Here is a 57,071-nt window from a genome sequence, read left to right as displayed (position 1 = left end):
GCACCACCGCCGCGCGGTCGTTGAGCCAGCCGGTGGCGAGGTCCTTGATCCCGGCCCGCGGTCCGTACTTCTGCTGGGCGGCGCGTTGCAGCTGCGGGTACGAGGCGGCCGGGTCCCGGGCCATCAGCGCGAGGTACTCGTCGGCGCCGAGATGCCAGTAGCGGCCGCCGAACAGCCCGGTGAACTCGCCGAGGAGTTCGTCGATGAGCTTCGCCGCCCCCGGTTTGGAGATGTCGAGCGATCCGGGCGAGCGCACCCCCGACACGTTGCGCAGCTGGAGGTCGGGGTGGGCCCGCAGGACCGCGCCCAGATGGCCGGGGGAGTCGAGCTCGGGGACGACCTCGATGTGCAGCCGGCCCGCGAGGCCGAGGATCTGCCGCACCTCCGCCTTGGTGAGGTGCTGCGGCGACACCACCTCGGGGTGGGTGTCGGACTGGATCCGGAACGCCTGGTCGTCGGAGAAGTGCAGGCCGAGCTGGTTGAGCTTGAGGTCGGCCATCTCGCGCAGCCGGTCCTCGATCCAGGCGACGGTGTAGTACTTGCGCGCGATGTCGAGGTTGAGGCCGCGCTGCGGCCGGTCGGGGTGGTCGCGCACCTCACCCTCGGGCATGGCGCCGTCGGCGCGCACCGACTGTTTCAGGGTGCGGGTTCCGTAGAAGACACCGGCCTGGTCGGGTCCGCTGATCGTGACCCGTCCGTCGTGGGTCCTGAGGGTGTACGACTCGGGGGTGCCCTTGCCCGGGGTGAGAGCCAGCTCCACGTCACCCGCGCGGGCGGGGACGTCACCCCGGTAGTGGATCTTCAGCTCCTGGGCGAGCAGCTGCCCCTCGTCCGCGAGCGCCCCGCTGCCGGGAGCGATGACGACCCCGGCGGCCGAGCCCGGCCGCCAGCCGGGGCCGCGGGCGGCGATGTGTTCGCGTACGGCGGGGATGGTGCGGGGCGGGGTGGAGAGCGGGTAGCTCCGGGTCGGCGAGGGGGCGGCCGAGGAGCCCGAGGGGGTGCTGGACCCCGACTCCCCCGCGGGTCCGATGTCGGAGCTTTCCGACCAGACGACGACGGCGATCGTCGCGGCGGCCGCCGCGGTGAGGACCGCACCAGCCACGAGGGCGCCGCGTGAAGGCGACATCGGTCAGAAACCTCCTATACGAGGGGAAAGTTGGGCAGAAACAAACAGAGCAGAAATAGTCGGAAATAGGGAGTAAGCCAGGCATTCTCCTGGGCTCATGACCCCTCAGGCGTTCCGAAACTCTCCCGTCCGGGTGAAGTTCGCGTATCCGACGGGCGGCCGTTGCCCTGCCTCGCTAGCTTTGAGGCACATTCGTCTCTCCCCTCACCCTGCAACACTCCTTTCACTCCGCAACTCTTTCTTCACCCTGCATCCGCCTGGGCTCACCCGTCCCGTCCCACTCCGGACCCCAGGCTCACGGATGCCGCTGATTCGAGGAGCCCCACGCTGTCCAGGTCCAGCGAGTCCCCCGCCGGCCCGCCGAAGCGACTGAGGCAACCGGCCACCCGGACGGCCGCACCCGTCCAGGCTTCCGGGCCGGCGCCGGACCGGGCCGGCCACCCGGGCCTCGACCGCTTCAACGCCGCGCCGGCCGCCGAGGCCGAGGCCGCCCTGCTGGAGTGCTCCGGCAGCCGCCGCTGGGCCTGGCGGCTGGCCGCCCACCGCCCGTACCCGGACCTCGACGCGCTGCTGGCCGCCGCCGACGAGGCGGGCTACGACCTGTCGCCGGCGGATCTCGCCGAGGCGCTCGCCGCCGAGGCCTCCCCCGGGCTGCACCACGCCGCGCCGCACTCCGCCCACCTCGCGCTGCGGGCCGCGCACGCCGCGTACGAGTGCCGCTTCGGCCATGTCTTCGTGATCTGCCTGGACGGCTTCGAGCCCGCCGAACAGCCGGACCAGGTGCTCGCCGGAATCCGGGCCAGGCTGAGCCACGAGCCGGACCAGGAGCGGGTGGTCACCGCGGAGGAGATGCGGCGACTCGCCCGGGGCCGCATCATCGAGCTGATATCGGGTTCATAACGGAACGGGGCCGGTCAGCGGTGTTCACCGGTCCGCTATAGCCCGTCCGTGGCAGTTTGATTGCCGCTTTGATCACACCAGAGGCCCCCGCGCGAACGAACCGACAAAGCGTCGCTACGATGGCCGGGGCCGGTGGACCGTACCCGGCCGGGTCAGACCGACAGTCAAGCCGGCCGACCCCAATCCCTGCTCCCGGAGGGTTCTTCCGTGCCGGCTGGAACGCTGTACCGCGGCCGGGAAGGCATGTGGTCCTGGGTGGCTCATCGAGTCACCGGTGTCCTCATTTTCTTCTTCCTGTTCGTACACGTCCTGGACACCGCTCTCGTCCGCGTTTCCCCCGAGGCATACGACAACGTCGTGGCCACGTACAAGACGCCGATCGTCGCGCTCCTCGAATACGGCCTCGTGGCCGCCATTCTCTTCCACGCGCTGAACGGTCTTCGCATCGTCGCCGTGGACTTCTGGGCCAAGGGCCCGCGCTACCAGAAGCAGATGCTCTGGTCCGTCGTGGGCATCTGGATCGTGCTGATGGTCGGGGCCCTGTACCCGGTCCTCGGCCACGCCGTACGCGCAGTCTTCGGGAGCTGAGGCCAATGTCCACCGAGTCCCCCGCCGCGATCGGCTCCGTCGAGGGCGTCACTCTTTACGACGTCGAGAACCCGGCCCCGGTCATCGAGCCGCCGCGCACGCGGACCGGCAAGACCCCCAAGGGTTCGCGCACCAATTTCGAGATGTACGCCTGGCTCTTCATGCGCCTGTCGGGCATCGTCCTGGTCGTCCTGGTCCTGGGCCACCTGCTGATCCAGCTGGTGCTGGACGGCGGCGTCTCCAAGATCGGCTTCGCCTTCGTGGCGGGCCGCTGGGCCTCGCCGTTCTGGCAGCTCTGGGACCTGGCGATGCTGTGGCTGGCCATGCTGCACGGCGCCAACGGCCTCCGTACGGTCATCAACGACTACGCCGAACGGGACAACACCCGCTTCTGGCTGAAGATGCTGCTGTACACCGCCACGGTGTTCACCGTCCTGCTGGGCACGCTGGTGATCTTCACCTTCGACCCGAACATCCGCTAGGCGCCGGGCCAGAGGGACCAGAGGAAATCATGCAGATCCACAAGTACGACACCGTCATCGTCGGCGCCGGCGGCGCCGGTATGCGCGCGGCCATCGAGTCCACGAAGCGCAGCCGTACCGCCGTGCTCACGAAGCTCTACCCCACCCGCTCCCACACGGGCGCCGCGCAGGGCGGCATGGCCGCCGCGCTCGCCAACGTGGAGGAGGACAACTGGGAGTGGCACACCTTCGACACGATCAAGGGCGGCGACTACCTGGTCGACCAGGACGCCGCCGAGATCCTGGCGAAGGAGGCCATCGACTCCGTTCTCGACCTGGAGAAGATGGGCCTGCCGTTCAACCGCACCCCCGAGGGACGGATCGACCAGCGCCGCTTCGGCGGTCACAGCCGTAACCACGGCGAGGCCCCGGTCCGCCGGTCCTGCTACGCCTCGGACCGCACCGGCCACATGATCCTCCAGACGCTGTACCAGAACTGCGTCAAGGAGGGCGTGGAGTTCTTCAACGAGTTCTACGTCCTGGACCTCCTGCTCCAGGAGGACCCCGAGACCGGGCTGAAGAAGTCAGCGGGCGTCGTCGCGTACGAGCTGGCCACCGGCGAGATCCACGTCTTCCAGGCGAAGTCGATCATCTTCGCCTCCGGCGGCACCGGCAAGTTCTTCAAGGTGACGTCGAACGCGCACACCCTGACCGGTGACGGCCAGGCCGCCGCCTGGCGCCGCGGCCTGCCGCTGGAGGACATGGAGTTCTTCCAGTTCCACCCGACGGGCATCTGGCGCATGGGCATCCTGCTGACGGAGGGCGCCCGTGGTGAGGGCGGCATCCTCCGCAACAAGGACGGCGAGCGCTTCATGGAGAAGTACGCGCCCGTCATGAAGGACCTCGCGTCCCGTGACGTCGTGTCCCGCTCCATCTACACGGAGATCCGTGAGGGCCGCGGCTGTGGTCCCGAGGGCGACCACGTCTACCTCGACCTCACGCACCTGCCGCCGGAGCAGCTGGACGCCAAGCTCCCGGACATCACCGAGTTCGCGCGGACGTACCTCGGCATCGAGCCCTACACGGACCCGATCCCGATCCAGCCGACCGCGCACTACGCCATGGGCGGCATCCCGACCAACGTCGAGGGCGAGGTGCTGGCCGACAACACCACCGTCGTCCCGGGCCTGTACGCCGCCGGTGAGGTCGCGTGCGTCTCCGTGCACGGCGCCAACCGGCTGGGCACGAACTCGCTGCTCGACATCAACGTCTTCGGACGCCGCTCGGGCATCGGTGCCGCCGAGTACTCCGCGAAGAACGACTTCGTCGAGCTTCCCGAGAACCCGGCGCAGATGGTCGAGGAGCAGATCGAGCGGCTGCGCAACTCGACGGGCACCGAGCGGGTCGCCACGATCCGTCAGGAGCTGCAGGAGTGCATGGACGCCAACGTGATGGTGTTCCGCACCGAGCAGACCATCAAGACGGCCGTCGACAAGATCGCCGAGCTGCGCAGGCGTTACCTCGACGTGTCCATCCAGGACAAGGGCAAGCGGTTCAACACGGACCTCCTGGAGGCCATCGAGCTGGGCAACCTGCTCGACCTGGCCGAGGTCATGGCGACCTCCGCGCTGGCCCGCAAGGAGTCCCGCGGCGGTCACTACCGCGAGGACTACCCGAACCGCGACGACGTCAACTTCATGCGCCACACCATGGCGTACCGCGAGGTCGCGGCCGACGGCACCGAGTCGATCCGGCTCGACTACAAGCCGGTCGTCCAGACCCGCTACCAGCCGATGGAGCGTAAGTACTGATGGCTACCCCGACGATGGAAAAGGCCGGTCAGGCCGAGGCGGGCTTCGCCGACTCCCCGTACATCACGGCCACCTTCCGGATCCGCCGGTTCAACCCCGAGGTTTCCGACGAGGCCCAGTGGCAGGACTTCCAGGTCTCGATCGACCCGAAGGAGCGTGTTCTCGACGCCCTTCACAAGATCAAGTGGGAACTGGACGGCACCCTGACCTTCCGGCGCTCCTGCGCGCACGGCATCTGCGGCTCCGACGCGATGCGGATCAACGGCAAGAACAGGCTCGCCTGCAAGACACTGATCAAGGACCTGAGCCCGGAGAAGCCGATCACGGTCGAGGCCATCAAGGGCCTCACGGTCCTCAAGGACCTCGTGGTCGACATGGACCCGTTCTTCCAGGCCTACCGTGATGTCATGCCCTTCCTCATCACCAAGGGGAACGAGCCGACCCGTGAGCGTCTGCAGTCCGCCGAGGACCGCGAACGCTTCGACGACACCACCAAGTGCATCCTGTGCGCCGCGTGCACGTCCTCGTGCCCGGTGTTCTGGAACGACGGCCAGTACTTCGGCCCGGCGGCGATCGTCAACGCGCACCGCTTCATCTTCGACTCGCGCGACGAGGGCGGCGAGCAGCGCCTGGAGATCCTCAACGACCGTGACGGCGTGTGGCGTTGCCGCACCACCTTCAACTGCACGGACGCCTGCCCGCGTGGCATCGAGGTCACCAAGGCGATCCAGGAGGTCAAGCGGGCGCTGATCACGCGCCGCTTCTGACCGCCACTGGCGCACCAGTCGCATCCGGGGCCCCGTTTTCCGCACGAACCGTGCGGGAAGCGGGGTCTCTTGCTGCGCCGTCCGGGTCTTGACGGTACGGTCATGCGGAACCGGACACCGGTTCGCCGCCCCCGGCGCAGCAAGGCCCGGGGCGCGAAGGCTTGATCGAAAGCGGGGAAAGTTGAGCGATCCGAATCCGTACGCGGACGACTCATACAAGTGGGGGCCTCCCCAGCAGCCGGGCCGGCCGCCCACCGTCGCGGACGGCCAGGCGCACGGGCAGCCCGGCCCGGGCACTCCGGCCTACGGCTACCCGCAGCAGCCCGATTCGGCGGGCCGGCCCGGATACGGCTATCCCCCGGAGCAGGCGGGGCAGCCGACCATGCCGGGTTACGGCTACCCGCAGCAGCCGGGCCTGCCGCCCGGCGGGGGCACGCCGATGCTCACGTTCGGCGACATCACCGTCATGAACGACCAGATCGTGACACCGGCCGGCACGATGCCGCTCAAGGGCGCGGTGTGGACGGCCACGGACCTGTCGCGCACCGAGGAGAAGATCCCGACGGTCGCGATCGTGCTCGCGATCATCTTCGCGCTGCTCTGCCTGATCGGTCTGCTCTTCCTTCTGATGAAGGAGAAGAAGACGACCGGCTTCATCCAGGTCTCGGTGACCAGCGGGGGCAGGCACCACTCGACGATGATCCCGGCGACCGGCCCGGAGACCTTCCAGATGGTGATGGCCCAGATCAACACGGCCCGCTCGATGAGCATCTGACGGACCGCGGAGATGTCCCGCCTCCAGCACACCGTCACGGTCGTCGCGCTGGACCGCGACCTGCTCCACGCGTACGCCGGGCTGGTCTGCGATCTCGTCGAGTCCACCCGGGCCCGGGGCCAGGACATCGTGCTGCCGGACGGGCGGGCCCTGCACGGCCTGAGCCTGGTCAAGGGCCGCCATCTTGCGCCGGGTGCCCGTTACGAGCCCCTCGGCACCGACACCGAGGGGCTGGAGGCGACGGTGGTACGGGAGTGGCGGCGCACCGGTGCGCTCGCCGTGGAGCAACTGGTGCGGTCACCGGAGCTGAGCGTGCAGCTGGACGTGCGGCTGCGCACCCCCGAGCGCCCCGAGTCGCTGGAGATCGAGGGGCTGTTGCGGGGCCCGGAAGGGTCGGGTTCACTGCGCCGCGTGTCGGGGAGGGCGACGCTCGATCTGGCCGCCTGGTGGGCGGCTGCCGCGCTCGCGCCGGGGGCGCCCGCGGTGGCGCGCGCTCCGGCGGTGGTGCGGCTGAAGCACCGGTTGGGCGTCGCGCGGCTGCGTCTTGGGCCGCGGCCGGCGGAGGACGGCCGGTGGTACGTCGATGTCACGCTGACCGTGCAAGGCCGGTGGCTGCTCCGGCCGGTCGCCGCGTTCGCGATGCTGCTCGGGGGCGTGCCGCTGCGGCGCGGCTTCCGGTCCTCGGTGGAGCGGGCGGCCGAGCGGTGGGACGAGGCGCTCGGCCGCGTACGGGCGATGGATTCGGACGAACTCCGGGCGGAGCTGGCCGATTACGTGGTCAGGAACCCGGAGGACAAGACCGGTGAAGGGCGCGAAACCGGCTGAGCTCCCGGCGCCTCGGTTCCACCCGGCGCCTCGGCTCCACCCAGCGCCGCCCCGGTCCTCGGCGACCACCATGATGCGGCGCAGCATGTCGTCGAGCAGCGCGCGTTCTCGCCAACTCGCTGATGGCGGTGGTGAACAGCGCGACCCGGCCCGGCGGCCCGGTCCTCGCCGAGCCCTGATCCTCACTGCCGGCCCGGGCCGGTCCGGCCTCCTCGCCGCCCACGCGCCCGTCGTCGTGACCATCGCCGCGGCTACGCCCCGGCCCCGCTCGCGGCCTCGGCCCGGGGCACCGAAGTCCCCCTGGTCGTAGCCGCCGTGGCGGTCGGCGCGGCCTGCCCGGCAACGGCGGCGGCACCCGGCGCATGGCACTTCGGCGCACCCGGCAAGCAGACGGAGCGGGCCACCGAGGTACGGACTTGAACATGTTCAAAGACGGGTCTACAGTCCACGACAACAGCTTTTGAACGCGTTCAAGGGAGGGTGGGGCATGGACCTCACTGTTGTCGCGTACGTCATCTACCTACTGATCAGCGTGGCGCTCACCATCTGGGTCGCGCGCACGCTCAGCCGCAACGGCAGGGTGTTCCTCGCCGATGTGCTGCACGGGAACGAAAAGCTCGCCGATGCCGTCAACCACCTGCTGGTGGTCGGCTTCTACCTGATCAACCTGGGCTTCGTCACCCTCTACCTGAGGAACGACGACGGTGTCACCGACGCCCGCGGGCTCTTCGAGGCGCTCTCGGTGAAGCTCGGCGTGGTCCTGCTCGTCCTCGGCGTGCTGCACCTCGGCAACGTCTACGTGCTCAACAAGATCCGCCGCCGCGGTGTGATGGAGCGTGAGCAGACCCCGCCCGTGCCGCCGCAGGGCTGGACGGGGCCGGGCAACGGTCCGTGGGCCGCACCCGCCGCCAAGGCCTGAGCCCGCCATGGCGACCGGAACCGGCGGGCAGCGGCTGTCCGTCGAACGGCTCACGGTGCTGTACGACGCACAGTGCTCGCTCTGCGCCCACCTGCGCCAGTGGCTGCTGAAGCAGCGTCAGCTCGTCCCGCTCGACCTCGTCCCGGCCGCCTCCGAGGAGGCGCGCCGCCGCTTCCCCGGGCTCGACCACGCCGGGACGCTGGAGGAGATCACATTGGTCGGCGACGGGGGGCAGATCTACCGCGGGACCGACGCGTGGATCGTCTGCCTCTGGGCGCTGGCCGAACACCGGCCCAGGTCCCACTGGCTGACCACCCCGGCGGGCCGTCCGTTCGCCCGGGCGACCGTGCTCGCCGCCGCGAAGTACCGCTCGCTGACCGCGGCGCCGTGCGGTGACGGGGACGGCGCCTGCACGGTCCCCGGAACCGAGCACTGACCGGGGCGGATACCCTCGGGGCTGTGGTGAAGGAAGCGAAGGACGTGAAGGAAGTCAAGGCTCCCAAGAGCGAGCAGACCCGCACACTCATCCTCGAAACCGCGCTCCGGCTCTTCCAGGAACGCGGCTACGACAAGACGACGATGCGGGCGATCGCCCAGGAGGCCGGCGTCTCCGTCGGGAACGCCTACTACTACTTCACGAACAAGGAACACCTCGTCCAGGGCTTCTACGACCGGCTCGCCGCCGAACACGAAGCGGCGGTGCAGCCGGTCCTGGACGGCGACAAGGACCTCGCGGTGCGGATGCGCGGGGTCCTGCTCACCTGGCTGGACGTGGCGGAGCCGTACCACCGCTTCGCCGCCCAGTTCTTCAAGAACGCCGCCGACCCGGAGAGCCCGCTCAGCCCGTTCTCGGCGGAATCGGTCGCGGCCCGCGAGGCGGCGATCTCCATCCACCGGCGGTGCCTGGCCGGCTCCGACACCAAGACCGACCCCGAACTGGCCGAGCTGTTGCCGCAGTTGATGTGGCTGATACAGATGGGCCTGGTGCTGTACTGGGTGTACGACCGGACCGAGCACACCGAACGCAGCCGCCGCCTGGTCGAGCGCGCCGCCCCGATCGGTGCCCGCGCCATCGCACTCTCCCGGTACCGGGTGCTGCGACCGCTGGTGCGGCAGATTCACGAGGTGCTCGAGGAGTTCCTGCCCGGCGCCGCGAAGCGCCCGGCCTGAGAGGCGCCGGGTCCGGCCCGGCGGGCCGTCAGATCCGATCCAGCTCCCACAGGCGCCAGAGGCCGGTGCCGTCCGAGAGGTACTGCGAACCGGAGACATCGGTCGTGCTGACGACGTAGTCCTTCTTCTGCCACAACGGCACCAGCGGCACGTCCTCGCCGACGAGCGCCTGGAGCTCCTTGTAGTCCGCCGAGGTACGGCCGCGGTCGCTGTACTGCAGCGTGGCGCCGATCAGGGCGTCGATCTTCTTGCTGGAGTAGCCGTTGTGGAGGCTGCTGTCGTGGCCGACCAGCGGCTGACTGAAGGTGTCGGGGTCCGGGTAGTCGGGGAGCCAGCCGACGGTGTACGCGTCGTACTTGCCGGCCGCGTAATCCTTCTGGAACTGCTTCCAGTCGACGGGCTTGGCCGAGACCTTGAACAGTCCGGTCGCCTCCAGCTGGCGGCGCAGCTCCGCGGTCTCCTTCGCGTACGTCTCGTCGCCGCCGCGGTAGCCGAAGGTGAAGTGCAGCGGGGTCTGGACGCCGGCCTCCTGCATCAGCTTCTTGGCGCGCGCGAGATCGGGCGCGGGGTAGGCGTCGAAGAACGGTGTGCTGTGCCCGATGTAGCCCTGCGGGATCAGCGAATAGAGCGGTTCGACCGTGCCCTTGTAGATGTCGGTCACCAGCGGTCCGCGGTCGATGACCGAGGCGATGGCCTGCCGGACCTTCTTGTCGGCGAACGGGGAGCCGGCGCGGACGTTGAAGACGAGGTTGCGGATCTCGGCACTGTCCGCCTCGGTGACGCGCAGGTCGGGCTCGCCGGGGTTCAGCTCGGCGAGTGTGGCCGGCGGCAGCTGACGGTGCGTCACATCGAGCTGTCCGGACTTCCAGGCCGCCAGGAGCGCGTCCGACTCCTTGAAGTAGTGCACGGTGACCGGAACGCCGGTCTTCTTCAGCGCGCCCTTGTACAGGGGGTTGGGGACGAACTCGGCGAGGGCGCCGGGCCGGTACGACTTCAGGATGTACGGTCCCGAGCCGTCGACGCTGCTCCCGGACCGGAGCTTGTCCGCCGGGTACGACTCGCGGTCGACGATCGAACCGGCCCCCGTGGCGAGCTTCTGCGGAAAGGTCGCGTCACGCTTGGACAGGTTGAAGGTGATGGTCCGGCCCTCGGTCACCACGTTCTTGAGGCTCGGGAACAGCACCCACGGACCGACATCCTCCTTGATCCTGATCATGCGCTCGATGGAGTACTTGACATCGGCGGCAGTGACCTTGCGGCCGTTGGAGAAGGACAGGTCGTCACGCAGCTTGCACTGGTACGTCTGGAGCTTCTGGCCGATGAACCCACAGCTCTCGGCGGCGTCGAGCTCGGGGACGGTCGCCCCGGACTTGAACGTCAGGAGGGACTGGTAGACGTTGCTGTACATCGCCCAGGAACCGACGTCGTACGCACCCGCCGGGTCGAGCGAGGTGACTTCGTCCGTCGTACCGACCGCGATCGGGTCCTTGTTCACCTCGCCCGAGGGAAGCAGCTGCCAGGCGCCGACGCCTGCGATGACCAAAACCGCGAGAATCGCGAGAATCCGTATTCGGATCGACCGCATTGCCGTGCTCTCCCTTACCAGCCCCACCTCGGCGTTGCGCTCAGATACGCAGATCACCGCATGTTCGCGCTCACCCAATCACACGATTTTCACATCTGGAAGAGCAAATCAGGGACTCATAGCCTTTTGTTCGGCACTTGAAACCTTGAGTCCATCCACAGGATCCGCAACCAGTCATCGACGGAGCGTCAGGCCTGCCGGGAGGCGAGCTCCACGACGGTGATGTCGGAGGGTGCGCCGACCCGTACCGGTGGGCCCCAGGCACCCGCGCCGCGCGAGACGTAGAGCTGGGTGTCGCCGTATCGGTCGAGCCCGGCGACCGTGGGATTGGCCAGCTCGGCAACCAAGTTGCCCGGCCAGAGCTGGCCTCCGTGGGTGTGGCCGGAGAGCTGGAGGTCGACGCCGTGGGCGACGGCGTCGTCGATGACGACGGGCTGGTGGGCGAGGAGGACGGCGGCGCGGGCACGGTCCCGGTCACCGAGCGCGCGGTCGAAGTCGGGCCCCTGCCCCTCGCTCTCCCCGGCGACGTCATTGACGCCCGCGAGATCGAATCCGCCGATCTCGACCCGGGCATTCTCCAAGGGATGAAGTCCCAATTCCCTTACGTGATCAACCCATTGGGCGGCACCGGAGTAATACTCGTGATTACCGGTGACGAAGAAGCTGCCGTGGCGGGCGCTCAATCGCGCGAGCGGCTCCGCGGCCGGGCCGAGGTCGGCGACGGTTCCGTCGACGAGATCTCCCACGACGGCGACCAGGTCCGGCTGGGTCCTGTTGATCGTGTCGACGATCCGCCGGGTGTGGGCGCTGCCGAGGATCGGGCCGAGATGGATGTCGCTGACGACGGCGATCCGGAAGCCGTGCGCGGAGCGGGGCAGCTTGGCGAGCGGCACGGTGATCCGTTTGACCCGCGGCCCGCGCAGTACACCGTACGTGCCGTAGCCGACCGTGCCGAGCCCGGCGACGGCGGCTGCGCCCCCGACGGCCCGCGCGACGAACAGCCGGCGTGTGGGTGCGGCGGGGCGGTGGTCCGGGGCGGATGTGACGGCGACGAGGGTGTCGGTGGCGGGGGCGGCGGAGGTGTCACTGCCGACGGCCGCAGGCACAGCGGCCGATTCGGGCACTTCCACCACGGAAGGGTAATTCGTCCCATATGGCTCATTTGCGCGCTTCGCGAGAACCCGGCGCAGAATCGGCCGCACCACCTCACCCACCAGCAGAGCCAGCGTCAGGTACAGCAGCGCGGCCAGCCACAGATAGCCCGGCCAGGCCAGCACCCGCTGGAGCCAGAAGGGCGCGCCCGTACGGCCGGAGACCAGGGCGCCGACGCTCAGCAGCGGCAGGAGGTACGCGGCCACCGTGCCGGCTCCGCGCAGGGCGCTGCCCTCGGCCGTCGTGTCGCCGACGAAGCGGCGCCACAGATATCGGTGCACGCCGACGAGCAGCGCGAGCACCACGACCGCCGTCAGCGCGAGACCGGCCACTGCCATGTGCGACTCCTCCGCCCGTCGTGCGGCCTGTCGTGCGGCCTGTCAGGCACTTTCTCGGCGCAGAGCCCTGACGCCACGGAACCCGATCACACCGATGGCCGTCCCCAGGAGAAAGGACGTGATGGCGAGCAGCAGATGCACCCAGAAGTACGCAGTCGGGTCACCCGCGTCGTCGAAGGCGAGTCCGCTGCCGTCCTTCCACAGGTTCTTGACGAAAGTGACCCAGATGAACCAGCTCCACACCCCGAACGCGAGCAGGAACCAGGAGACCGGGCGGCTGAGCTTCATGGTTCCAGTATCCCGCCCGCGCTCCCGCGGCCTCGCCCGGGGTGGGCTGTCCCGGCGGCTCGCACGGCGGGTCAGCCCATCCATATCCCCATCCACATCTTCGCCCTGTACGTTTCCGACCGTGCTCGCTCTGAAAAAGATCGCTCTGACGATCACCTCTGCCGCCTTGTTGTCCACTTTTGTCGTCAGCCCGGCGTCGGCGGTCGACAAGGACACCTCCGACAACCAGCCGAAGCCGCCCGCCGACATGTCCCGGGTCGGTGGCGAACTGCTGGGCCGGACCGGTACGCAGGTGAAGCTGGGGCCCGGCGCCCCGGTACTGCCCGAGAAGCTCACGGGCAGGTCCTGGATCGTCGCGGACGCGGAGAACGGCCAGGTGCTCGCCTCGCACAACCCGCACTGGCGGCTGCCTCCCGCCTCCACCCTGAAGATGCTCTTCGCGGACACCGTGATGCCCGCGCTGCAGCCGAAGACCCGGACGTACACGGTGCGGGACAAGGACCTCGCGAATCTCGGCGAGGGCAGCAGCCTGGTCGGCGTCAAGGAGCACCTCGGCTACACGGTCCACGACCTGTGGCTCGGGGTGTTCCTGCGTTCGGGCAATGACGCGGTGCACGTGCTGTCCGCGATGTACGGCGGCGTCCCGAAGACCGTCGCCGCCATGCAGGCACACGCGGAGGAGTTGCAGGCGCTCGACACGACGGTGGTGTCGCCCGACGGGTACGACGCGCCCGACCAGGTCTCCAGCGCGTACGACCTGACGCTGTTCGCCCGCAGCGGCCTGCAGAAGGCGGACTTCCGGGAGTACTGCTCGACGGCCCAGGCGCAGTTCCCCGGCGCGGAGAAGAAGAACGGGAAGCGTCAGAGCTTCGGGATCCAGAACACCAACCGGCTGCTCACCGGTGCGGACGGCGTCGACCCGTACAAGGGCATCGCGGGTGTCAAGAACGGCTACACCACCCACGCGGGCAACACCTTCACGGGCGTCGCCGAACGCGACGGCAGGGTGCTGCTCGTCACCGTCATGAACCCCTCGTCCAAAGAGCCGCACAGCGTCTACAAGGAGGCCGCCGACCTCCTCGACTGGGGCTTCGACGCGAGCGGCAAGGTGACCCCGGTGGGGGAACTGGTGCCGCCGAGGTCCGCCAGTACCGGAACGGACACCGGGACCGGGACGGGGAAGGAGTCGGCGGCGAACGGGAAGAGCGGTGGCAGCAACGGCTCCTCGCCCGCCACCGATGCCGCCGCCTCGACCGGCGGGGGCGGCGGCATCTGGATCGCGCTGGGTATCACCGGAGGCGTCCTGGTGCTGCTGACCGGCGCGGCGTTCCTGGTCAACCGGCGCTGGCCGCTGCCGGACCTGGTGCGTCGCCTCCCTCGTCGCTGACGGCCGCCGCGCCCTTCCCGCCGTCCTCGCTGCTCCGCGTCGCCGTCCAGGCGGCGCAGAACAGCAGCAGCTTCGCGGTGAGGTTGATCCACAGCTGCAGTGCGACCGGCACGCCGAAGGCGCCGTACATGCTCTTCGCCGCGACGCCCTTCATGTAGCCGCCGAGCAGCAGCTTGAGCGCCTCGAAGCCGATCGCGCCGATCACCCCGGCGACCAGCAGCCTGCGCCGCGGGGGCTCGACGCCGGGCAACAGCGTCAGCAGATACAGCAGCAGCAGGAAGTCGGCGAGGGCCGCCACGACCAGGGCGGCCACCTGCAGCACCACACCGCCCGCGCCGTGGTTCGAGATATCCAGCAGGTCGGCGGTCCGGCCGACGGCGACGGACCCGGCCGAGGAGACGGCGAGCGTCGCGAGCGCCGCCCCGCCGAGACCGAGCAGCAGCCCGACGTCCTTGAGCTTACGGATGACGGGATTGCCCTGGTCCATGTCGTCCATGCCCCACACGGCGCGCAGACAGCCCCGCATCGCGCCGATCCAGCCGACGCCGGTGAGGAGCAGCAGCGCACCGGCGACCCCTCCGACCGTGCCCACGTGGGCCACCAGGTCGCTGACGCCGAGCTGCTCGGAGATGCCCGGCACCTGCTCGGTGAGCTCGTTCTCGATCCTGTGGAGCTGCTCGGTGGAGAGCAACGCGGCACCGATCGCCGCGCCGACCGCGATCAGCGGGAAGATCGCCAGGAAGCTGATGAAGGTGATCGCGGCGGCGAGCCTGGCCCAGTGGACCCGTTCGAGCGTCTCGTACGAGCGCCAGGCGTGCGTCGCCATCAGCCGGGAGACGATCGGCCCGATGACAGGGAGGTTTTTCAGCCAGTCCATGACGTACGACTACCGTTCCTAACCAGTGTGCATGAGTGAGTCCTGGACCCACTGTTGCGTACTGGGCGCATCCCGAACGGTGTTGGATGCACTGGGTTCCCGCTTTCGCTTCCCGCGCGGCGACGGCCCTCCAGGGGGCCGGTCCGTTGCGGGCAGGCGGGTTCCCTCACGCCCCCGGTCACCTCGTTCGGCCTGGGCGGTCCGATGCCCCGCACGATCACTCCGGTCGTGTGGGGGCGGTGCCGTCCGACGCCGGACCAGGTGCCCGAGGGCGCGTCGTCCGATCGCGATACCGGCGGCATCGTGACGGGACATCTTTCGTTTGGGGGTGGCCAGCGGTTTCTGCCAGTGCTGGGCACCCCACAGGGAGGTGTAGGCGGGGTCGACCGCGATAATGCTCAGGCCCTGTTCGGCGGCCATGGAGACCAGCCGGGCCTTGAGTCTGCCGGTCGGGATGCCGGAGATCAGCTGCCTGAATTGTTTCCTGCGGCCGTGTTTCTCGCGGGTCTTCTCGGTGGTGAAGTCGAGGTCCTCGATGCCGATCGCGGCGACACCAGTCTGCTTGGCCCAGTGCAGCAACCGGGTCAGTGCGTGGCGGATCTGTGCGTCGCGGTGAGCGGTGGTGTCGGACAGGTCGTAGGGGAAGCGGTGCGGGTCGCCGACGGGGTTACCGTGCGGGTCGAGGTGGTAGGCGGCGAAGTGGTCGGCGTTGGTATCGACACCGATCATGCCCCGGGCCCGGGCGGCCTCCAGCGAGATGGTCTGCACAATGGGGCGTTGCCAGGACGCGGTGAGGTACCAGCGGCCGCGCTCGGTGTCGAGGTGGATGCGGTAGGCGACCGCCCGGTTCGCGGTGACGCGGTCGGCCCACTCCACGCCCCGGTGCGCGAACGCCACGGTGGCGGTGAGTGTGTAGCGGCCGTGTTTGGTGTTGGCCAGGTGGGCGAGCGGGGCGGGCAGCTTGATGGACACTTCGCCGTCCGGGGTGACGCGGATGGTCTCGTTCCCGAACCTCTTGCCCGACTCACCGTCCGCGGCGATGAACCAGCGTTCCGCCTCCCAGCGCTCCCGCCACTGCTCTTCGTTGAGCTGGGCTTGGGTGAGGTGGTGGCGGGTGTTGAGGAGACGTTTGCCGCCCCGCACCACATGAACGCGTCCGGTTTGCCGGTCGGCGACAACGGCCGCATGCCGCGCCTCCAGCGCAGCCAGGCGCCGGGACTTCTGGAACCACTCACTCCGGGAGCGGTAGCCGCCCGGGGCCCGCTTCGTCCCGGGTTCCCCGATCGGAAGGGACAGGCGCTGCCGCAGCGTCCTGATCCCAGCTTCCAGTGTCTGGATGTGTGCGGCCTGGCAGCGGCGGGCCAGTGCCCACTGGTCGTGCGTGGCCTTGGTGATCGCACCCGCGATCCGTGACGACGACAGTGCGGTCAGGTCCCGCTTGCGCGACGCCCAGGTGTCCGCGCCGTGCTCCAGACCATCCGCACAGCGAGCCTTGAGATCACGCGAAGCCAGACGACCCTGATACTCACCGACCGCGCGGAGCACGTTCTCGTCCTGGGGCGTGAGGTGCTTCAGACGGTCCCGGACCGCCACCCCGCAAGGCCCCGGCACCACGAACGGCGCCGCCAACTCCCGCAAACCACCCACCACACCACCCCCTCCCACAACGCCGGACACCTGCCACCCAGCCCAACGAGCAACCACCGCCAAGGTCACCCATTCGGCCCCAGAACCTCCGTTCCCACCCCGCGAACCCACCGCCAGGACTCACTCCCGCTCACCACAACTCACTTCAGTGCAGCAAACCGGCAGCAGCTCGCAACCCTCCCGGGCACGGAAAACCGGAAACCCCTTGACTGCCGTGCGGGCTGACACTTCTTCAATCATCCATACCGGTGAGTGTTGTAACAAATCCCTCGAAAGGGTTTTCTCGGGCGATACGGTCACCGTCATGTCTGTCGACACCGTGTCCCTGACCGGCTGGGGCCGTACCGCTCCGACAACCGCCCTGCGCTTTCGCCCCCGTACCTACGAGGAAGCGGCGGCGACGGTACGCGGCTGCGGGCCCCGCGGCTCCATCGCCCGGGGCCTCGGCCGGGCCCACGGCGACGCCGCGCAGAACGCGGGCGGCTCCGTCCTCGACATGACCGCGCTGAACCGGATCCGCACCATCGACGCCGGGGCCGGCCTGGCGGTCTGCGACGCCGGGGTCAGCCTGCACCGGCTGATGGAAGTCCTGCTGCCGCTCGGCTGGTTCGTCCCCGTCTCGCCGACCACCCGCCAGGTCACCGTGGGCGGCGCGATCGGCACCGACGTCCACGGCCGCAACCATCACTTCTCCGGCTCCTTCTCGCGGCACGTCCAGGAGCTGGAGCTGCTGACCGCCGACGGCGAGATCCGTACGGTCCGGCCCGGCACCGACCTCTTCGACGCGACCACGGGCGGGCTGGGCCTGACGGGCGTGATCCTCTCGGCCACGCTGCGGCTCCACCGCGTGACCAGCTCATGGATGTCGGTCGACACCGAACGAGCCGTGGACCTGGACGACCTGCTGGCCAGGCTCTCCGCCGGGGACCACCGCTACCGCTACTCGGCCGCCTGGGTCGATCTGCTCGCCCGCGGCCGGGCGACCGGGCGCTCCGTACTCACCCGAGGGGAGCACGTACCACGGTACGCGCTCCCGGCGCGAGCCCGGCGCGCACCGCTCGCGTTCCGCCCCGGACGGTTGCCGGCGGCACCCGCCCTCGTACCGGAAAGGCTGCTCGGCCGCACGTCCGTCGCCCTCTTCAACGAGTTCCGGTACCGCAGCGCCCCCACGTACCGCATCGGCGAACTCCAGAGACTGTCCACGTTCTTCCACCCCCTGGACGGCCTGCCGCACTGGAACCGGATCCACGGCCGCGGTGGATTCGTGCGGTACCAGTTCGTCGTCGGACACGGCCAGGAGGAGGCGCTGCGCCGGATCGTGCGCCGGATCTCGCAGCGGCGCTGCCCGTCGTCCCTCGCCGTCCTCAAGCGGTTCGGCGCGGGGGACCCGGGCTGGCTGTCGTTCCCGATTCCCGGCTGGGCGCTCGCGCTCGATCTGCCCGCCGCGCTGCCGGGCCTGGCCGGGTTCCTGGACTCGTTGGACGAGGAGGTGGCGCGGGCGGGGGGCCGGGTCTGCCTGGCGAAGGACTCCCGGCTGCGGCCGGAGATGCTGGCGGCGATGTATCCGCGGCTGGCCGAATTCCGGTCGCTGCGCGCCGAGCTGGACCCGAACGGGGCCTTCCGCTCGGACCTGTCCCGCCGCTTGGCCCTGTGACGGCGGCGCCTGCGCCGTGATCAGCGTGACGGGCGCGACCGCTACGGCCGCTGTGGCCACTGCGGCCTTCCGCCGTCTTCCGCTCTCCCGTTCCCCTCGTCTGCAAGGAGTGTTCCCGTGAAGGACGCCTTCGGTGCCCCGCAGTCCCTGCTCGTCCTCGGTGGCACGTCCCGGATCGCGCTCGCCACCGCACGCCGGCTGATCGCCCGCCGGACCCGTACGGTCTGGCTGGCCGGCCGCCCCTCCCCCGCCCTCGACTCGGCCGCCGCCGAACTGCGCGCCCGGGGCGCCGACGTCCGTACGGTCGATTTCGACGCCCTCGACTCCGCGTCCCACGAGACCACGCTCGGCAAGATCTTCGCCGAGGGCGACATCGACATGGTGCTCCTCGCCTTCGGTATCGCGGGCGACCAGGAGCGTGACGAGGAGGAGCCGCTCTTCGCGGTCCGGGTCGCGCAGACCAACTACACGGGGGCCGTCTCCGCCGGCCTGGTGTGCGCGGGCGCGCTCCAGGCGCAGGGGCACGGATCGCTGGTGGTGCTGTCCTCGGTGGCCGGCGAACGGGTCCGCCGGGCCGACTTCATCTACGGCTCCAGCAAGGCGGGCCTGGACGCGTTCACGCAGGGCCTGGGGGACGCGCTGCGGGGCACGGGGGTGCATGTGATGGTCGTACGTCCCGGAGTCGTCCGGCCGAGAACGGCGGTCCGCCCCGCGACGCTGCGGCTCACCGCGGCACGGTTCGCCGCCGCCCCGCTGGAGGCGTCGTCTCTCGTCACGACCCCCGACGAGGTCGCGGCAGCAATCGTGACGGGGCTGCGGCGGCGTTCGGAGACGGTGTGGGCGCCGGGGTCGCTGCGGGTGGTGATGTCGGCACTGCGGCATGTGCCGCGCCCGCTGTTCCGGCGGCTGCCGGTCTGAGCGGGCGGGCGTGGGGGCTCGCGAAAAAGCGAGGGGCGCTCAAGGAGTGGAAGGGGCCTGCTCAGAGCCTGTCGGATGACCTTCGATCGGAAAGCGGACGCGGTCTGGTGCGTGCGATTCCAAGGCGCCGGAAGGTCCTCGGATGGGGTCTCCCCTGCTCCTTGAGAGCTTGGGGAAGGAGCTACCAGGGCGTTTCGGCAACGCGGAAGGGGGTCCCCCCTGGCCCTTAGAGGAGCTCACAAAATGGGAGTCCGATCAGCTCGCGGCGTCTGGTGCGTGCGATCGCAAGGCGCTGGAAGGTCCTTGTAGCGGAGCTACTAGGGCGTTTCGGCAACGCAGCGAGCGTGCGTGCCAGGCGTCGCGAGCCGGGCGCCCATTTTGTGAGCTCCTCTTAAGGCCTTGGGGGAGTGCGTGCCAGGGCGTGGCCGCCCGATCAGAGGTCACCCGACAGGCTCTCAGGGCTGCAGAGAGGGCTCGTCCACGGAGGAGCCGCCCTGCGCGGGCACGGCGGGCGCGTCGTCCCCGGCACGGAACGGGAACTCGTTGATCTTGCGCCAGACGCTGTCCGGGCCCTGCTCGTACAGCGCGAAGGAACCGCAGGTCCAGGCGGCCTCGTAGTCGGAGAGCTCCTCGTACGCCCGGTCCATCGCCTGCTCGGGGATGTCGTGCGCCACGGTGACATGCGGGTGGTACGGGAACTGGAGCTCACGCACCAGCGGCCCGGAGGCGTCCCGCACCCGCTTCTGCAGCCACGTGCAGGCCGAGACCCCTTCGACGACCTGGACGAAGACGACCGGCGAGAGGGGACGGAAGGTCCCCGTGCCGGACAGCCGCATCGGGAAGGGGCGGCCGCCCGTCGCGATCTGGGCGAGATGCGCCTCGATCGCTGGCAGGTCGGCCGCCGCGGCCTCGGTCGGCGGGAGAAGCGTGACGTGGGTGGGAATGCCGTACGCGGCAGGATCCCCGAAGCTCGCGCGCCGCTCCTGGAGCAGGCTGCCGTAGGGCTCCGGGACCGCGATCGAAACGCCGAGCGTAACGGTCCCCACGTCGTTCTCCTCAATCCTCGATGTCGATGGCCCCCGGTGGCCGAGGGCCCTCGGGGACCGATGGTCCTCGATGATCGATGGCCTGCTCTCGGCCATCCACCGGATCAACTTCCCGTCGCAAGTGTGACGCCTGCGACCGCGAAACCGCCAGGGTCCTTGGACTCAGTGCTTCGCGGGCAGAAAGCCCATCCGGTCGTACGTCCGGGCCAGGGTCTCGGCCGCGACGGAGCGGGCCTTCTCCGCGCCCTTGGCCAGGATCGAGTCCAGGGTCTCCGGGTCGTCCAGGTATTCCTGGGTGCGGGCGCGGAACGGTGTGACGAACTCGACCACGACCTCGGCGAGGTCGGTCTTGAGCGCACCGTAGCCCTTGCCCTCGTACTTCTGCTCCAGATCCGCGACACCGGTGCCGGTGAGCGTGGAGTAGATGGTCAGCAGGTTGCTGACGCCGGGCTTCTCGGCCCGGTCGAAGCGGATGACCGTGTCGGTGTCGGTGACCGCGCTCTTCACCTTCTTGGCGGTGGCCTTGGGCTCGTCGAGAAGGCTGATCAGTCCCTTCGGGGTGGCCGCCGACTTGCTCATCTTCGCCGACGGGTCCTGAAGGTCGTAGATCTTCGCCGTCTCCTTGAGGATGTACGGGTCCGGCACCGTGAACGTGTCGCCGTAGCTGCCGTTGAACCGCTCGGCGAGGTTACGGGTCAGCTCAAGGTGCTGGCGCTGGTCCTCGCCGACCGGGACCTGGTCGGCCTGGTACAGCAGGATGTCGGCGACCATCAGCATCGGGTACGTGAAGAGACCGACCGTGGTGCGGTCGGCACCCTGCTTGGCGGACTTGTCCTTGAACTGCGTCATACGGGACGCCTCGCCGAAGCCGGTGAGGCAGTTCATCACCCAGCCGAGCTGGGCGTGCTCGGGAACATGGCTCTGGACGAAGAGCGTGCAGCGCTCCGGGTCGAGACCGGCGGCGAGGAGCTGGGCGACGGCGAGCCGGGTGTTCGCGCGCAGCTCCGCGGGGTCCTGCGGAATGGTGATCGCATGCAGGTCCACGACCATGTAGAAGGCGTCGTGGGATTCCTGCAGCGCCACCCACTGGCGGACCGCACCGAGGTAGTTGCCGAGGTGGAACGAGCCTGCGGTGGGCTGGATTCCGGAGAGCACGCGGGGGCGTTCAGAGGCCATGGGACCCATTGTCTCAGGTACGGACCCGATCTCCGGCAGCCGGTGGGGAAGGCATACCCGCGAGGTGGGGAGGGCGGCCGGAGCCGTACCGCAGTGGCCGGGCGCGCCGTGATGTGAAGGTTTCCTCGACAGGGTTCCGACCGACGATACAAAGTGGGCACCATCCCCCCCGCCCACGCCGCACGACGAACGGAGATCCCGTGTCGACCACGGAAACTGCCATCGCCTCCGCCGAGGCGCACAGCGCACACAACTACCATCCGCTGCCCGTCGTCGTCGCCTCGGCGGACGGAGCCTGGATGACCGATGTCGAGGGCCGGCGCTATCTCGACATGCTCGCCGGATATTCGGCGCTCAACTTCGGTCACGGCAACCGGCGCCTGCTCGACGCGGCCAAGGCCCAGCTGGAGCGGGTGACCCTCACCTCGCGCGCCTTCTACCACGACCGGTTCGCCGATTTCTGTACGCAGCTCGCCGAGCTGTGCGGCATGGAGACGGTGCTGCCGATGAACACCGGCGCGGAGGCCGTGGAAACCGCGGTGAAGACGGCCCGCAAGTGGGGCTACCGGGTGAAGGGCGTCCCGGACGGCATGGCGAAGATCATCGTCGCCGCGAACAACTTCCACGGCCGTACGACCACGATCATCAGCTTCTCCACGGACCCGGAGGCGCGGGAGGACTTCGGCCCCTACACGCCGGGGTTCCAGATCGTGCCGTACGGGGATCTGACCGCGCTCTCGGAGGCGATGACCGAGAACACCGTGGCGGTGCTGCTGGAGCCGATCCAGGGCGAGGCGGGGGTTCTGGTGCCGCCGCCCGGCTATCTCCCCCGGGTGCGCGAGCTCACCCGCGAGCGGAACGTGCTGTTCATCGCGGACGAGATCCAGTCGGGCCTGGGCCGGACCGGGAAGACCTTCGCCTGTGAGCACGAGGGTGTCGTGCCGGACATGTATGTGCTCGGCAAGGCGCTGGGCGGTGGTGTGGTGCCGGTGTCGGCGGTCGTCTCCTCGCAGGACGTGCTCGGGGTGTACCGGCCCGGCGAGCACGGTTCGACGTTCGGCGGGAACCCCCTCGCGTGCGCGGTCGCGCTGGAGGTCATCGCGATGCTCCGTACCGGCGAATTCCAGCAGCGGGCGACCGAGCTGGGCGAACACCTCCACCAGGAGCTGGGGCTGCTGCTGAGCGGGGGCGCGGTGACGGAGGTACGGGGACGCGGGCTCTGGGCGGGCGTCGACATCGCGCCGAGCCACGGCACCGGCCGGGAGATCTCCGAGAAGCTGATGGACCGTGGGGTGCTGGTCAAGGACACCCATGGCTCGACGATCCGGATCGCCCCGCCGCTGGTGATCAGCAAGGAGGACCTGGACTGGGGGCTGGAGCAGCTCCGCGGCGTCCTGCGCGGCTGAGCCCGGGCGCCTGGGCTTGCCGGGGCGGGACAGGGCCTAGAGGATGACGTGGGGCAGGAAGCGGGCGTACTCGTCCGTGACCAGCCCCGCCGATTCCCGGATGCCGAGCCCGGCCGCCTCGTCCTCGACGACCCACGCCCCCAGTACCACCCGGTTGCCGTCGAAGTCCGGCAGTGCCGCCAGTTCCTGATAGCAGCACGGCTCGTCCCGCAGCACGGCAGGGCTTCCCGGCTCATGAATCGTGACCCCGGCCCCCTCCCGGCCGAGCAGCGGCTTGGCGACGTATCCCGCACCCGCCCCCGCGAGTTCGCGCGGGCCGTCGAGGTAGGCGGGCAGCAGATTCGGGTGGCCCGGGTAGAGCTCCCAGAGGATCGCCAGGAGCGCCTTGTTGGAGAGGAGCATCTTCCAGACGGGCTCGATCCAGCAGGTGGTACCCGTGCCGCCGCCGTTGTCGAGGGTGTCCAGTACGTGCGGCCCGAACCGGTCGGTCGCCAGCCATTCCCACGGGTACAGCTTGAAGCAGCTGCGGATGAAGCGGAGCCGCTCGTCCACGAACCGTCCGGCCAGCCGGTCCCAGCCGATCCGTTCGACGGAGAGCGCCTCCGTGTCGATACCGGCCTGTTCGGCGGTCTCCCGCAGATAGGCGACGGTCATCAGGTCCTCGCCCAGCTCGTCCCCGTCGGAGTGCGCGAAGTGCAGCGGTCCCGGCGGCAGCAGGGCGGCCTGCCGCTGCCACGCCGCGACGAGACGTTCGTGCAGGGAGTTCCACTGGTCGGCGCCCGGGAAACGGGCCTCCATCCAGAACCACTGGGCGCTCGCGGCCTCCACCAGGGAGGTGGGGGTGTCAGCGTTGTACTCCAGCATCTTCGCCGGGCCGGTTCCGTCGTACCGGAGGTCGAACCTGCCGTACAGGGACGGCAGTTCGTCCCGGCGTCGCCAGGACTGGGCGATCAGCGCGGACAGCCGGGGGTCGGTGATGCCGAGCTCCGCGAAGCGCTCCCGCTCCACGATGTGCGCGGCCGCGGCCAGGCACATGGTGTGCAGTTCCTCGACGGCGTCCTCCAGCGCCTCGACCTCGGGCAGCGAGAAGACGTAGTAGGCGCTCTCGTCCCAGTACGCGCGCAGGGACCCGTCCGGGTAGCGGGTGAGCGGGTAGACGAGCCCCTGCTCCTCCACCGTCCGCTGCCAGTCGGGACGCGGTCGCATGGTGCGGCGTTCCATGCCGGTTCAGCCGCCGCCGGTGCCCGAGCAGCCGAAGCCGCCGCGGTCGACGGCGGACTTGTTGAAGCTGCCGCCCTGCACCTTGCCGTTCTTGCTGGTGCCGCCGTAGTAGTACGAGCCCTTGCCGTTGGAGTTCTTGCACTCGTAGCTCGGCAGCTTGTCCTGGGTGAGCGGGTCGACGCACCGCTTGTCCGGTTCCGAACCGCAGGAGGTGATCATCGCCGCGAGCACCCCCATGCCGCCGAGCACCACCGTGCTCGACCTCAGCCTTCGTGTGGCCATGTTTCCGTCTCCCCCGTCGTACGAATCAAGCCAGTGCGACCACTTGTCAGACTAAAGGGCTGCTGGTTTCGGCGGGAAGCGGGTCCACCGAACGTCCGCAAGTAGAGTCCCTATGTGCTCTTCGGGATGATCTGCGCGCTCGGCGCCGCTGTCTGCTTCGGTACGGCCTCCGTCCTCCAGGCCGTCGCCTCGCGGGCCGCCGCCGAGCCGGGGTCGGGCGCGGGGGTCGATCCCGCGCTGCTGCTGCGCGCACTGCGCGAGTGGCGCTACGTAGCCGGACTCGCCCTCGACGGCTGCGGTTTCGTCCTCCAGATCATCGCGCTGCGGTCCCTGCCGATCTACGTTGTGGGCGCCGCCCTGGCGGCGAGTCTCGCGGTGACGGCGGTCGTCGCCGCCCGGCTTCTCGGCGCGCGGCTGAGCGGCGTCGAGTGGACCGCGGTCGGGGTCGTCTGCGCGGGCCTGGGCATGCTGGGGCTCGCCTCCGGCGGCGAGGGCCACGCGGCGGGTCCGGCGGCCCTGGCCTGGTGGATGCTGGGGATCTCGCTGGGCATTCTGCTGATCGGCGCGGCGGCCGGACGCCTCCCGGAGAAGGCGCGCGCGCTCGTCCTGGGGCTCGGCGCAGGGTGCGGTTTCGGGGTGGTCGAGGTCACCGTCCGGCTGATCGACGACGTGTCCCCGTCGGCGCTGCTCACCAACCCGGCCGTGTACGCGCTGCTGCTGGGCGGCGGTTCGGCGTTCCTGCTGCTCACCTCGGCGCTGCAGCGTGGGTCGGTGACGACGGCGACGGCCGGCATGGTGATCGGCGAGACGATCGGCCCGGCGCTGGTGGGCGTCATCTGGCTCGGAGACCGTACGCGCGCAGGCCTCGGCGGACTGGCGGTCGCCGGTTTCGTGGTGGCGGTGGCGGGTGCCCTGGCCCTGGCCCGGTTCGGCGAGGCCCCGGCGGACACGTCCGAACCGGACAAACCGACGGTCCCGGGAAGGGTTTAGGGTCCTGATCCGCCGGACAGATGCCGGCGCACCGTTACGGCAGCACCCGGCAGAGCGCGTCCAGCGCGCCCGCCCAGGCGCTGTCGGTCGGTGTCCCGTAGCCGATGACCAGTGCGTCGCGCACCGGCGCCGCGTCCGGGTGCCGGAAGCGCGAGAACCCCTCCAGTGCCAGCCCCTGCCAGGCAGCCGCGCGCAGCACCGACGCCTCGCTGCCTTCCGGGAGTTCGAGGACGGCGTGCAGTCCGGCGGCGATACCGGTGATCCGGACATCGGGGGCCCGTTCCGCCAATACCGCGACGAGCTGGTCGCGACGGCGGCGGTAGCGCAGTCGCATCGAGCGCACATGACGGTCGTACGCGCCCGACTCGATGAACTCCGCGAGCGTCAGCTGTTCCAGCGCACTCGACGACCAGTCGCTCAGCCCCTTCGCCTCGGCCACCTCCCCCACCAGGCTCTCCGGCAGTATCATCCACCCCAGCCGCAGTCCCGGCGCCAGCGACTTGCTCGTCGTCCCCAGGTGCACGACGTGTTCGGGGTCGAGGCCCTGGAGCGCGCCGACCGGTTGCCGGTCGTAACGGAACTCGCCGTCGTAGTCGTCCTCCAGGATCAGGCCGCCCGTACCGCGCGCCCAGTCGACCACCGCGGCCCGTCGGTCGGGATGGAGCGGCACCCCCGTCGGGAACTGGTGCGCGGGCGTCATCAGGACCGCGCCCACACCGCGCAGCCCGGCCAGTTCACCCGTCCGGGCCCCGAGTCCGTCGACCGGCAGACAGGGCATGCGCAGCCCGGCGTCCGCGAGCAGCTTCCAGTGCACGTCCAGTCCGTACGATTCGACGGCCACCTCCCGCACCCGCCGCTTGCGCAACACCGTCCCCATCAGCTTCAGCGCCTGCACGAAACCGGCGCAGACCACGATGCGCTCCGGCTCCGCGTACACGCCGCGCGCGCGGGCCAGATACTCGGCGAGTACGGTGCGCAGCTCGATGCGCCCGCGCGGATCCCCGTACCCGAAGGCGTCGTTGGGCGCGGCGGTCAGGGCACGGCGGGCCGCCTTGAGCCAGTCGGCACGCGGGAACGTCGAGAGGTCGGGCGACCCGGCCAGCAGGTTGTGGGTGGGCCGGGCGGGCACCGGCCGGGACCGCACCGTCCTCCTGGCCGCCGGGCGCGGCTCGGCCCGCCGCGCCACCCTGGTACCCGAACCCTGCCGGGCGCTGAGCCAGCCCTCGGCGACCAGCTCCGCGTATGCGTCGGCGACGGTGTTCCGGGCGATGCCGAGGTCCACGGCGAGGCTGCGGGAGGACGGCAGCCGGGTGCCGGGCGCCAGCCGCCCCGTCCGCACGGCCTCGCGCAGCGCGTCCATGAGCCCGGTCCTCAGCCCCACCGAACCCGTCGTGTCCAGATGTAGGTCGGCACCGAAAGTGGCCCAGGAATCTGTCATGAAAGTGGACCATACCGCTGCGCCACCCACCCCGTACCGTCGTACCCATGACGACGAACGAGCACAGCCACCCGACCTCCGAACTCAACCCCGAGCACACCCCGCGTATGCGCTGGGCCGAGCTGGCCCCCGATGTCTACAAGGCCATGGTCCGACTGGACGCGGCATCCCGTAAGGGCCTCGACCCGGTCATCGGGGAGCTGGTGAAGATCCGCTCCTCGCAGCTCAACCACTGCGCGTTCTGCATCGACATGCACACCAAGGACGCACTCGCGGCGGGTGAGTCCGTCGAGCGGATCGTCCAGCTCAGCGCGTGGGAGGAGTCGAAGCACTTCTACACGCCCAAGGAGATCGCGGCCATCGAGCTGACCGAGGCGGTGACCGTGCTGACCGACGGTTTCGTGCCGGACGAGGTGTGGGAGAAGGCCTCCAAGCACTTCGACGAGACCGAGCTCGCCCACCTGATCGCCGCGATCACGACGATCAACGCGTGGAACCGGTTCGCCGTGACCACCCGCATGGTCCCCGGCCACTACAAGCCGGGCGACATCAAGCACTGACCCGGCGACGCCCGCCGCGTCCCGCACCCCGCCCGCCCCTGCTCGCTCTCCTGCCCGTCCTTGTGCCGCACCGCCCCGGGAGCCCCGCGATGACCGCATCCGTCCTCCGTGCCCTGCACCACGACCGCGCCCCCGGCGACCCCCTGGTCCTCCCCGGCCCGTGGGACGCGGCGAGTGCCCGCGCCTTCGCCGAGGCCGGCTTCCGGGCGCTCGCCACACCCAGCGCCGGGGTCGCGGCGTCACTCGGGTACGAGGACGGGGCGACGCCCGCCGCCGAGATGTTCGCGGCCGTCGCCCGCATCGTGCGCGCCGTCCCGGCCGCCGTACCCGTCTCGGCGGACGTCGAGGGGGGTTACGGACTGGCCCCGAAGGAACTCGTGGAGCGGCTCCTGGACACCGGAGCCGTCGGCTGCAATCTGGAGGACTCGGCCGAGGGCACCCTCGTCGACGCCCGGCGGCAGGCGGACCGGCTGGCGGAGGTACGGGCGGTCGCGGGCGACCGGCTCTTCATCAACGCCCGCGTCGACACGTACGTCCACGGCGTGCCCGACGGCATGGACCAGGAGGCGGAGACGGTGCGTCGCGCCCTGCTGTACGTGGCGGCGGGCGCGGACTGCGTCTACCCGATCGCGGCCCCGCCCGAGGCCCTGCCCCGGCTGTCCGTCGCCGTCCCGGCCCCGCTCAACGCCCTGGCCAGGGCCGACGGCCCCACCCCGCGCGAGCTCGGCGGGCTGGGTGCCACCCGGATCACCTTCGGCCCGGGGCTCCAGCGCCGGGCCATGGCGGCCGTACGCGAGATCGCGGCCGAGCTGCGCAGGGGGTTGTGAGCTGCTGCCGGTTCGCTGAGCTGAAGTGCGTCGGATCGGGGCTGTCGAGCGTGTCGATGCCGACCCGTTCGACATGCTCGTCGAGGAACGTCACCTCGTTCGTCCGGGCCGACACAGCCGCCCCCGGCAGCGACTGCTGACGGGGGCGGTGAGGTACGCCTCGTAAGACGTACGGATCAGATCAGGCCGAGCTCACGGACCGCGTCGCGCTCCTCGATGAGCTCCTGCACCGACGCGTCGATGCGCGTACGGGAGAACTCGTTGATGTCCAGGCCCTGGACGATCTCGTACTTGCCGTCCTTCGTGGTGACCGGGAAGGACGAGATGATGCCCTCGGGCACGCCGTAGGAGCCGTCCGACGGGATACCCATGGAGGTCCAGTCACCGGCGGCGGTGCCGTTGACCCAGGTGTGGACGTGGTCGATGGCGGCGTTGGCGGCGGAGGCGGCCGAGGACGCGCCACGGGCCTCGATGATCGCGGCGCCGCGCTTGGCCACGGTCGGGATGAAGGTGTCGGCCAGCCACGCCTCGTCGTTGACGAGCTCGGCGGCGTTCTTGCCGGCGATCTCCGCGTGGAAGACGTCCGGGTACTGGGTCGCCGAGTGGTTGCCCCAGATCGTCAGCTTCTTGATGTCGGAGACGGCGGCACCGGTCTTGGCGGCCAGCTGCGAGATCGCGCGGTTGTGGTCGAGGCGGGTCATCGCGGTGAAGCGGTCGGCCGGTACGTCCGGGGCGGCGGCCTGCGCGATGAGCGCGTTGGTGTTGGCCGGGTTACCGACGACGAGGACCTTGATGTCGTCCGCCGCGTTGTCGTTGATGGCCTTGCCCTGCGGCTTGAAGATGCCGCCGTTGGCGGAGAGCAGGTCGCCGCGCTCCATGCCCTTCGTGCGCGGGCGCGCGCCGACCAGCAGGGCGACGTTGGCGCCGGCGAAGCCGACGTTGGCGTCGTCGGTGATCTCGATGTTGCGCAGCAGCGGGAACGCGCAGTCGTCGAGCTCCATCGCGGTGCCTTCGGCAGCCTTGAGACCCTGCGGGATCTCCAGGAGACGCAGGTTGACCGGCACGTCCGGGCCGAGCAGGTGGCCGGAGGCGATGCGGAAGAGCAGCGCGTAGCCGATCTGGCCGGCTGCGCCGGTGACGGTGACATTCACGGGAGTGCGGGTCATGGCGATCTCCGTTAGACAGCTGGCGGTGGGGGCTCCTGGCCCCTGGTGCTGGGCATCTCTGAATCTTGATGTGAAGAGATATCCAGCGATCAGGCTATCCGACTCGGATCCTCCCGGCGGCCCGGCCCCCTGTGGCACCGCACACAACCCGTCACACAGCGCTCACCCGGCCGAATCACCTCACCCGGGGGGCGGTAGCGCGGCGACGGGGGTGTTTGCGCCGTTGCAGCGGCGGTTGGGGCGTTTGCTCCGATGCCCGGTGCCGGGTGGCCGAGGTGAGCACATCACCGTTGCAAGTGCGATCACGTCGTTGCAGAAGCGATCACACGGTGGCGGAATGGTCACTTCCGTGCCACAGGCCACAGGGTTCCCTTGTACCGGCCTTCGCCGTCCACAAGGCTGATCGCAGGACGAGGGCAAGGCCGCTCACGTCACCACGTTCCGGAGCGGCTGCGTTCCGGTGCCCCGTCCTTCGGTGTCCGTCCCTTCTCGGGGGAGGGGACGGACACCATCCGACCGCGGCGCGGCCGTACGGGCAGCCTCAGCGGATCGTGAAGTGGACCGCGTCCTCCAGGAACGGAATGTCCAGCCACGGCTTGGGCTGCGCCACCAGCGCGAGCATCACGATGAGGAAGCCGAGCAGTCCGTACGTCACCAGGTCGGTGAAGCGGGAACGGACCGCCAGCATGCCCACCGACGGGACGACGATCCGCAGTACGGCGCCCCCGATGAGGGCCACGCCGATCAGCATCGTGCCGATCCTGAAGGCCTCGGCGAACGGGTCGACGGCCACGATCAGCAGCCCGATCCCGGCTGTGCAGAGCACGGCGAGCAGCGGCCACTGCCGGGCCGGGGCGGGCGCGTTCCCGGGCGCGGCCCGGCCACCGCCCTCGGGGCGCGCGGTGTCCCGGGTGAACAACGGGAACCTCCGCGACGGACGTGCGGCCGGGGCGCTGCCGGGACCGGCGTCCGCGGCGGCGTCATCATCGGAAGCCGCTCCCGCCTCGCCGTCGGCTGCCGCGGCCTCGTCCGCCGCACCGTCACCTTCACCGGCGCCCACGCCCGCACGGGCCATGTCCGCCTTCGCGTCCGCGTCCGTTCCCACCTCCGACGGCACCGGAGACGTCCGGTCCGCCGCGGCGGCCGGGTCGTCCGGACTCGTACCAGCACCCATGAGGTTCCTTCCGGATCTGGTCAGCCGACTCAGACGGCGTCGGCCGCGTTGCGCTCGGCCGCCTCGACCACGTTGACGAGCAGCTGGGCGCGGGTCATCGGGCCGACACCGCCCGGGTTCGGGGAGATCCACGCGGCGACCTCGGCGACGCCCGGGTGGACGTCCCCGACGATCTTGCCGTTCTCGTCCCGGCTGACGCCGACGTCGAGCACGGCCGCGCCCGGCTTGACGTCCTCGGGCTTGATGATGTGCGGCACCCCGGCGGCGGCGACGATGATGTCGGCCTGCTTGAGCTGGGCGGAGAGGTCACGCGTACCGGTGTGGCACTGGGTGACGGTGGCGTTCTCGGACTTGCGGGTCAGCAGCAGCGGGATCGAGCGGCCGATGGTGACGCCGCGGCCGACGACCACGACATGCGCGCCATTGATCTCCACGTCGTGGTGGCGCAGCAGCTGGACGACGCCCTGCGGGGTGCAGGGCAGCGGGCCCGTCTCGTTGAGCACGAGCCGGCCGAGGTTCATCGGGTGGAGGCCGTCGGCGTCCTTGGCCGGATCCATCAGTTCCAGGACGCGGTTGGTGTCGATCCCCTTGGGGAGGGGAAGCTGCACGATGTAACCCGTGCACTCCGGGTTGGCGTTGAGCTCCCGTACGACGTCCTCGATCTCCTCCTGGGTGGCGGTGTCGGGGAGTTCGCGCTGGATGGAGCCGATGCCGACCTGCGCGCAGTCGCGGTGCTTGCCGTTCACGTACCACCGGCTGCCCGGGTCGTCCCCGACGAGCAGGGTTCCCAGGCCAGGGGTGACGCCCTGCGCCTTGAGGGCCGCCACGCGGACGGTGAGATCGGACTTGATCGCGGCTGCGGTGGCCTTGCCATCGAGAATCTGGGCAGTCATGCCTCCATACTCGCGGATGACCCCGCCCGCATACCAATTCCGGGTGCCGTGCATGGCCTGCAGATTGCGCTTGCACAACACATTCGGCAATCGGCTGGACAAAAAGCCGATGTCAAGACCACGATGAGCCGCGCAGTACCGCGGACAGTGTCGGGGGGACAGACCGTACTCATTGCGCATGTTTCCTCCGCTCGGACCGCGTCGTCCCCGCACTTTTTCAACGGAGGAATTTCGCCATGAGCTTCGGCGACCCGAACAACCCCTACGGTCAGCAGCAGCAGGGCGGGCAGCCGGGGTACGGCTACCCGCAGCAGTCCCCCCAGGGCGTACCGCAGCAGGGCGGCTACCCCACGGCCCCGCCCATCAACCAGCAGTACGGCTTCCCGGGCGCCCCGGTCGAGATGCCGGGGGGCGTGAAGGCGGCCCGCGTGATGCTCTGGGTCGTCGCCGCCTTCCAGATCATCGGCGCCATCATCGCGTTCGCGGGCATGGGCGCGGTCGAAGACGCCGTCAACAGCTCCGGCTCCACGGCCGACACCGAGACGATCGCCAACTTCGGCAAGGGCGTCCTGGCATTCGTCGCCGTGCTCGCGCTGATCTTCGCCGGGCTCTCGGTCGCGCTGGCGCTCAAGATGAAGACCGGCGGCAACGCCACCCGCGTCTGCGCCATCGTCTACGGCGCCTTCATCTGCTTCGGCGGCATCTTCCAGCTGCCGCTGGGCATCGTCACGATCGCGCTCGGCGTCATGATCATCGTCTTCGTGGCGAAGTCGGACGGTGCCGCCTGGTTCCAGCGACCGCGCGCCTGAGTCGGCCGGCCGCCACGGCCGACTCACCACGCAGCCGCAGAATCACCGAAGGCCGTGACCCGCGCACACGCGCGAGTCACGGCCTTCGGTCCTGCCCGGCGCGGTGGCTGCTGCACACCGCGGGCCGCCGGGGGCTCACCCGGCGCGCCCTCCCCGTCAGTGGAAGAAGTGCCGCGTACCCGTGAAGTACATGGTCACGCCCGCCTTCTTCGCAGCCTCGACGACCAGCTCGTCACGGACCGAACCGCCGGGCTGGGCCACGGCCCTGACGCCGGCCGCGGTCAGGATCTCCAGCCCGTCCGGGAACGGGAAGAACGCGTCGGAGGCGGCGTACGCACCCCGTGCCCGCTCCTCGCCCGCCCGCTCGACGGCCAGCTTCGCGGAGTCGACCCGGTTGACCTGGCCCATGCCGACGCCGACCGAGGCACCGCCCTTGGCGAGCAGGATCGCGTTGGACTTCACCGCGCGGCAGGCCTTCCACGCGAAGGCGAGCTCCTTCAGCTCGTCCGCGGAGAGGGCCTCACCGGTGGCGAGGGTCCAGTTGGCCGGGTCGTCGCCCTCGGCCTGGAGGCGGTCGGTGACCTGGAGCAGCGCGCCGCCGTCGATGGGCTTGACCTCGACCGGGGCGGTCGGCGCGTCGGGGCAGCGCAGCACGCGGATGTTCTTCTTGCGGGCGAGGATCTCGACCGCACCGTCCTCGTACGCCGGGGCGACGATGACCTCGGTGAAGATCTCCGCGACCTGCTCGGCCATGGCGACGGTCACCGGGCGGTTGACGGCGATGACGCCGCCGAAGGCCGACAGCGGGTCGCAGGCGTGCGCGTTGCGGTGCGCCTCGGCGACGTCGTCGGCGATCGCGATGCCGCACGGGTTGGCGTGCTTGATGATCGCGACGCACGGCTCGGCGTGGTCGTACGCGGCCCGGCGCGCGGCGTCGGTGTCCGTGTAGTTGTTGTACGACATCTCCTTGCCGTGCAACTGCTCCGCCTCGGCCAGGCCACCGGCACCGGAGGTGTAGAGCGCGGCGGGCTGGTGCGGGTTCTCGCCGTATCGCAGGACGTTCTTGCGCTCGTACGTGGCACCGAAGAAGTCGGGGAAGCCCGACTCGTCGGCGGCGGCGTAGTCGTCGGCGAACCAGGAGGCCACGGCCACGTCGTACGCGGCGGTGTGCTGGAACGCCTCGGCGGCCAGCCGCTTGCGGGCGGTCAGGTCGAAGCCGCCGGCCTTGACCGCGGCGAGAACGTCGGCGTACCGCTCGGGGCTGGTGACGACGGCCACGGACGGGTGGTTCTTGGCGGCGGCGCGGACCATGGACGGGCCGCCGATGTCGATCTGCTCCACGCACTCGTCGGCGGACGCGCCGGAGGCGACGGTCTCCTTGAACGGGTAGAGGTTCACGACCACCAGGTCGAACGGCTCCACGCCGAGTTCGGCGAGCTGCTCACGGTGGGCGTCCAGACGCAGGTCCGCGAGGATGCCGGCGTGAACGCGCGGGTGCAGCGTCTTGACGCGGCCGTCCAGGCACTCGGGGAAGCCGGTGAGCTCCTCGACCTTGGTGACCGGTACCCCGGCGGCGGCGATCCTCCCGGCGGTGGAGCCGGTGGAGACGAGCTCGACACCCGCCTCGTGCAGACCGCGGGCGAGGTCTTCGAGCCCCGTCTTGTCGTAGACACTGACCAGGGCGCGGCGGATGGGCTTATTCACCGACATGACCGAGATGAACCTTTCGTCCCTCAATGCGATAGCCGTCACGGGCGAGCCGCCCCACGGCCTCGACGAGCAGCTTGCGCTCGACTTCCTTGATGCGTTCGTGGAGAGCGGCTTCGCCCTCCGCCGTGTCCTCTTCGGTCACCTCGACCACGCCCTGCGCGATGATCGGACCGGTGTCGACGCCGTCGTCGACGAAGTGGACGGTGCACCCGGTGACCTTCACGCCGTACGCGAGTGCGTCACGCACCCCGTGGGCACCGGGAAAGCTGGGGAGCAGGGCGGGGTGGGTGTTGATGAACCGGCCGCCGAACCGGGCGAGGAACTCCTTGCCCACGATCTTCATGAACCCCGCGGACACCACGAGGTCCGGACGGTGCTCGGCCGTCGCGGCCTCGAGTGCCGCGTCCCATGCCTCGCGGGTGGCGTAGTCCTTGACCCGGCACACGAAGGTCGGCAGTCCGGCGCGCTCCGCCCGTTCCAGACCGACGATGCCGGAGCGGTCGGCGCCGACCGCGACGATCCGGGCACCGAAGCCCTCGGGGTCGTCACCGATGGCGTCGAGCAGGGCTTGAAGGTTCGTACCCGAGCCGGAAACCAGGACGACCAGACGGGCCGGTGCGGGGGAAGGGGGCGGGGAGGCCACGGCTGGGCCCTTTCTCGCGTGTGAAGCAGAGTGACGCTGATTTGTATGGTCGTACGAAAGAATCGAGCCTCGTGATACGGGGAACTCTACGAACGAGCCGACCGTCAGCAACGATACCGGCACCTCGGGAGACCCCCACGGGACGGGGGTGAGGGGCCGCGGGACGGCTACGGATCGGCCATGGAACGGCTGCGGAATGCGTGGGAGTGTCCGGGGGACGGGTATCGGCCGCCCGGCGCAGCCGCTCCCAGCTTTCGGCCCCTCCTGGGCGGGAGGTAGCGTCAGGGGACAGGGAACCGTCCACAGGGCGGAAATGACGAGATGGGGAAGACGTTCACCAAATGCCGGACCGACGCCGCCGCACCGCCTTCCGCCACCCGCTGCCCGAGCGGACCTCGCTGCTGCTGCGAGAGCACCAGTCCCCTACGGGCCCTTCCGGTTCTTCATCTTCCGGTGCTCCTTCCGATGACAACCCGTTCGCCGCGCCGCCGGAGAACCGGCCCGATCAGCCCTGGCAGCCCCGCCACCCCTCGAACACCGGAAACGGCAACGGAGGGAACGACCAGGGGAACGGAGGCCGGGGCAACGGCGACGGGTCGCCCGAGGGCGGTTCCTCCGATGACCGGCCGGTCTGGGGCAGCCAGTGGAGCACTCGGCAGCCCGGTCGCCAGAGCGGCGGCTTCGGCGGTCGGCCCGGAGGCCCGGGCGGGCCGAACGGCCAGGGCGGCCCCGAGGGCAACCACGGCGGACTGCGCTGGGATCCGACCGACCCCGCCCAGCGGCGCGCCCGCTACGCGCTGCTCTCCGGTATGTGGGCCTTTTTCTTCGCGCTCTTCGACTTCCCGGAGATCGCGCTGCTGCTCGGCGTACTCGCCGTGTACTGGTCGATCAGCTCGCTCCGGGCGAAGCCGAAGGGAGCATCCGCACCGGGCGGCGCCACCAGCGCCCCCGGGGCGGGCGCGGCGTCCGGTGCACCGGCTGCAGGTCCTCTTCAGGGTTCCGGTTCCGGGCATGCCCCCGCGCCCGGCGCACCCGCTCCGGGCTACGGCAGGCCGCAGACCACGGCCGCGGTCAGCGGACTGGTGACCGCGCTGCTCGCGCTCTCGATCGTCGCGACGACGTTCACGGTGCAGCTGGTCTACCGCGACTACTACACCTGCGTGAACGACGCCCTGACCAAGTCCGGCCAACTGGCCTGCAACGACCAGCTGCCGAAGCCGCTGGAACCCTTCTTCGGCGTCAAGAAGTGACTCCTCACGCAATTCACGACGGTCCGGCCTCCTCGGGAGGCCGGACCGTCGTCCGTTCGTGCCAGGGATCGGTCGGCAGGAAGTCGTACAACTCGGAGTCCTCGCTTTTTTCGCCGCCCGCCGCGACGGGTGGGCCCGCGGGGGCGCATACGGGGGTGGGCAGCGTTCCCGGCGTGGACGCCGGCTCGGCCTTCTCGCCCGCTTCCCGGCGCCCGGACCGCGTCCACCGCCGTCGGCCGCCGCCCGTCCGCTGAGGCGCCTGCTCGGGCACCTCCACAGGCGCCGGGACGGCGGGCGCCCCTTCCGCCGCCTCTGCCGACGCCTCCTGCGCCGGGCCCCGCCGCCACCACCGGCGCCGGTCGCCGCCCCGAAGCCGCCAGGCCCGCACCAGGAGCGCCCCGGGGACGCCGAGCAGCGCCGTCCACACCAGGGCCGCCGCACCGGTCAGCCACCACACCGGGCCGAACTCCGCCAGCGCCCGGGTGCCGAGCGGTCCTCCCGCAGCCGCGGCCAGCACCGCCGTACCCACCCCGCATCCCAGCGCCGCCAGCCCGGCCGTCAGCGCGGTCTCCCGCAGGCTCCACGCCTCGTCCCGTCCGGCAAGGGCGGGCGCGGCCCGCCGGACCGTGAACCAGGCGACCGTCACCCCGGCCGCGACCGGCACCGCCGCGGCCGCCCAGTTCGGGGGCGTCCCCGGACCCTGGTCCGGCACCGCGGCGAGCAGCGGGAAGACGGGCAGCGCCGGGCGCCCCGAGAACGCGAGCGGGGTGACCGTGGACGCCGTACCGAGCGCGAAACCCGGCCCGAGTCCGTACGCGGCACCCCACACCGCCGCGTTCGGCACCAGCACCAGCGCGAGCAGCACCACCGAGACCCGGCCCACCCAGTCGCCCGAGAGCTGGACGAACGACTGCTGAGCCGCCGGGGCATGCCAGACCAGTGCCACAGCAACGAGCAGCGCCCCGCCGCCCAGCAGTACCGCCACCCCGGCCGCCGCCGACCGGCACACCGTGTCGGCACGCTCCCTGAACCGGGAACGCGCCAGCTCCTCGTGCAGGCGCACCGGCGCCCAGGACGGCGGCGGCCCGATCGGGCGCCCGGATGCCGTCCAGACCCCGGCTGCCGCCGCACCCGCCACCACAATGGCCGCAGGGAAGAGCAGCGACGGCGCGTGCACGGACAGCGAACCGCCCTGCGCGTAGAGCGCGACAGCGGCCCCGACCAGCAGATATCCGCCGGCGACCAGGGCGAACGCGGCCGCCGCCGAGGGCGCCGGACGCCCCTCGTCCGGCTCCAGGGCATCCCGGGCCGCGCGGTGCACCAGCCACACCGGCGCGACGGTGAGCAGCAGCGGAACGAGGCCGACCGGAGCGGGGGCTCCGCCGAGCGTGTCGGTCCTGATCAGCTCGGCACCATGGGCGAGCAGCCAGAGCCCGGCCGCCGCGTGGAGGGCGCCGCCGGGGCCGTCGTCGGGGGCCGGAGAGCTGATCCACAGCACCATGACGAGCACGGCGAGTGCGCCCAGCCCCAGCCCGGCCGCGAGAACCCCACGCAGGAAGGTGAAGACCAGCATGGCGGACCGGCCCTGCTCTGCCGACAACGACGGGCTTCCTTCGGTCACTTGGGTCACCCCGTCATGCTCCCAACGACACGCGCCTATTTCGTGTAACAGGCGAACAGCCGCTGTGTCGCTCAATATACGTTTATGTACTTTTTTGCCCAGTGCAGGTCCACGGGGGTTCATTCATGACGCAGAGCTCGACCGATGTGGCCGCCGTCCCGCCGCTTCCTTCCCCCAAGGAGCGCCGCAGACTGCGGGAGGCGAAGTCGCTCCGGGAGACGGGTCGCACCACGCCCCGGGGGCGAAAGGGTGGGGTCTGTGCCAGGCTGATCAGCGGCGTCCGGACGGGCCCGCAGGCCACGCCTCCGAGCGTCCGGACCAAGTCCACCGCCTCGAGCACCCGGTCGAGGGCCGCCGTCGAGCCGGCGGCCCGTCCGCCGACCCCCGTCGAAGCCATCGGGAGCTCCCCCATGGCCCCGACCGCGCCCGGCACCACCCCCGATCCACCCGGCACCCCCGACGCATCCGGCGTGGGTCGAGCACCTGAGGCGACAGCGCCGGCGGTTGAGGCAGCGGTCGAGACAGAGGCAGCGGCGGCAGCAGAAGCAGCGGCGGCAGTCGAGGATTTCGATGCCTTGTACAAGCACTGCGCTGCCACCCTTTTCCGGCAGACGTTTCTGCTGACCGGGCGCCGGAGCCTCTCCCAGGAGTCCATCGCGCGGGCCTTCGCGCTGGCCTGGGACCGCTGGCCCGAGGTCGCGGCGGACCGGGATCCGGTGGGGTGGGTGCGGGCGGCTGCGTACGAGTACGCGCTGTCGCCCTGGCACCGGCTGCGCCGCACGCACCGCGAACTCGACCCGCCACCCGCCGAACCCGTTGCGCGCGCGCTGCTCGACGCGCTGCTCGATCTGCCGCCGTCGTACCGCCGCACCCTGCTGCTCTACGACGGTGTCGGCCTGGACCTGCCGGAGACCGCGGCGGAGACGGAGGCCAGCACTCCGGCGACGGCGAGCAGGCTGATGAACGCCCGTGCCGCGGTCGCCGAGCGGCTGCCCGAGCCGGCGGAACCGCCGTCCGCCGCCGAGCAGTCGGCACTCCTGCATCAACAGCTCCGCGCACTCGCCGACACCCAGGCCCCCGCCTCGCTCCCCTCGCCCGACGTGATCCGTACGGACAGCGAGCGCCGGGCCCAGCTGTGGACCAGGGCGGTCACCTCCTTCGCGATACTGCTCATCGGGATGACGTGGTTCACCCTGGCGACGGCTGCGACGCGGCACGAGGCCCCGGAGTCACCCGCTCAGCAGGTCGAGGGGGTGCCGCCGCAAAGTGGCCCGCAGAAGCTGACGCCGCAGGAGCTGAAACTGCGGAAGCAGCTGCACGGCGAGCTCGTACAGGGCCCGGCCCGGCTGCTCCCCCACCCCGGCTGAACGCGAGCGGGAACCGGCTGACGGACAAAGCCACGGCGGGAGGCACGGATGGGGGGCCTCGGCGCGGACGGAGCTGCGGCCGCGCAGAAAGAAACGGCGCGGGCCCGTATCCCTGACCGGGGTACGGGCCCGCGCCGTCTGTGCGGGTGACGCGATACTGCGGTACTGCTCAGACGCGGTGAAGCGATCAGGCGCCGAGGATCTCGCGTGCCAGCTTGGCGGTCTCGGTCGGCGTCTTGCCGACCTTGACGCCGGCGGCCTCCAGGGCCTCCTTCTTCGCCTGCGCGGTGCCGGAGGAGCCGGAGACGATGGCGCCGGCGTGGCCCATGGTCTTGCCCTCGGGGGCGGTGAAGCCCGCGACGTAACCGACGACCGGCTTGGTGACGTTCTTCGCGATGAAGTCGGCCGCACGCTCCTCGGCGTCGCCGCCGATCTCGCCGATCATCACGATGAGGTCGGTCTCGGGGTCGGCCTCGAACGCCGCGAGGGCGTCGATGTGCGTCGTACCGATGACCGGGTCGCCACCGATGCCGACGGCGGAGGAGAAGCCGATGTCACGGAGCTCGTACATCATCTGGTAGGTCAGCGTGCCGGACTTGGACACGAGACCGATGCGGCCGGGCTTGGTGATGTCGCCCGGGATGATGCCCGCGTTGGACTGACCAGGGGTGATCAGGCCGGGGCAGTTCGGGCCGATGATCCGGGTCTTGTTGCCCTTCGAGCCCGCGTACGCCCAGAAGGCGGCGGAGTCGTGGACGGCGATGCCCTCGGTGATCACGACGGCCAGCGGGATCTCGGCGTCGATCGCCTCGACGACGGCGGCCTTGGCGAAGGCCGGCGGCACGAAGAGAACCGACACGTTCGCGCCGGTCTTCTCCATCGCCTCGGCGACGCTCCCGAAGACGGGAACCTCGGTGCCGTCGAAGTCGACGGACGTGCCGGCCTTGCGCGGGTTCACGCCGCCGACGATGTTGGTGCCGTCGGCGAGCATGAGCTTGGTGTGCTTCATGCCGGTGGCACCGGTCATCCCCTGGACGATGACCTTGCTGTCCTTGGTGAGGAAGATTGCCATGGTGTTGGAGTCCCTCGTCCTTTACTTCGCAGCCGCGGCGAGCTCGGCGGCCTTGTCGGCCGCGCCGTCCATGGTGTCCACACGCTGCACCAGCGGGTGGTTGGCGTCGGAAAGGATCTTGCGACCCAGCTCCGCGTTGTTGCCGTCGAGGCGCACGACCAGCGGCTTGGTGACTTCCTCGCCCTTGCTCTTGAGCAGCGCGAGCGCCTGGACGATGCCGTTGGCGACCTCGTCGCACGCGGTGATGCCACCGAAGACGTTGACGAAGACGGACTTGACGTCCGGGTCGCCGAGGATGATCTCCAGGCCGTTCGCCATGACCTCGGCGGAGGCGCCGCCACCGATGTCGAGGAAGTTGGCGGGCTTCACATTGCCGTGGTTCTCACCGGCGTACGCGACGACGTCCAGCGTCGACATGACCAGACCGGCACCGTTACCGATGATGCCGACCTCGCCGTCGAGCTTGACGTAGTTGAGGTTCTTGGCCTTGGCGGCAGCCTCGAGCGGGTTGGCTGCGGCCTTGTCCTCGAGCGCCTCGTGCTCGGGCTGACGGAAGTCGGCGTTCTCGTCGAGAGACACCTTGCCGTCCAGCGCCAGGACGTCGCCGGAGGCGACCTTGGCGAGCGGGTTGACCTCGACGAGGAGTGCGTCCTCGGCGACGAAGGTCTTCCACAGCGTCACCATGACCTCGGCGACCTTCTCGGCCACCTCGGCCGGGAACTTCGCCTGGGCGACGATCTCACGGGCCTTCTCGATCGTGACACCGGTGTTGGAGTCGACCGGGACCTTCGCAAGGGCCTCGGGGGTCTTCTCCGCGACCTCCTCGATGTCCATGCCGCCCTGCACCGAGGCCATGGCCAGGAAGGTGCGGTTGGTGCGGTCGAGGAGGTACGAGACGTAGTACTCCTCAAGAATCTCCGGCGCGGTCTCGGCGATCATCACCTTGTGGACCGTGTGGCCCTTGATGTCCATGCCGAGAATGTCGGTCGCGCGGGCGACCGCCTCGTCGGGGGTGGCGGCCAGCTTGACACCGCCGGCCTTGCCGCGGCCGCCGACCTTCACCTGCGCCTTGACGACCGACTTGCCGCCCAGCCGCTCGGTCGCCTCGCGGGCTGCCTCAGGCGTGTCGATGACTTCACCGGCCAGCACCGGTACACCGTGCTTGGCGAAGAGGTCCCTCGCCTGGTACTCGAACAGGTCCACGCGCGTCCGTCCCTTAATCAATGGTCTCGCGGTTCGTTTTCTGCGTGGGCGTGCCGCGAGGGGCAATGTGACTGCTCTGTCACTAGGAAGGCGCACAGGGTGACCCGGGGTACGCGGCATGTCCATCTCGCAGGTTATCCCCGCGCTCCGCATGACCCTAAATCGCAGGTCACACCTGAGCGGTGATTACGGTCACAGACCGGGCCGGTTACCGGGTCGCAGTGGACAACTCCGCACGGCCGTGGTCTACGGGGACGGCCCCCTGAACAGGCCGGGAACACGCTCGTCGCGAGCCCCTGCGAGCTTCCCCACCGCCCCGAGTCCGCTGCTGATGCGAGGTTCCCCGGCGGCGCGAGCCCCCTTCCCCGATGGGGCTCACCGCTGGGCCTCCTTGTCCGGTACGGGGAGCGGCCTCTTCTCGATCGCTGCGGCCATCACCTCCGGGAAGAGATCCGGTGTGCATGCGAACGCCGGTGCGCCCAGGGCCCCGAGGGCCGCCGCATGGTCGCGGTCATAGGCGGGCGCACCCTCGTCGGACAGGGCGAGCAGCGTCACGAACTGCACACCGGAGGCCTTCATCGCGGCGACCCGCTTCAGCATCTCGTTGCGTATGCCGCCCTCGTACAGGTCGCTGATGAGCACGACGACGGTGTCGGCCGGGCGGGTAATCCTCGACTGGCAGTAGGCAAGGGCACGGTTGATGTCCGTCCCGCCGCCGAGCTGGGTACCGAAGAGGACGTCGACGGGGTCGTCGAGCTGGTCGGTGAGGTCGACCACGGCCGTGTCGAAGACGACGAGTCTGGTCCGCAGGGTGCGCATGGAGGCGAGCACCGCGCCGAAGACGGAGGCACAGACGACGGAGGCGGCCATCGATCCCGACTGGTCGATGCAGAGGATGACGTCCTTCTTCACGGACTGCGCGGCCCTCCCGTAGCCGATGAGCCGCTCGGGGACGACGGTGCCGTACTCCGGGAGGTAGTTCTTGAGGTTGGCCCGGATGGTGCGGTTCCAGTCGATGTCGTGGTGGCGGGGCCGGTTGATCTTCGCCGAGCGGTCCAGCGCGCCGGTGAGGGTGGCCCGGGTGCGGGTGGCGAGCCGCTTCTCCAGATCGTCGACGACCTTGCGCACGACCGCTCTCGCGGTCTCCTTCGTCGTCTCGGGCATGGCTTTGTTGAGCGAGAGGAGCGTTCCGACGAGATGGACGTCCGCCTCGACGGCCTCGAGCATCTCCGGTTCGAGGAGGAGGGCGGAGAGGCCGAGCCGGTCGATCGCGTCACGCTGCATGACCTGGACGACAGAGCTGGGGAAGTACGTACGGATGTCGCCGAGCCAGCGGGCCACGGAGGGGGCGGAGGCTCCGAGTCCGGCCGAGCGGTTGTTCCCGCCCCGGCCTCCGGGGCGGCCTCCGCCGCCGTAGAGCGCGTTCAGCGCCACGTCCATCGCGGCGTCGCGTCCGGTGAGGGTGCAGCCGGTGCTCTCCGCGCTGTCCCCGCCCAGGACCAGCCGCCACCGGCGCAGCCGTTCGTCGTTGGCCGGGCCGGGCGGTGAGCCGTGAGCCGGGTGCGGCGTCTGGTCGGCCGTGTTCGTGGTCATCCCGTTGCCCCCAGCGGTTCCTTGACGTTCTCGGCACGGTCGCCCGGGCTGACGCCTCCCGGGGCCGGATCCATGTCGGTGTGCGCGTCGGTGTCCAGACCGAGCAGGAGGCGCAGTACCGGTACCACCGCGTCGGCCCGGGCCCCGTCGAGTCCGGGGCCGAAGCCGGGTGCCGCGGCCGCGGTGCCGTCGGCGCCGGCGGCCGGTCCCCCGGCGGCCGGACCGCGCCGTACGAGCTCGCCCAGCGTGCGCCGTACGCCTGCTTCGTACACCGAGAAGGTGCGGCGCAGCAGGGGCAGCACATCGGCGAAGGTGTCGGCGGGAACGCCGGTGAGCCAGGCGTCGACCAGGCCGAGCAGCCGCTCGTCGTGGACGAGGAGCATGCCGCCCCCGGCTGCTCCGCCGACGAACCCCTCGATCCAGGCAGCGGCGTCGGCCGGGGGAGTGCCGGGTGAGAGGGCCAGGCCCATCAGCCGTGCCGCTTCGTCCTCCGCGAGCCGTCCGTCGTCGAGCAGCAGACGGGCCGCGCGGCCCCGGATGACGCCCGCTACCGTGTCCCGGGCGGCGAGCTTGTGCAGTACGGCGGTCCAGCGCTCGCGCAGCCCGTGCCCGTCGGCGTCCGTCCGAACGGCCCCGCTGAGCAGGCCGATCGCGGTGTGGACCCCGTCCACCCGGCGGCGGAGTTCGGCGGCGCCGTCGGCGTCGAGTCCGGTGCACGCGGGTGGCAGTCCGACGCAGATCCGCTCGGCGAGCCCGGCCGCGACCCCGCCGAGCGCCGCGGTGTCCGTGGACCGCACGTCGCCGTAGCGCAGGGTGCGGGCCAATGCGGGCAGGGCGTCGGCGAGATGGCCGACGTCGGCGTCGAGGGCCGCACGGTCCGTGAGGGCCTTCATGACGACGGGCAGCGCGTCGGGCAGTTCCGCGAGGAGGCAGTGCTCGGCCAGCGCGGTGACCTCGGCGAGCCCGGCCGCCGCGGTCGCCCGGAACTCGGCCTTGGCGGTCGCCGCGGAGAGCACGGTGGTGCCCCATGTCCCGGCCTCCGCGACCTGTACGTACAGCTCGGGTTCCCAGCGCAGCCGCCAGCTCTCCCGGAAGGTGCCGGTGCTCGCCCGGCCGGTCGCGGGCTCGCCCCAGCCGACGGCCAGGATCCGCAGCCGGTGGAGCAGCCGGCTGCGGGCCGCATCGGTGTCCTTGCGCAGGTCGAGCTCCAACTCCCGCTCCAGCGCCTCCGGTTTGAGCCGGAGCGTGCGCTGCTGTCGGGTGAGGTCGCGTTGCAGGGGTACGGCGGGGGCGGTGTCCGGCACTTCACCGAGTGTCTCGCCGACGATCAGCCGGTCCCGTACGAGCGCGAGCGGCACATCGGAGCCTTCGCACATCACGGCCCTGATCGCGTCGGTCGTCTCGCTCAGCCCGGCGAGCGGGCGGCCGCGCATGGCGGCCAGGGTCTCGGCGAGCCGGACGGCCTCGATGACGTGGGCCGACGAGACGAACCGGTCCTCGTCGCGCAGGAGTCCGGCGACCTTGGTCATCCACCGCTCGATCGGGTGGTCGACGGCCTCGAAGAGGTGCCCGTACCAGCCGGGCGAGTCGATGCCCGCCCCGTAACCGCTGTGCCGGGCGAGTCGGCGGTGCGACCAGGGCACCCAGGTCAGCTCGGTCTTGACCTTGGGGAGCCCTTTGAGCAGGGCCCGGTCGGCGGCGAGCGTGGCCCTCGTGGCGAGCGCGGGCACGTGCCAGGCGCCGCAGACGACGGCGATGTCGTCGCCGAACTCCTTTGCCGCCTTGCGCAGTTGGATGCGCATATACGCCTCACGGACGGTGTCCCGGGGATGGCCGTCGTCGCCGTACACCTCGCGCAGGGCGGTCATGGCCTCGGCGAGCACGGCGAACGGCGCCCGCGGGTCGGCGGCCTCGCCGTCCTGGGTGCGGTGTTCGACGACGTCCTCCCACCAGGCCTCCGGGTCGTCGTAGCCCGCCGTCTCGGCAAGTACGCCGATGGGGTCGACCGGGGCGTGCGCGGGCGAACCCCCTGCGAGCGTCCCCGAGTCCCCGTCCCCGTCCCCGTTCCCGTCCTGGCCGTCCTGGCCGTCCTGGCGTTCCGCTGCCCGTGTCATGGCCAGCGAGTTCGCCGCGGGCAGGTCGATGAAACGGACCGGCACGTCGTGAGCCAGGGCCCAGCGGATCGCGACCCATTCCGGGGAGAACGCGGCCAGCGGCCAGAACGCCGCCTGCCCCGGGTCGTCCACGGCGTGGGCGAGCAGCGCGACCGGCGGGCGCATCCGCTCGTCGGCAGCCAGCGGAAGGAGCGCGTCACCCTCCGGGGGCCCCTCGATGAGCACGGCCCGCGGGCGGGCGGCATCCAGGGCCGCACGGACGGCTCGGGCCGAGCCCGGCCCGTGGTGCCGCACCCCCAGCAGCAGCGGCCCGCCGGGCGGCGTGGCCCGGGTCATGCGGATACCTCGCGGCAGGCGCGGTAGAAGTCCTTCCACCCGTCCCGCTCCCGGACGACGGTCTCCACGTACTCCTGCCAGACCACCCGGTCGGCCGCGGGGTCGCGGACGACCGCGCCGAGGATTCCGGCCGCCACGTCACCGGGGCGCAGCACGCCGTCCCCGAAGTGCGCGGCCAGCGCCAGGCCGTTGGTGACGACGGAGATCGCCTCGGCCGTCGACAACGTCCCCGAGGGGGACTTGAGTTTGGTGCGGCCGTCGGTGGTGACGCCGTCGCGCAGTTCACGGAAGACGGTGACGACGCGCCGGATCTCGGCCAGGCCGTCGGGTGCGGCCGGGAGGTCGAGCGAGCGCCCGATCTGGTCGACGCGCCGGGAGACGATGTCGACCTCGGCATCGGGGGTTTCCGGCAGCGGCAGCACGACGGTGTTGAACCGGCGGCGCAGCGCGCTGGACAACTCGTTGACGCCGCGGTCGCGGTCGTTGGCGGTGGCGATGACGTTGAAACCGCGGACCGCCTGGACCTCCTGCCCCAGTTCGGGGACGGGGAGCGTCTTCTCCGACAGGATCGTGATGAGCGAGTCCTGCACATCGGCGGGAATACGGGTGAGTTCCTCGATCCGCGCGGTCATGCCGCCGGACATGGCGCGCATGAGCGGGCTGGGCACCAGGGCGTCGCGGCTGGGCCCGTGCGCGAGCAGCTGGGCGTAGTTCCACCCGTAACGGATGGCTTCCTCCGGGGTGCCGGCCGTGCCTTGGACGAGCAGTGTCGAGTCACCGCTGACGGCGGCCGCGAGGTGCTCGGACACCCAGGTCTTGGCGGTGCCGGGGACGCCGAGGAGCAGCAGGGCACGGTCGGTGGCGAGTGTGGTCACGGCGACTTCGACGAGGCGGCGCGGGCCGACGTACTTGGGCGTGATCAACGTGCCGTCCGGCAGTGTGCCGCCGAGCAGGTAGGTGGCGACGGCCCACGGGGACAGCTGCCAACGGGTGGGCCGCGGGCGGTCGTCGGCCGCGGCGAGGGCCTTCAGCTCATGGGCGAAGGCGTCCTCGGCATGCGGGCGCAGGGCCTGAACGCCATCGGTGGCGGTGGTTTCGGACACGGTCATGGATCCCCCTCCAGATCGGTCGACCTGATGTGGTTCCCACCGTGCACCATGGCACTGACAATCGGCCCCGACCGCGGGTCGGGGCCGATCCGGCCGCTACGGACCGGGAGTTCGGCCGGCCACCGGCGGGACGGCGACACAGCCACCCGCGGTGACGAGGCCCTCACCCTTGGCCTTCTTGATGGTCAGGAGCCCGCAGGGAATCGCAAAGCGAAAGTAGAGCCAAGGTCTGCTCAACGACGAATCAGCAGGTCAGGTCAATTGTCAGTGGTGGGTTCTACCGTCGTTCCCATGCTGCTATCTCACGGGGGAGAACCCTTGCGCACCGCCGACCCGGCGGCGCGCTGGACGGTGGAGCAGGTCCTGGCCCTGGCTCCTGACGAGGCATCACGCAAGGCGGGGAGCAAGCTCGGTTCGACCGGCCCTTGGTCGGGCAGCGGATGTGACGGTTCGGGTGCGGTGTGGGGGCTGTGCAAGGGAAGCGGAAGCAAGCCGTATCAGACGGTGGCGGACACCACCGGCCCTGCGTACAAGTGCAGTTGCCCCAGCCGGAAGTTCCCGTGCAAGCACGCGCTGGGCCTGCTGCTGGTCTGGGCGTCCGGCGAATCGGCCCTGCCCACGGGCGAGGTTCCGGACTGGGCCGGTGAGTGGCTGACGGGCCGTCGCAAGCGCGCGGCGGAGAAGGAGGGGAAGGACGGGCCCGGGGCGGGCGGCGCCCCGGCCACGGGCCCGGCCGACCCGGAAGCCGCCCGGCGACGTGCCGAGCGCCGGGCCCAGCGGATCACCGGCGGGGCACAGGAGCTCGAGCAGCGGCTGACGGACCTGCTGCGCGGCGGTCTCGCGGCGGCCGATCAATCGGGGTACGGGCTGTGGGACGAGACGGCGGCCCGCATGGTCGATGCCCAGGCGCCCGGACTGGCCGCCCGCGTAAGGGAATTGGGGTCCATCCCCGGGTCCGGCCAGGGCTGGCCGGTACGGCTGCTGGAGGAGTGCGCGCTGCTGCATCTGCTGGACAGCGCCTGGCTGGGAATCAGCCGGCTGTCGGAGCCGTTGGCCGCCACCGTGCGTACCCGGGTGGGGCTGACCGCCTCCGCCGAAGGCCCACCGATCCGCGACAAGTGGCTGGTCCTCGCGCAGTACGACACCCCGGACGGCAAAATCGTCGCACGCCGGATCTGGCTCCACGGCAAGGACTCGGGCCGCGCGGCGCTGCTGCTCTCCTTCGGTGCGGCCGGGCGCTCCCCCGGGCTGGCACTGCCGGTGGGTGTCACGATCGACGCCGAGATCACACCCCATCCGGGCATGGGCCGGCTACGGGCGGAGCTGGGCCGGCAGTTCGGTGTCCCGTCCCCGGCAGGCACGCCGCCTCCGGGTGGCACGGTAGCGACCGCGATCAGCGCGTACGGGGACGCTCTGCGGGACGACCCGTGGCTCGACACCTGGCCGGTGACGCTGCACGAGGTCATACCCGTGCCGTCCGGAGACGGCTGGCAACTGGTCGACGCGGCGGGCGAGGCGGCCCTGCCCCTCGCTCCGTCCGCACTGTCCCGGCCCGGGCTGTGGAAGCTCGTCGCGCTCTCCGGCGGCTTTCCGGTCACGGTCTTCGGCGAATGCGGCCACCGCGGTTTCGACCCGCTCGCGGCCTGGTCCGCGAACGGGGACGACGCCGTAGGCCGCGCCGAGGTCAGCAGCGCCGACACGGCGTCCGAGACCGTGCGGCTCATCTGACGCTGAATTCGAAGGATTCGAAGGACTCATTCGAAGTACTCACAGGGTTCGAAAGGTCGAAGTCCGAAGGGGGACGAATGCCTCGCACCATCACACCCGCGCCATGGGAAGACCTCGTCACTACGGCGCTTCTCGGCACCGACCGCCGGCCGACGGAGGGAAACGGCGGACCGGCCGGACTGCTGGACGCGGCGGCGCTCCACACCGTACGGCGCAGAGCGGGTCTGCTGCCCGCCCATGCCGCCCCCCGGCCCGAGCCGGCGCCCGCCGACCCGAGGCCACCGCTGCCCACGGCCGCGCGTCGCAGACTGGCCCAGTTGCTCGCGGACCGGTCGGCGGCCGGCGGCTCCGGTGGTCGGCGCGGTACGGCCCCCGATCTCACGGAACTGATCCCGCAGTGGCTGACCACCGCCAATCAGCATGGCTTCCGGGCCCCGGCCGCGCTGCTCCCGCCCCTGCTCGACGCAGCCAGATCCCGTACCGATCTGCGGCCGCAGGCCCTGGCCTTCGCCGGGCCCCGCGGGCTGTGGCTGGCCGGGCTGAACCCCGAATGGAAGTTCGCGCTGCGCGGCTCGTCCGGCGGCTCGTTGCTGCCCGACGTCACCGATTCGGAAGCGGTCGCCCGGTTGTGGGAGGAGGGTCTGTTCGCCGAACGGGTCGCCCTGCTCGGGGCAGTACGGGCACACGATCCCGCGCAAGCGCTCGCGCTGCTCGCCACCACATGGTCCACCGAGCGCGCCGAAGACCGGCTGATGTTCCTCGACTCACTGCGCACGGGGCTGTCCGCCGTGGACGAGACCTTCCTGGAACAGGCCCTCTCCGACCGCAGCCGCAATGTCCGCTCGACGGCTGCCGAACTGCTTTCCGGGCTGCCGGAGTCGGCGTTCGCCGCACGGATGGCGGCCCGCGCGATGTCCTGTGTGAGCCCGGACCTCGCGGACGACGACGCCTCCGTCGCCGTGGAGGCCCCGCACGAATGCGACGCCGCGATGGAGCGCGACGGCGTGGTGGCGGTGCCGCCGTCCGGGCGGGGGGAACGGTCCTGGTGGTTCGGCCAGTTGGTGGAGGCGACCCCGCTCGCCACCTGGACGGCGCGGTTCGGCGGGCGCACCGCGCAGGAGATCGTCGGCCTGCCGGTGTCCGACGGCTGGGCCGAGGAACTGCACGCCGCCTGGTGCCGGGCAGCGGTGCGCCAACGGGATCCGCAGTGGGCCCGCGCACTGCTCGGCGTCCCCTCCGCCCCTCCGTCGAACGGCCCCGGCACGGCGTCCATCGCCGAGCGGTCGAAGCTCCTTGCCGTACTTCCCGCGGCCGAACGGGGCGATTGGGTGGCCGACTTCATCGCGGCGCACGGGCTGTCGGAGGCGTTCCAGCTGCTCGGGGTCTGCCCGACACCCTGGTCCGAACCGCTCGGCCGCTCGGTCGTCGACGCCCTCGACATCGCCCGGGACGCGGGCAGCTACCCCTGGAGCTTCAGCGGCGTGATGGGCCTGGCCGAACGCTGCCTGAACCCGGCCGAGGCAGACCGCCTGGAGGTCCTCACCACCACCTCGGACGAACCGGAGAACGCCTCACCGGGCGCCACCGGCTACTGGTCGGAGGCCTTCCAACGACTGGTCTCCACACTGCGACTGCGCGCGGCGATGGACCTGGAACTGATACCGGGCCGAGACGGATCGGAGCACTTCGACCGCGGGAAGCACAGCAGCCCCGGCTGAGGACTGCTCAGCGGCCGCGGGGGGCCTGGCACGGGGCTCCTGAGCGCGGGGGCCTGGCGGCGCGGGCGGGAACGAGGGACAGGTATCAGTCCCGGTGGCCTTGGCCCAGTGACCGCGACCGGGCAGCCGGGCCCGGCAGGGCCGGTGCCCGGGCCGTCGGCCTGGGTGGTGAGGTCAGGCTTCCGCGGGGTGGCGGACGTTTGCGTTGACCCAGTCGACGATCGACGCCGTCGTCGCGCCCGGGGTGAAGATCGCCGCGACGCCCTGTTCCTTCAGCGGTGCGATGTCCGCCTCCGGAATGATGCCGCCGCCGAAGACCTTGATGTCCTCCGCCTCGCGCTCCTTCAAGAGCTCGATCACCTTGGCGAAGAGCGTGTTGTGCGCACCGGAGAGGATCGAGAGGCCGATCGCGTCGGCGTCCTCCTGAATCGCGGTGTCCACGATCTGCTCGGGCGTCTGGTGGAGCCCGGTGTAGATGACCTCCATACCGGCGTCGCGCAGCGCCCGCGCGATCACCTTGGCTCCGCGATCATGGCCGTCCAGGCCCGGCTTGGCCACCACCACACGGATCGGACCGGTCACACCCATCACTGCCTCCACATGCGTCTCCCGTGCCTGAAGGGCCGGGGATGTGAACGAACGTTATCCACAGCATCCCGCAACCCGCCGTTTCGCGGTGGACGGGGAGGGGGAAATCACACGTGGGACATGTTCACCGGGCGCCGTTCCCTTCGACGCGGCACACCCGCCGTGCGGGACCGGCCGCCAGGGGAGCCGCTACGAGGTCGCCGTACCACCGCGCCGCCAGCCGCGCGGCACGGTGGTGCGGACCGCCGGGACCGCCGGCATCGGGTCCGACGGCCGGTCGTTCACCGGTCACCACCGGCGAGCAGGCGCCCGCCCATCGGGACCGAACCCCGGGCCGGGCCGACCGCCCGTACCTCCGCAACGGCACCCCGTGAGGGCACACGGGGACCGGAGCCGCCTCCCCGCTTGCCGAAGCAGGAGGTCGGCCATGCAGGTCCTGCCTTTCCCGCCGCTACTGCCGCGCCGGCCGTGTCCGTGCCGCACCCGGCCGACATCCGCACTGCTCAAGGCCACCGTGCTCGAACTGGTGGTTCTCACCGGGCACGTACTCCTGTACCCCACCGGCATCGCCGGGGAGCGGCGGCCCACGCCACGCCCGGCCGGACCACCCACCGGCCCCGCGCCCGCCGGGACGTCCGCCCTCCTCACCGAGGGCGGCGAGCGGCCGCCCGTCGTACTCCTGCACGGTTTCATCGACAACCGTTCGATCTTCGTCCTGCTCCGCCGCTCCCTCGCCCGGCACGGCCGGCGCCATCTGGAGTCGCTCAACTACTCGCCGCTGACCTGTGACATCCGTACGGCGGCTGAGCTGCTCGGGCGGCACGTCGAGGAGATCTGCGCCCGCACCGGACACCACGAGGTCGACATCGTCGGGCACAGCCTCGGCGGCCTGATCGCCCGCTACTACGTGCAGCGACTGGGCGGTGACCAGCGGGTCCGCACCCTGGTCACACTCGGCACACCGCACGGGGGCACGGCCGTCGCCCCGCTGGCCGGCGCTCACCCCATCGTGCGCCAGATGCGTACGGGCTCCGCGCCGATCGAGGAACTGCGCAGGCCGGCGCCCGGCTGCCGCACCCGGTTCGTGAGCTTCTGGAGCGAGCTGGACCGGGTGATCGTCCCTGCCGAGGCGGCCTGCATCGACCATCCGGATCTCGACGCGCTGAACGTACGCGTCAGCGGGATCGGCCACCTCGCACTCCCGGTGCACCCGACCGTCGCCACCGCGGTCCGGCAGGCGCTGGAATCCGGCGAATCGACGACCGAAACCGTAGGAACTTCCGGGGCCGAGGGAGATTCCGAGTCCGGAGGAGCTGCCTGAGCCCGGCGTGCTGCGGCTTCGCCCACCGGGCACCAGCACCAACACCAGCACCAGCACCAGCACCACAAGTCACTCGAGCTTCCATGGCACATGGCCACCCCGCCGGCCTCCGCCGGACCGCACGAATAGAACGGGTTTCGAACATAGAGCCAAGGCTGTGTAGACAGTCCGTCGAAAGGCGGCCGATTGCCCGTTTCCTGAGCCACCCGAACCCGTCGAAGATTGTCGACGTCGCATACCGCCGGGTACAGTCGCGGCCACTGCTCCCCCTGGGATTCGGAATTCCCCACCGGACCCCGCTACACAGGTCCTGCTGCCGAGGCGAGAGAGAAGTTGGTGAACGACCAGCACCCCCACGCCGGGTTCGCCGGATACGACAGCAAGGCCACCGGCAGCTTCGACAGCGATCCACTCTTCGGCTCCCTCCCCGGTCACTACGACGGCGCGTACGACAGCGGTTACGACACCGGGCAGGCCGGATACAGCGGCCAGTACGACTCCACCCAGTGGGACACGGGCGCGCACCCGACCACCTCGTACGACGCCTACGCCCCGTATGCGGCACAGCCCGAGCAGCAGCAGTACGGCGCAGGCCCGGTGTACGACACCACAGCCACCTGGGCGTCCACCGCCACCGCCACCTTCGCCGACGTTCCGGCACAGGGTGGCGCACCGGACGCCACGGGCCAGTGGGAGACCGACGGCTGGCACCAGACCGGCCAATGGACGACGACCGGCACGGCGGCCTACGACACCGGCGCGTACGACGCCACCGCATGGAACACCGGCGGCACGCTCGAGCACGAAGAGCAAACCGCGCAAAGCGCGCAAACCACACAGGTGTTGCACGAGACACCAGCGCCACACGAGGCACACGAGGCTTACGACGCACACCAGTCGTACGACCCGTTCGAGGCCCCCCACACCACCGAGTTCAGCCTTCCGGAGACGGACTTCGACACCGACGGGCACGAAGCCGCCGCCGAAACCACCGAAGCCTCCGAAGCCACCTGCGACGACAAGACCGCCGCCGCGAACCGCGACACGGCCGACGCTCCCCTCGATGCCCACCGCCCCCGCAGCCGCCCCGCCACCCGCGGCACCGGCGGTCGCAGCCGGCGGCGTTCTCCCGCGAAGCGTTCCGCGCTCCTTACCGTCGCCGTTCCCTCCGCCTGTGTGATGAGCGTGGCCGGTATCGCCGCGGCCTCCGTCGGCGGACTGGGTGGCGAGGACAAGAAGGACGACAAGACGACCACGATGGCGGCCGCCGACCCCGGCTCCGTCAAGCCGCTCGCCGCCAACAACAAGCTGGACACCCAGCTCGCCAACCTCAGGGCCGACGCCCAGAACTTCGGCGACCGCGTCAGCCGTACCCAGGAACGCATCGATCTGCGCGAACGGCAGGCCGCCGAGAAGAAGAAGCGCGAGGAAGAGGCCGCGCGCAGGGAGGCGTTGCGCCCGAAGTACGTGATGCCCGTCGCGCAGCACGGCCTCAGCGCGTACTTCGGCCAGGCGGGCGTCAACTGGATGTCCGTGCACACGGGCATCGACTTCCCCGTCTCGTACGGCACGCCCGTGATGGCCGCGACCGACGGCACCGTACGCACCCAGTGGAACAGCGCCTACGGGAACATGGCCATCGTCACCATGGCGGACGGGACCGAGACCTGGTACTGCCATCTCAGCAGCACCAGGATCCGCTCGGGCCCCGTCAAGGCCGGTGACGTCATCGCGTACTCCGGCAACTCCGGGAACTCGACCGGCCCGCACCTGCACTTCGAGGTACGGCCCGGTGGCGGTGCGGCGATAAACCCGCTCCCCTGGCTCCGCTACCACGGCGTCAACCCGACCTGAGCCACCCCGCACCCGACGGCGGCCGGAGCAACAGCCCCGGCCGCCTGCCCGTACGCCCCTCCGCCCGACCCAAGAGGAGCGCTAAAGCTTCTCGACCGGCGCGTACCGCAGCAGCAGCTTCTTCGGCCGTTCGTCCCCGAAGTCGACCGTCGCCTTCGCCTGGTCGCCGATCCCCTCGACGGCGGTCACCGTGCCGAGCCCGAACTGGTCGTGCGTGACGCGGTCCCCGACGGCCAGCGTGATCGTCGGCTTGTCCGAGGTCCGCCGGGTCGCGAAGCCCGAGGGGCCGGAGCGCGAACGGGACGACGACAACGACGAGGTGATCCCCGACGTCGGTCCGGCCGGGGCCGCCATCGGCCCGGTCCGCTTCCACTCCAGGTGCTGGTCCGGGATCTCCTCCAGGAACCGCGACGGCGGGTTGTACGAGGGCTGACCCCACGCGCTGCGCATCGCCGCCCGGGTCAGATAGAGCCGCTCGCGGGCCCGGGTGATGCCTACGTATGCGAGCCGCCGCTCCTCCTCCAGCTCCTTGACCTGGCCGAGCGCCCGCATGTGCGGGAAGACGCCGTCCTCCATGCCGGTCAGGAAGACCACCGGGAATTCGAGGCCCTTCGCGGTGTGCAGCGTCATCAGCGTGATGACGCCGGAGCCGTCCTCGTCCTCGTCGGGGATCTGGTCGGAGTCGGCGACGAGCGCGACCCGCTCCAGGAACTCGGCGAGGGTGCCCGCGCCTTCCTCGCCGGCCTCTCCCCGCTCCTGCTCGAATTCGAGGGCGACGGCGGCGAGTTCCTGAAGGTTCTCGATACGGGTCTCGTCCTGCGGGTCGGTGGACGCCTGGAGCTCGGCGAGATAGCCGGTCCGCTCCAGGACGGCTTCCAGGACCACCGCCGGGCCCGCGCCGGACTCGACGATCGTGCGCAGCTCCTCCATCAGCGTGTTGAACCGCTTGACGGCATTGGCCGACCGGGCCGCCATGCCGTACGCCTCGTCGACCCGGCGCAGCGCCTGCGGGAAGGTGATCTTCTCGCGCATCGACAGCGCGTCGATCATGGCTTCGGCGCGGTCGCCGATGCCGCGTTTGGGCACATTGAGGATGCGGCGCAGCGGGACGGTGTCCTCGGGGTTGGCGAGGACCCGGAGGTAGGCCAGGACGTCCCGGACCTCCTTGCGTTCGTAGAAGCGCACGCCGCCGACGACCTTGTAGGGCAGTCCGACGCGGATGAAGATCTCTTCGAAGACCCGGGACTGCGCGTTCGTACGGTAGAAGACCGCGACGTCGCCTGCCTTGGCGTCGCCCGCGTCGGTCAGCCGGTCGATCTCGTCGGCGACGAACTGCGCCTCGTCGTGCTCGGTGTCGGCGACATAGCCGGTGATCCGGGCGCCGGTGCCGGCGTTCGTCCAGAGGTTCTTGGGGCGGCGGCTCTCGTTGCGCTCGATGACCGCGTTGGCGGCGGACAGGATCGTCTGCGTGGAGCGGTAGTTCTGCTCCAGCAGGATCGTGGTCGCGTCCGGGTAGTCCTCCTCGAACTGGAGGATGTTGCGGATGGTCGCGCCGCGGAAGGCGTAGATCGACTGGTCCGCGTCACCGACGACGCACAGCTCGGCGGGGGCGTCGCCCTCGCCGACCGGGCCGACCAGTTCGCGTACGAGGGTGTACTGGGCGTGGTTGGTGTCCTGGTACTCGTCGACGAGGACGTGCCGGAACCGGCGGCGGTAGTGCTCCGCGACGTCGGGGAACGCCTGGAGCAGGTGGACCGTCGTCATGATGATGTCGTCGAAGTCCAGCGCGTTGGCCTCGCGCAGCCGGGACTGGTACATCGCGTAGGCCTGGGCGAGGGTCTTCTCGAAACCGTCCGCGGCCTGGCCGGCGAAGGTCTCCTCGTCGATCAGCTCGTTCTTCAGGTTGGAGACCTTCGCCGTGAACGACTTCGGCGGGAAGCGCTTCGGGTCGAGGTCCAGATCGCGGCAGACCAGGGCCATCAGCCGCTTGGAGTCGGCGGCGTCGTAGATCGAGAACGATGACGTGAAGCCGAGCTTCTTCGACTCGCGGCGCAGGATGCGTACGCACGCGCTGTGGAAGGTCATGACCCACATGGCGTTGGCGCGTGGTCCGACGAGCTGCTCGACGCGCTCCTTCATCTCGCCCGCGGCCTTGTTGGTGAAGGTGATCGCCAGGATCTGGCCGGGGTGCACCCCGCGCTCGGCAAGGAGGTGGGCGATCCGGTGGGTCAGCACCCGCGTCTTGCCGGAGCCCGCCCCGGCCACGATGAGCAGCGGGGAGCCCGCGTGGACCACGGCGGCGCGCTGCTCGGTGTTCAGCCCGTCGAGGAGCGCCGCCGGGTCGATGACGGGGCGGTGCGCGCCGTCGCGGTAGTACTCCTCCCTGGGCGGCGGGGGCCCGTCGAATACGCCCGCGAAGAGGTCCTCCGGCACCGCTTCGGGTGCGGGGTCCTCGGGGGGCGGCGGGGGCTCTTCCTCCGAGTGCTGGAGGCCGGCCAGGAAGCTGTCGTCAAAGAGGCTGCTCATCGCTTGTCGAGTCTAGGCCGCCGCACCGACACACGACGGCCGCATGCCGAACCGGACCCGGGCCGCATGACCGACCCCGCCCCGCTACCGGGCACGCAAAGAGAGCGGGCACCCACTCCGGGTGAGGAATTCCGGGCCCCCGGCCGCCCTTGCCGCCCCACTTCGCCGAGGTCACGAAAATGTATCGGGCATATCGAACATCAACCTTCACAGCCGCACCATGGGTTGGCTAGCGTGCTCGTCCGGGCGGCCCGTACCCCCTGAGGCGAACCACGCCGAGCGGGCGCCCACGCCGAATCCGGGCTGCCCTCGCGGGAGTCCGGAACCGGGGACCCACACGCAGCACCGGGGTGAATCGGTCCTTGCCCCCACGCGGACCGTAGGGCAGCCTTCCGTTCCGCCCGAACCCGACAGCTAACCCGGTAGGCGGTCCACGGAAGGAGATGCCGGCCTTGGCGTCGCATCGCAAACCGCGCACCCGGGTGCGCACCACCACACCGGCCGTCGGGCTCACGACGGCGGCACTGGCGTCCGTGACCCTGCTCTCCACGCAGAGCGCGATGGCCGCCCCCGCCCCGAAACCCAGCATCGAGGACGTCCAGAAGAAGGTCGACGACCTCTACCGGCAGGCGGGCACCGCGACCCAGCAGTACAACCAGGCGAAGGAAGCCGCCGCCACCCAGCGCACCAAGGTCGACGCCCTGCTGAATGATGTCGCCCAGCGCGCCGACCAGCTCAACGACGCCCGCAGGACGCTCGGCACGTACGCGGCCGCGCAGTACCGCAGCGGCACCATCGCGCCGAGCGCCACCTTCTTCCTGGCCGACGACCCGCAGTCGTACTTCGACCAGAACCAGCTGATGGACCGGATGACCAGCCGGCAGCAGAAGGCGATCACGGACTTCCGTACGCAGCAGACCAAGGCGGCGAAGAAGCGGGCCGAAGCGGTACAGAGCCTGGAGACGCTGACCACGACGCAGACCACGCTGCGCACCAGCAAGCAGGACGTCCAGAAGAAGCTGGGCGAGGCACGCGCGTTGCTGTCGAAACTGACCGTCGAGGAGAAGGCGCGGCTCGCGGCGCTGGAGCGGAAGAAGGAGGCGGAGGCCCGGCGCAAGGCGGAGGAACTGGCCAAGCAGCAG

General features: G+C 70.6%; 49 protein-coding genes and 1 riboswitch (2 of these 50 running past the window's edge). Of the genes, 25 read left to right on the top strand and 24 right to left on the bottom strand.

What is annotated here, in order from left to right; translation table 11 throughout:
* Positions 1-1,126: the 5' portion of a beta-N-acetylhexosaminidase gene (locus tag ACZ7L9_RS11840; protein WP_471414540.1), read on the bottom strand. It extends 479 nt beyond the left edge of the window; only the first 1,126 of its 1,605 coding nucleotides appear in the window; its start codon is at positions 1,124-1,126; its stop codon lies beyond the left edge, outside the window.
* Between the two features lie 369 nt (positions 1,127-1,495).
* Between ACZ7L9_RS11840 and ACZ7L9_RS11835 the strand changes: the two genes are divergently transcribed.
* The 10 genes from ACZ7L9_RS11835 to ACZ7L9_RS11790 all read left to right on the top strand — a co-directional run bounded on the left by ACZ7L9_RS11835 (position 1,496) and on the right by ACZ7L9_RS11790 (position 9,342).
* Positions 1,496-2,026 (top strand): 2-oxo-4-hydroxy-4-carboxy-5-ureidoimidazoline decarboxylase, encoded by a 531-nt coding sequence (locus ACZ7L9_RS11835; protein ID WP_471414688.1) that lies wholly within the window; start codon positions 1,496-1,498, stop codon positions 2,024-2,026.
* Between the two features lie 207 nt (positions 2,027-2,233).
* Positions 2,234-2,614: a succinate dehydrogenase, cytochrome b556 subunit gene (gene sdhC, locus ACZ7L9_RS11830; RefSeq protein ID WP_266748085.1), complete on the top strand. Its 381-nt coding sequence runs from the start codon at positions 2,234-2,236 to the stop codon at positions 2,612-2,614.
* A gap of 5 nt (positions 2,615-2,619) precedes the next feature.
* Positions 2,620-3,096, top strand: coding sequence for a succinate dehydrogenase hydrophobic membrane anchor subunit (locus tag ACZ7L9_RS11825; RefSeq protein WP_471414539.1), 477 nt, complete (start codon positions 2,620-2,622; stop codon positions 3,094-3,096).
* A 29-nt stretch (positions 3,097-3,125) separates the two neighbouring features.
* Positions 3,126-4,886, top strand: coding sequence for a succinate dehydrogenase flavoprotein subunit (sdhA, locus tag ACZ7L9_RS11820; protein ID WP_471414537.1), 1,761 nt, complete (start codon positions 3,126-3,128; stop codon positions 4,884-4,886).
* Entirely contained in the window at positions 4,886-5,653 is a 768-nt protein-coding gene (locus tag ACZ7L9_RS11815; protein ID WP_384452180.1) for a succinate dehydrogenase iron-sulfur subunit, read from the top strand. The genes sdhA and ACZ7L9_RS11815 overlap by 1 nt, the downstream gene beginning before the upstream one ends.
* A gap of 181 nt (positions 5,654-5,834) precedes the next feature.
* A complete protein-coding gene (locus ACZ7L9_RS11810; RefSeq protein ID WP_471414536.1) occupies positions 5,835-6,428 on the top strand; it encodes a hypothetical protein in 594 nt (197 codons plus the stop codon).
* A 12-nt stretch (positions 6,429-6,440) separates the two neighbouring features.
* On the top strand, positions 6,441-7,253 hold the full coding sequence (locus tag ACZ7L9_RS11805) for a hypothetical protein (protein WP_471414534.1): 813 nt from the start codon (positions 6,441-6,443) through the stop codon (positions 7,251-7,253).
* A 487-nt stretch (positions 7,254-7,740) separates the two neighbouring features.
* On the top strand, positions 7,741-8,172 hold the full coding sequence (locus ACZ7L9_RS11800; RefSeq protein ID WP_471414532.1) for a hypothetical protein: 432 nt from the start codon (positions 7,741-7,743) through the stop codon (positions 8,170-8,172).
* A gap of 7 nt (positions 8,173-8,179) precedes the next feature.
* Complete coding sequence (locus tag ACZ7L9_RS11795) at positions 8,180-8,608, top strand: thiol-disulfide oxidoreductase DCC family protein (RefSeq protein WP_471414531.1); 429 nt, start codon at positions 8,180-8,182, stop codon at positions 8,606-8,608.
* A gap of 23 nt (positions 8,609-8,631) precedes the next feature.
* The gene (locus tag ACZ7L9_RS11790; protein ID WP_471414529.1) at positions 8,632-9,342 is read left to right on the top strand and encodes a TetR/AcrR family transcriptional regulator; all 711 of its coding nucleotides are present in this window, start codon (positions 8,632-8,634) and stop codon (positions 9,340-9,342) included.
* 28 nt (positions 9,343-9,370) lie between these two features.
* On the opposite strand, the gene ACZ7L9_RS11785 is transcribed toward ACZ7L9_RS11790, so the two are convergent.
* The 3 genes from ACZ7L9_RS11785 to ACZ7L9_RS11775 form a co-directional block, all read right to left on the bottom strand.
* Positions 9,371-10,927 carry an ABC transporter substrate-binding protein gene (locus tag ACZ7L9_RS11785; RefSeq protein ID WP_471414528.1) on the bottom strand — a complete coding sequence of 519 codons (1,557 nt, stop codon included), beginning with the start codon at positions 10,925-10,927 and terminating at the stop codon, positions 9,371-9,373.
* 188 nt (positions 10,928-11,115) lie between these two features.
* Positions 11,116-12,417 (bottom strand): metallophosphoesterase, encoded by a 1,302-nt coding sequence (locus ACZ7L9_RS11780; protein ID WP_471414526.1) that lies wholly within the window; start codon positions 12,415-12,417, stop codon positions 11,116-11,118.
* A gap of 42 nt (positions 12,418-12,459) precedes the next feature.
* Positions 12,460-12,705 (bottom strand): SCO4848 family membrane protein, encoded by a 246-nt coding sequence (locus ACZ7L9_RS11775; protein WP_471414525.1) that lies wholly within the window; start codon positions 12,703-12,705, stop codon positions 12,460-12,462.
* Between ACZ7L9_RS11775 and ACZ7L9_RS11770 the strand changes: the two genes are divergently transcribed.
* Positions 12,704-14,092, top strand: coding sequence for a D-alanyl-D-alanine carboxypeptidase family protein (locus ACZ7L9_RS11770; protein WP_471414524.1), 1,389 nt, complete (start codon positions 12,704-12,706; stop codon positions 14,090-14,092). The two genes, ACZ7L9_RS11775 and ACZ7L9_RS11770, sit on opposite strands and share 2 nt — an antisense overlap.
* Here the strand turns inward: ACZ7L9_RS11770 and ACZ7L9_RS11765 are convergent.
* Both ACZ7L9_RS11765 and ACZ7L9_RS11760 read right to left on the bottom strand, forming a co-directional pair.
* The gene (locus ACZ7L9_RS11765) at positions 14,040-14,969 is read right to left on the bottom strand and encodes a YihY/virulence factor BrkB family protein (RefSeq protein WP_471414522.1); all 930 of its coding nucleotides are present in this window, start codon (positions 14,967-14,969) and stop codon (positions 14,040-14,042) included. The genes ACZ7L9_RS11770 and ACZ7L9_RS11765 overlap by 53 nt on opposite strands.
* Before the next feature lie 18 nt (positions 14,970-14,987).
* Complete coding sequence (locus tag ACZ7L9_RS11760; RefSeq protein ID WP_471414686.1) at positions 14,988-16,616, bottom strand: IS200/IS605 family accessory protein TnpB-related protein; 1,629 nt, start codon at positions 16,614-16,616, stop codon at positions 14,988-14,990.
* A gap of 304 nt (positions 16,617-16,920) precedes the next feature.
* Between ACZ7L9_RS11760 and ACZ7L9_RS11755 the strand changes: the two genes are divergently transcribed.
* Together ACZ7L9_RS11755 and ACZ7L9_RS11750 are read left to right on the top strand one after the other, a co-directional pair.
* A complete protein-coding gene (locus ACZ7L9_RS11755; RefSeq protein ID WP_471414520.1) occupies positions 16,921-18,270 on the top strand; it encodes an FAD-binding protein in 1,350 nt (449 codons plus the stop codon).
* Between the two features lie 117 nt (positions 18,271-18,387).
* A complete protein-coding gene (locus ACZ7L9_RS11750; RefSeq protein WP_471414518.1) occupies positions 18,388-19,188 on the top strand; it encodes a decaprenylphospho-beta-D-erythro-pentofuranosid-2-ulose 2-reductase in 801 nt (266 codons plus the stop codon).
* 455 nt (positions 19,189-19,643) lie between these two features.
* On the opposite strand, the gene ACZ7L9_RS11745 is transcribed toward ACZ7L9_RS11750, so the two are convergent.
* On the bottom strand, positions 19,644-20,234 hold the full coding sequence (locus tag ACZ7L9_RS11745; protein ID WP_471414516.1) for a 2'-5' RNA ligase family protein: 591 nt from the start codon (positions 20,232-20,234) through the stop codon (positions 19,644-19,646).
* Between the two features lie 162 nt (positions 20,235-20,396).
* The gene (gene trpS / locus ACZ7L9_RS11740) at positions 20,397-21,410 is read right to left on the bottom strand and encodes a tryptophan--tRNA ligase (RefSeq protein WP_471414514.1); all 1,014 of its coding nucleotides are present in this window, start codon (positions 21,408-21,410) and stop codon (positions 20,397-20,399) included.
* Between the two features lie 200 nt (positions 21,411-21,610).
* Here trpS and rocD point away from each other — a divergent pair, with 200 nt between their 5' ends.
* Positions 21,611-22,816 (top strand): ornithine--oxo-acid transaminase, encoded by a 1,206-nt coding sequence (gene rocD / locus ACZ7L9_RS11735; protein WP_471414512.1) that lies wholly within the window; start codon positions 21,611-21,613, stop codon positions 22,814-22,816.
* 36 nt (positions 22,817-22,852) lie between these two features.
* On the opposite strand, the gene ACZ7L9_RS11730 is transcribed toward rocD, so the two are convergent.
* Both ACZ7L9_RS11730 and ACZ7L9_RS11725 read right to left on the bottom strand, forming a co-directional pair.
* Entirely contained in the window at positions 22,853-24,037 is a 1,185-nt protein-coding gene (locus ACZ7L9_RS11730; RefSeq protein WP_471414511.1) for a glutathionylspermidine synthase family protein, read from the bottom strand.
* A gap of 6 nt (positions 24,038-24,043) precedes the next feature.
* A complete protein-coding gene (locus ACZ7L9_RS11725; RefSeq protein WP_471414510.1) occupies positions 24,044-24,319 on the bottom strand; it encodes a hypothetical protein in 276 nt (91 codons plus the stop codon).
* Between the two features lie 126 nt (positions 24,320-24,445).
* Between ACZ7L9_RS11725 and ACZ7L9_RS11720 the strand changes: the two genes are divergently transcribed.
* Positions 24,446-25,309 (top strand): DMT family protein, encoded by an 864-nt coding sequence (locus ACZ7L9_RS11720; RefSeq protein ID WP_471414684.1) that lies wholly within the window; start codon positions 24,446-24,448, stop codon positions 25,307-25,309.
* A 34-nt stretch (positions 25,310-25,343) separates the two neighbouring features.
* Here ACZ7L9_RS11720 and pdxR read toward each other — a convergent pair whose 3' ends face one another.
* A complete protein-coding gene (pdxR, locus tag ACZ7L9_RS11715; protein WP_471414509.1) occupies positions 25,344-26,747 on the bottom strand; it encodes a MocR-like pyridoxine biosynthesis transcription factor PdxR in 1,404 nt (467 codons plus the stop codon).
* A 47-nt stretch (positions 26,748-26,794) separates the two neighbouring features.
* Between pdxR and ACZ7L9_RS11710 the strand changes: the two genes are divergently transcribed.
* Positions 26,795-27,307, top strand: a complete 513-nt coding sequence (locus tag ACZ7L9_RS11710) for a carboxymuconolactone decarboxylase family protein (protein ID WP_471414508.1) — start codon at positions 26,795-26,797, stop codon at positions 27,305-27,307.
* An 89-nt stretch (positions 27,308-27,396) separates the two neighbouring features.
* Entirely contained in the window at positions 27,397-28,134 is a 738-nt protein-coding gene (locus tag ACZ7L9_RS11705; protein WP_471414506.1) for an isocitrate lyase/PEP mutase family protein, read from the top strand.
* 176 nt (positions 28,135-28,310) lie between these two features.
* Here the strand turns inward: ACZ7L9_RS11705 and ACZ7L9_RS11700 are convergent, their stop codons facing one another.
* From ACZ7L9_RS11700 to ACZ7L9_RS11690, 3 genes are all read right to left on the bottom strand, one after another.
* Positions 28,311-29,300: a malate dehydrogenase gene (locus ACZ7L9_RS11700; RefSeq protein ID WP_471414505.1), complete on the bottom strand. Its 990-nt coding sequence runs from the start codon at positions 29,298-29,300 to the stop codon at positions 28,311-28,313.
* 541 nt (positions 29,301-29,841) lie between these two features.
* Positions 29,842-30,474 (bottom strand): DUF3017 domain-containing protein, encoded by a 633-nt coding sequence (locus ACZ7L9_RS11695; protein WP_471414503.1) that lies wholly within the window; start codon positions 30,472-30,474, stop codon positions 29,842-29,844.
* 29 nt (positions 30,475-30,503) lie between these two features.
* Positions 30,504-31,367, bottom strand: coding sequence for a bifunctional methylenetetrahydrofolate dehydrogenase/methenyltetrahydrofolate cyclohydrolase (locus ACZ7L9_RS11690; protein WP_405685176.1), 864 nt, complete (start codon positions 31,365-31,367; stop codon positions 30,504-30,506).
* Positions 31,368-31,603: 236 nt separating this feature from the next.
* On the opposite strand from ACZ7L9_RS11690, the gene ACZ7L9_RS11685 reads away from it, so the two are divergent.
* Positions 31,604-32,176 carry a hypothetical protein gene (locus tag ACZ7L9_RS11685; protein WP_471414501.1) on the top strand — a complete coding sequence of 191 codons (573 nt, stop codon included), beginning with the start codon at positions 31,604-31,606 and terminating at the stop codon, positions 32,174-32,176.
* A 156-nt stretch (positions 32,177-32,332) separates the two neighbouring features.
* On the opposite strand, the gene purH is transcribed toward ACZ7L9_RS11685, so the two are convergent.
* Together purH and purN are read right to left on the bottom strand one after the other, a co-directional pair.
* Entirely contained in the window at positions 32,333-33,886 is a 1,554-nt protein-coding gene (purH, locus tag ACZ7L9_RS11680; protein WP_471414499.1) for a bifunctional phosphoribosylaminoimidazolecarboxamide formyltransferase/IMP cyclohydrolase, read from the bottom strand.
* On the bottom strand, positions 33,873-34,592 hold the full coding sequence (purN, locus tag ACZ7L9_RS11675; protein WP_471414682.1) for a phosphoribosylglycinamide formyltransferase: 720 nt from the start codon (positions 34,590-34,592) through the stop codon (positions 33,873-33,875). Before purN ends, purH begins: the two co-directional genes overlap by 14 nt.
* Positions 34,593-34,870: 278 nt before the next feature.
* On the opposite strand from purN, the gene ACZ7L9_RS11670 reads away from it, so the two are divergent.
* On the top strand, positions 34,871-35,779 hold the full coding sequence (locus ACZ7L9_RS11670; protein WP_471414497.1) for a hypothetical protein: 909 nt from the start codon (positions 34,871-34,873) through the stop codon (positions 35,777-35,779).
* Positions 35,780-35,792: 13 nt separating this feature from the next.
* Here the strand turns inward: ACZ7L9_RS11670 and ACZ7L9_RS11665 are convergent, their stop codons facing one another.
* A complete protein-coding gene (locus ACZ7L9_RS11665) occupies positions 35,793-37,400 on the bottom strand; it encodes a cell division protein PerM (RefSeq protein WP_471414496.1) in 1,608 nt (535 codons plus the stop codon).
* A gap of 125 nt (positions 37,401-37,525) precedes the next feature.
* Here ACZ7L9_RS11665 and ACZ7L9_RS11660 point away from each other — a divergent pair, with 125 nt between their 5' ends.
* Positions 37,526-38,767 (top strand): SigE family RNA polymerase sigma factor, encoded by a 1,242-nt coding sequence (locus tag ACZ7L9_RS11660; RefSeq protein WP_471414494.1) that lies wholly within the window; start codon positions 37,526-37,528, stop codon positions 38,765-38,767.
* Between the two features lie 187 nt (positions 38,768-38,954).
* On the opposite strand, the gene sucD is transcribed toward ACZ7L9_RS11660, so the two are convergent.
* The 5 genes from sucD to ACZ7L9_RS11635 form a co-directional block, all read right to left on the bottom strand.
* Positions 38,955-39,839, bottom strand: coding sequence for a succinate--CoA ligase subunit alpha (gene sucD / locus ACZ7L9_RS11655; RefSeq protein WP_471414491.1), 885 nt, complete (start codon positions 39,837-39,839; stop codon positions 38,955-38,957).
* A 21-nt stretch (positions 39,840-39,860) separates the two neighbouring features.
* Positions 39,861-41,042, bottom strand: coding sequence for an ADP-forming succinate--CoA ligase subunit beta (gene sucC / locus ACZ7L9_RS11650; protein WP_471414489.1), 1,182 nt, complete (start codon positions 41,040-41,042; stop codon positions 39,861-39,863).
* 375 nt (positions 41,043-41,417) lie between these two features.
* Positions 41,418-42,635: a VWA domain-containing protein gene (locus tag ACZ7L9_RS11645; protein ID WP_471414488.1), complete on the bottom strand. Its 1,218-nt coding sequence runs from the start codon at positions 42,633-42,635 to the stop codon at positions 41,418-41,420.
* Complete coding sequence (locus tag ACZ7L9_RS11640) at positions 42,632-45,085, bottom strand: DUF5682 family protein (protein WP_471414486.1); 2,454 nt, start codon at positions 45,083-45,085, stop codon at positions 42,632-42,634. Before ACZ7L9_RS11640 ends, ACZ7L9_RS11645 begins: the two co-directional genes overlap by 4 nt.
* Positions 45,082-46,194: an ATP-binding protein gene (locus ACZ7L9_RS11635; protein ID WP_471414484.1), complete on the bottom strand. Its 1,113-nt coding sequence runs from the start codon at positions 46,192-46,194 to the stop codon at positions 45,082-45,084. Before ACZ7L9_RS11635 ends, ACZ7L9_RS11640 begins: the two co-directional genes overlap by 4 nt.
* Positions 46,195-46,485: 291 nt before the next feature.
* On the opposite strand from ACZ7L9_RS11635, the gene ACZ7L9_RS11630 reads away from it, so the two are divergent.
* Both ACZ7L9_RS11630 and ACZ7L9_RS11625 read left to right on the top strand, forming a co-directional pair.
* Positions 46,486-47,922: an SWIM zinc finger family protein gene (locus ACZ7L9_RS11630; protein WP_471414482.1), complete on the top strand. Its 1,437-nt coding sequence runs from the start codon at positions 46,486-46,488 to the stop codon at positions 47,920-47,922.
* Between the two features lie 77 nt (positions 47,923-47,999).
* Positions 48,000-49,640 carry a DUF5691 domain-containing protein gene (locus tag ACZ7L9_RS11625; protein ID WP_471414481.1) on the top strand — a complete coding sequence of 547 codons (1,641 nt, stop codon included), beginning with the start codon at positions 48,000-48,002 and terminating at the stop codon, positions 49,638-49,640.
* 174 nt (positions 49,641-49,814) lie between these two features.
* On the opposite strand, the gene ACZ7L9_RS11620 is transcribed toward ACZ7L9_RS11625, so the two are convergent.
* Complete coding sequence (locus ACZ7L9_RS11620; protein WP_266748044.1) at positions 49,815-50,228, bottom strand: cobalamin B12-binding domain-containing protein; 414 nt, start codon at positions 50,226-50,228, stop codon at positions 49,815-49,817.
* A 427-nt stretch (positions 50,229-50,655) separates the two neighbouring features.
* Between ACZ7L9_RS11620 and ACZ7L9_RS11615 the strand changes: the two genes are divergently transcribed.
* A complete protein-coding gene (locus tag ACZ7L9_RS11615) occupies positions 50,656-51,549 on the top strand; it encodes an esterase/lipase family protein (RefSeq protein WP_471414479.1) in 894 nt (297 codons plus the stop codon).
* A gap of 336 nt (positions 51,550-51,885) precedes the next feature.
* The gene (locus ACZ7L9_RS11610; protein ID WP_471414477.1) at positions 51,886-53,403 is read left to right on the top strand and encodes a M23 family metallopeptidase; all 1,518 of its coding nucleotides are present in this window, start codon (positions 51,886-51,888) and stop codon (positions 53,401-53,403) included.
* An 81-nt stretch (positions 53,404-53,484) separates the two neighbouring features.
* Here ACZ7L9_RS11610 and pcrA read toward each other — a convergent pair whose 3' ends face one another.
* Positions 53,485-55,929: a DNA helicase PcrA gene (gene pcrA / locus ACZ7L9_RS11605; protein ID WP_471414475.1), complete on the bottom strand. Its 2,445-nt coding sequence runs from the start codon at positions 55,927-55,929 to the stop codon at positions 53,485-53,487.
* A gap of 280 nt (positions 55,930-56,209) precedes the next feature.
* Positions 56,210-56,374, top strand: a riboswitch (cyclic di-AMP (ydaO/yuaA leader).
* On the opposite strand from pcrA, the gene ACZ7L9_RS11600 reads away from it, so the two are divergent.
* A protein-coding gene (locus ACZ7L9_RS11600; RefSeq protein ID WP_471414473.1) for a C40 family peptidase crosses the window boundary here: on the top strand, positions 56,373-57,071 show its 5' portion. It continues 477 nt past the right edge of the window; the window shows 699 of its 1,176 coding nt (coding positions 1-699); the start codon lies at positions 56,373-56,375; its stop codon lies beyond the right edge, outside the window. Its footprint overlaps the riboswitch before it by 2 nt.

This window comes from Streptomyces sp. NPDC111516, assembly GCF_055635345.1.
The sequence above is the reverse complement of the archived record's forward strand: the minus strand, read 5'-3'. Positions and strand labels throughout refer to the sequence as shown.

Coding starts and splice junctions, on each gene's coding strand:
- ACZ7L9_RS11755 (WP_471414520.1), top strand. CDS start 16,921: ATGTCTGTCGACACCGTGTCCCTGACCGGCTGGGGCCGTACCGCTCCG.
- ACZ7L9_RS11800 (WP_471414532.1), top strand. CDS start 7,741: ATGGACCTCACTGTTGTCGCGTACGTCATCTACCTACTGATCAGCGTG.
- ACZ7L9_RS11705 (WP_471414506.1), top strand. CDS start 27,397: ATGACCGCATCCGTCCTCCGTGCCCTGCACCACGACCGCGCCCCCGGC.
- ACZ7L9_RS11630 (WP_471414482.1), top strand. CDS start 46,486: ATGCTGCTATCTCACGGGGGAGAACCCTTGCGCACCGCCGACCCGGCG.
- ACZ7L9_RS11770 (WP_471414524.1), top strand. CDS start 12,704: ATGGTTCCAGTATCCCGCCCGCGCTCCCGCGGCCTCGCCCGGGGTGGG.
- ACZ7L9_RS11785 (WP_471414528.1), bottom strand. CDS start 10,927: ATGCGGTCGATCCGAATACGGATTCTCGCGATTCTCGCGGTTTTGGTC.
- ACZ7L9_RS11815 (WP_384452180.1), top strand. CDS start 4,886: ATGGCTACCCCGACGATGGAAAAGGCCGGTCAGGCCGAGGCGGGCTTC.
- pdxR (WP_471414509.1), bottom strand. CDS start 26,747: ATGACAGATTCCTGGGCCACTTTCGGTGCCGACCTACATCTGGACACG.
- ACZ7L9_RS11625 (WP_471414481.1), top strand. CDS start 48,000: ATGCCTCGCACCATCACACCCGCGCCATGGGAAGACCTCGTCACTACG.
- ACZ7L9_RS11795 (WP_471414531.1), top strand. CDS start 8,180: ATGGCGACCGGAACCGGCGGGCAGCGGCTGTCCGTCGAACGGCTCACG.
- ACZ7L9_RS11765 (WP_471414522.1), bottom strand. CDS start 14,969: ATGGACTGGCTGAAAAACCTCCCTGTCATCGGGCCGATCGTCTCCCGG.
- ACZ7L9_RS11615 (WP_471414479.1), top strand. CDS start 50,656: ATGCAGGTCCTGCCTTTCCCGCCGCTACTGCCGCGCCGGCCGTGTCCG.
- ACZ7L9_RS11725 (WP_471414510.1), bottom strand. CDS start 24,319: ATGGCCACACGAAGGCTGAGGTCGAGCACGGTGGTGCTCGGCGGCATG.
- ACZ7L9_RS11645 (WP_471414488.1), bottom strand. CDS start 42,635: ATGACCACGAACACGGCCGACCAGACGCCGCACCCGGCTCACGGCTCA.
- ACZ7L9_RS11685 (WP_471414501.1), top strand. CDS start 31,604: ATGAGCTTCGGCGACCCGAACAACCCCTACGGTCAGCAGCAGCAGGGC.
- purH (WP_471414499.1), bottom strand. CDS start 33,886: ATGTCGGTGAATAAGCCCATCCGCCGCGCCCTGGTCAGTGTCTACGAC.
- ACZ7L9_RS11700 (WP_471414505.1), bottom strand. CDS start 29,300: ATGACCCGCACTCCCGTGAATGTCACCGTCACCGGCGCAGCCGGCCAG.
- ACZ7L9_RS11670 (WP_471414497.1), top strand. CDS start 34,871: ATGCCGGACCGACGCCGCCGCACCGCCTTCCGCCACCCGCTGCCCGAG.
- ACZ7L9_RS11710 (WP_471414508.1), top strand. CDS start 26,795: ATGACGACGAACGAGCACAGCCACCCGACCTCCGAACTCAACCCCGAG.
- ACZ7L9_RS11720 (WP_471414684.1), top strand. CDS start 24,446: ATGATCTGCGCGCTCGGCGCCGCTGTCTGCTTCGGTACGGCCTCCGTC.
- sdhA (WP_471414537.1), top strand. CDS start 3,126: ATGCAGATCCACAAGTACGACACCGTCATCGTCGGCGCCGGCGGCGCC.
- ACZ7L9_RS11690 (WP_405685176.1), bottom strand. CDS start 31,367: ATGACTGCCCAGATTCTCGATGGCAAGGCCACCGCAGCCGCGATCAAG.
- ACZ7L9_RS11620 (WP_266748044.1), bottom strand. CDS start 50,228: ATGGGTGTGACCGGTCCGATCCGTGTGGTGGTGGCCAAGCCGGGCCTG.
- ACZ7L9_RS11660 (WP_471414494.1), top strand. CDS start 37,526: ATGACGCAGAGCTCGACCGATGTGGCCGCCGTCCCGCCGCTTCCTTCC.
- ACZ7L9_RS11695 (WP_471414503.1), bottom strand. CDS start 30,474: ATGGGTGCTGGTACGAGTCCGGACGACCCGGCCGCCGCGGCGGACCGG.
- ACZ7L9_RS11825 (WP_471414539.1), top strand. CDS start 2,620: ATGTCCACCGAGTCCCCCGCCGCGATCGGCTCCGTCGAGGGCGTCACT.
- trpS (WP_471414514.1), bottom strand. CDS start 21,410: ATGGCCTCTGAACGCCCCCGCGTGCTCTCCGGAATCCAGCCCACCGCA.
- sucD (WP_471414491.1), bottom strand. CDS start 39,839: ATGGCAATCTTCCTCACCAAGGACAGCAAGGTCATCGTCCAGGGGATG.
- ACZ7L9_RS11640 (WP_471414486.1), bottom strand. CDS start 45,085: ATGACCCGGGCCACGCCGCCCGGCGGGCCGCTGCTGCTGGGGGTGCGG.
- pcrA (WP_471414475.1), bottom strand. CDS start 55,929: ATGAGCAGCCTCTTTGACGACAGCTTCCTGGCCGGCCTCCAGCACTCG.
- ACZ7L9_RS11635 (WP_471414484.1), bottom strand. CDS start 46,194: ATGACCGTGTCCGAAACCACCGCCACCGATGGCGTTCAGGCCCTGCGC.
- ACZ7L9_RS11730 (WP_471414511.1), bottom strand. CDS start 24,037: ATGGAACGCCGCACCATGCGACCGCGTCCCGACTGGCAGCGGACGGTG.
- ACZ7L9_RS11780 (WP_471414526.1), bottom strand. CDS start 12,417: ATGGCAGTGGCCGGTCTCGCGCTGACGGCGGTCGTGGTGCTCGCGCTG.
- ACZ7L9_RS11805 (WP_471414534.1), top strand. CDS start 6,441: ATGTCCCGCCTCCAGCACACCGTCACGGTCGTCGCGCTGGACCGCGAC.
- ACZ7L9_RS11775 (WP_471414525.1), bottom strand. CDS start 12,705: ATGAAGCTCAGCCGCCCGGTCTCCTGGTTCCTGCTCGCGTTCGGGGTG.